Origin of the sequence: Ruminiclostridium cellobioparum DSM 1351 = ATCC 15832 (genome assembly GCF_000621505.1) — a bacterium.
In the GTDB taxonomy this organism is placed as follows: domain Bacteria; phylum Bacillota; class Clostridia; order Acetivibrionales; family DSM-1351; genus Ruminiclostridium; species Ruminiclostridium cellobioparum.
Map to the genome: position 1 here is coordinate 1 of NZ_KK211297.1, position 57,671 is coordinate 57,671.

Consider the following 57,671-nt stretch of genomic DNA (forward strand, 5'->3'; position numbering starts at 1 on the left):
CGAAGCTGGTAAAACAAGGAGCTCAAAGCACCGTTTTGCAAGAGCCACTTTCGCTGCTGCTAATATACATCTGGATGCTTGGATCAAACACAAATCCTTTAGTATTCTGAGTCTATTGCAATAGTACAAGAACTTTTCAAACAGCATTTAAAAATCTTTGAATTTCAAAGGTTTATTTGCTGTCCCAAAAAATCTGGGCTCAAAATTACACAACTATTAATTTCTCAAGGTACAATGCTTTTTCTACAAATAGCTCCATTTCACAAAGAAAATGGAGTGAAGTATTGGTTTTTCTCGAAATTACCAATTACTTTTCGAGAGTATTCATTTAAGTTATTTATGCCTGACAATCTGATTTGACTCGTTGTGCTAATTGAAATCATACACTCTTCATTAATTCAATCTGAATTTTTCTTTCTTTTCTTACTTCCTCTAAATTTTTAGGATACATTAAATTTATCAAGGTTATTGCATAATCTGAGGCTATTAATGCATGTCTCTTTACATGAGGAGTAGCAGCAACCTGTCCCATAACTCTTAAAACCTTTACTTTTATAGGATCTTTTTCCTCCCGGGCTAATCTGTGTATCTTAAAAGCCACATTTCTTGCCTCCTGGAACCTGGCTTTTCCCTCCTGCCATTTCCTGCTGATATCAAAACATTCATTTATCTCATCACAGGGCTGCATATTGGTTAAATCTAAAATATGCTGCGCCAACAGCAGACTATAACATGAAATAGCCTTATGACTATGGCTTTTACTGTCAAATGCGGCAATAAGCTCGTCTTTTAACTCAGGAATATCATCAATTTTTCTTATTATTCCCACATCTCCCATATAACTGTCCTTCTTTCCGCCTCTCATGCTTACACCTCTTTAAATCTCCATTTTTTTATTTATCAACCCACCTATATAATCAATCAATTCCTTTACATCACACTCAGCCTCAGCCAGGGAAGACAACAGCCATTCATCCGAATCCTCCGTTTCTCCGGATAAGAACCTGTTATTTCCCTCACTTCCGGGTTTCAGTTTTTTTAGCATTCTGCATATGCACTGTGTGCTGTAGTTTTCCTGTCTCAACACCTTAATGACTCCAAGCAGCTTTATTTCATTCTCTCCATAAACGCGATAGCCATTTTTACTTCTCGGCACATCAAGAAGCCCGTTTCTCTCCCAGTATATAATGACATTTATTGAAACCCCCAGCAGTTTTGCGGCCCCATTCCTGTTTAGTAAAGTATCCTTTTCTTCCTGTGAACCACTTTTCAAAATTTTCCGTATTATTTTCATTACCCTGAGTTCATTATTCTTTTCATTTTGTATATGTGCCAAATACTCTCTGCTCACCTCCAAAGCCTTTTTTAAATTCCCCCGGGCAGCACTTCTTATAATATTTTGGACTTCAAACTTCATATAGCATTTGATAAGTTGGCTTCTCAATGCCAGCCTTACCAGCTTAATCTGCTCCAGATGGGTTTCGTTATAAACCCTGTAGCCATTTTTACTTCTTTCAACAGGAGCCAGGTAGCCCCATTTCTCGTACAGCATAACAGTGTTTGGATGTATCCCCATTATTCCGGCAATTTCAGAAGTACTATAGGTTCTCATTGTACACCGCCTCTTTGGTTACCTTGATTTCATATCTCATTATAGCATGCGGCTATAACCCTGGTACGATAGTGGAGGGTTTTAAAAATAAAATGCCTTTACAGAGATTACATCTCCATAAAGGCACCTTTATACTGCTGTCTATAACTGATTTCTTACTATTTCAGCCGCTTTTACCAGATTTCTAAGACTTGCTTCGGTCTCAGGCATACCCCTTGTTTTCAAACCGCAATCCGGATTCACCCACAGCTTGTTCCTGTCAATCTTCTCAAGCATCTTATGCAGGGCCTGAACGATTTCCTCCGCCGCCGGTATCCTTGGGGAGTGGATGTCATATACTCCCGGTCCGACTTCGGTTTCAAAATTATTTGCTTTCAGAGCATCAATAATGGTAAGTCTGGAACGGGATGCTTCAAAAGAAATAACATCTGCATCCATATTATCGATATCTTTTACAATCTCTTCAAACTCACTGTAGCACATATGTGTATGAATCTGCGTTTCGGGCTTCACCTTACTGTGGCAGAGACGGAATGCCGGAATAGCCCAGTCCAGATATTCGCTGTACCATTCTTCTCTTCTTATGGGTAGCTTTTCCTTAAGAGCGGCTTCATCTATCTGGATAATTCTGATTCCGGCCTTTTCCAGGTCGCATACCTCCTCACGGATGGCTATACCTATCTGATATGCCATCTCCTTAAGGCTCACGTCTTCTCTTGGAAATGACCAGTTCAATATGGTGACGGGACCTGTCAGCATTCCCTTGACCGGTTTGCCGGTCAGACCCTGGGCATACCTTGAATATTTAACGGTAATAGGTCTGATACGCCTAACATCGCCAAAGATAATGGGCGGTTTTACGCATCTTGTACCATAAGACTGAACCCATGCTTTCTGTGTGAATACATAACCTGCAAGATTTTCTCCGAAGAATTCCACCATGTCATTGCGTTCAAATTCTCCATGCACAAGCACATCCAACCCTAAATCTTCCTGTTTTTTTATACAGCCCTCTATGAACGCAAATACCTGTCTGTCATATTCTACCTGATCTATATCACCTTTCCTGAAGCAACTCCTGTTCTTTTTTACCTCCTGAGTCTGGGGAAATGAGCCGATAGTGGTTGTAGGCAGCAGCGGAAGTTTAAATTCTGTCTTCTGAAGCTGTTCCCGCTCCTTTCTATCAACCTTCCTTCTGAAATCTTCTTCCGAAAGGGCTGAAACGTCTGCCTGCACTTTTTTATCCGCATAAAGCCTGTCTGCCTCAAATACTTTTCTGTTATTGCGGTATTGGTCAAGAGCATCAAAATCATCTCTTTCAGCCAGTATGGACAGTTCATGGAGTTCTCCGAGCTTTTCCTTTGCAAAGGAAAAGTGTTCCCTGACACCGCTCTCAAGTTTTGTTTCATTTTCCAGGGTATACGGAACATGGAGCAAGGAGCAGGATGTGGATACAACAACATGTTTCGCATATTTTCCGATTTCTGAAAGCAGCCCGATTGTTTTTTTATAGTCACATTTCCAGATGTTTTTTCCATTGACGACGCCGGCAAATAAAATTTTACTTTCCGGAAATCCGTTTGTTTTTACCAGCTCAAGAGTCTTCTTTCCTTCCAGAAAATCCAGGCCTATTCCATCAAAATCCAGAGCTGCAATCTCATTGTAGCAATCTCTTACATCTCCGAAATAGGTTTGAAGCAATACCTTTGTTTTCTTTTTTTCTTTTAATATTTCGGTATATAATTTTACGAATCTTGCGGTATCTTCCCTTGAAAGGTCTGTTACCAGGGCGGGTTCATCAAACTGAAGCCATTCGGCACCAAGTTTGTCAAACCTCTCAAGAATATCCCTGTATGCCTGAATCATATCCTCCATAAAATCATCAGCGTGCTTTCCACCATTATATTTCGCCAGTTTTAAAAAGGTAAAAGCCCCTATAATAACCGGTTTTGTTTCAATTCCCATGGCTTTTGCTTCTGCGTATTCATCAAAGGGCTTGTTCCCCGAAAGTTTAATATCCGTATCATCATAAAGCTCCGGTACCATATAGTGATAATTGGTATTGAACCACTTTTTCATTGCAAAAGCCTTCACATCGCCCTGTACTCCCTGAAAACCTCTTGCCATGGAAAAATAGGTTCCATGCCCGCTCAATTTCAAATTCCTGTATGCCTGAGGAACCGCATTCAATAAAACCGTCGCATCCAGCATACCATCATAAAAGGAAAAATCATTGGAGGGTATATAATCTATCCCTGCATTCTTCTGTAACTGCCAGTGTTCGCTTCTTAATTCCGTTCCTGCCTCATTCAAATTTTCTTCCGTTATCTCTCCGTTAAAATACTTCTCCGATGCAAATTTTAATTCTCTTAACTTTCCCACCCTCGGAAAACCGATTATCGCACTTTTCATTCCCTACCTCCGTTATATCATACTATTCATATCGATTCTATTTTATAATAGTATAGAGCAGTTTAACCGTATTGAATAATACAAAAAAATGCGTGTTTGATATAGCTTTAAGCTATTTCAAGCACGCACTCATATTGATTCTGATTAAATCTACCTGTAAAGCAATACAAAATTTCAATCAGCACAACAGGTTAATTCAAATATATTCGGATATATGCATTTTTAACGCTTCCATATATGCCTTTCCATACCTGCTCAGAGTCACATTCTTTTGCTTTATTGTCCCCACACGCATATATTCATTTACCTTAAGCCGTTTTGCGATGATATTCTCCCCGTTCAGTTCCCTGCTTATTACCCCGGTACTGACGGTATACCCGTTCAAGCCTATTACCAGATTGAATAATGTGGCCCTGTCTCTTACCTTGATATTTTTTTTCCGGTCAAGAGTACTGAGGATCTCCTCCGAAAAATAAAATGCGTTATAATCCCCCTGTTCAAAAGAAAGATAAGGATACTCCTCAAGCTCATCCAGGGTTATTTCATCCTTTCCTGAAAGCGGATGCTTTGAACTGATAAAAACATGGGGATTTGCCACAAAAAGTTCTTCGAATTCCAGGCTGTTCTGCTTAATAAGCTTCATGATGACTTCCTTGTTTTTGGAGGAAGTATAAAGAATTCCTATCTCACTTTTTAGTCTGCTCACATCCTCTATTATTTCATAGGTCTGGGTTTCCCTGAGTGTAAAATCATACTGGCTTCCGCCGAATTCACGGATCACGTCGACAAAAGCATTTACTGCAAAGGAATAATGTTGGGTTGAAACAGAAAATCTCGGACTTTGTTTCTTGGCATTCAGAAACCTTTCTTCCAGCAGATTTGCCTGTTCAAGGACCTGTCTTGCATACGCAAGGAATTCATCACCTGCATTTGACACTACAATCCCTTTATTTGTCCGGCTGAAGATGGTAATCTGCATTTCATTTTCCAGTTCTTTTATGGCATTGGTAAGGCTGGGCTGGGAGATAAACAATTCTTTTGCGGCATCACTGATTGAACCCTTATCCGCAACAGTCACTATATATTTCAACTGCTGTAAAGTCATTATCTATTCAGCTCCTTTTTGTTTATACGCTTGTATATAAGCAAAATTTTCGTTGTTCCTATCCACTGAATAATCATCACAAATGACTGCATCGATAAAGTCCTTGCCGCTTGACTCCACCGCAACCACTTTCATTCCAAGCTCCTTCTCCACATCACTTACTGTAACATCATCCAAAAATACCTTTTCTCCCGTCCTCAGCATATTGGACGGTATATGGAGCACATCTCCAAGGTCTTCACCGTTGTGTCTTCTCTCCTGGAGCTGTTTTATCAGATCCTGGCCGGTAATAAGCCCCGATACTGTTATTGTCTCACCGAAAAAGATGTTCCGGATGCAGCACACATTTATTGTTATTCCCGGGAATACCTCCATAATCCGAGCCGCAAAACTTTTTAGAGTGGGATAAGTCAGCTTGCCGGTGGCCATTGTCAGTGTCCTGGACACGATATTTTTAAGCTTTTTGCGCTTTATGTCTTTTTTAATCTTCTCCAATGCCTCATTAAATTCATCTATAAAAAGCCGCATCATGCCGACACCATTTTCAAGCTGGATATAGCCATCATACCGCTCTTCTTCTGGGAAATCCCTTTCTGCATTGATATACCATTCGTCACTGGCATGAATGAAATGGAGGCCGTACTTTTCATAAAATCCGCGCTGCCTGCTTTCAATCATATCGATAATGGCTCCGGCTTCCTGCCTGCTGTATAATTCAAGCGGCTGCAAACCTTCCCTGTATTTCGTAATTCCGGCCGGGACCACCGAAACACTCCGCATGAAAGGAAGATATTTTGAGAGATCCTCTATTGACCTTTCCAGCTCAACACCATCGTTAATATTTTTACATAATACAATCTGCCCGTTCATTTCAATCCGGCCTGCATACAGCTCGTCCAGATACTTTAGCTTGTCCCCGGCAAATCTGTTATGGAGCATTTTGCTCCGGAGTTCCGGATTTGTTGTCTGCACCGATATGTTAATAGGAGCAAGATGCAGGCGTATAATTCTGTCCACATCCTTTTGCTTCATGTTGGTCAGGGTTATATAGTTTCCTTGCAAAAAAGACAGCCTGGAATCGTCATCCTTGAAATACAGCGTTTCTCTCATGCCGGGCGGCATCTGGTCAATAAAGCAAAACATGCATTTATTGCTGCAGGAACGGTAATCACTCATCAGACTGTTATCAAACTCGATTCCCAGATCGTCATCGTAATCCTTCTCAATCTCCAGCAGCCATTCTTCCCCATCCTGCTTTTTTATCAATACTTCGATAAATTCGTCCTTGATCAAATACCTGTAATCAAATACATCCTCTATCTCTTCATTGTTAACTGCCAATAGGAGATCTCCTGCTTCAATTTCCATTTCTTCTGCAATAGAATCCGGATACACCTCTTTAATCAGATGACCTTGATTCTTTTTTTTGTTCAAATAGGATTTTCCTTTCTTAAATATTGTCATTCCTATTGTACTCTTTTAAGAGGTTTTATACAAGGAGGGCAGTGTCTCACACCGGTGCCGTTTGGCATAAAAAAAGCACCAAAGCTTTTCACTGGCTTCAGGTGCTGTCTGATATTTCTACTTTACAATTTTCTCTCTCATACTGCTGTTAATAAAAATTGCCACCAGCAAGATAATTCCTGTAATACTGCCCGGTATCCCCAGGCTGAAATGCCCGGATAAATCCAACCGGTCTCCCACTGTGCTTCCGCCCAACGACACAACGGCAAATATGGCCGAAAGGATTCCCATAATTCCTTCTCCCACAATCAAGCCTGATGAAAATAATACTCCCCTCTCCTTGAATTCCTCTTTCCTCCTGTCCAAAAATTTTGCCAGCAAGCCTCCTAAAAAAATACAGGAGCTCATGCTGATGGGCAGGTACATTCCAACTGCAACAGGCAGAACAGGTACATTTAACAGTTCCATGACAATGGCAAATACCACTCCGATAAATATATATGTCCAGGGCAAATTATTATTTGCCGTACTCTCAACAATCATTTTCATCATGACAGCCTGAGGCGCGGAAAGGCTTTCAGAGCCGAATCCCCACGCTTTATCCATCAACATCAGGATACAGCTGATGGACAGGGAGGATATTACAACTCCTATAACCATGCCAAGCTCCTGCACCTTCCAGGGCCCTCCCAGCAAGGAACCTGTCTTCAATACCTGTGAGGTTTCTGCGGCCAGAGATGCTGCTACACAGACCACCGCACCCATTATAACCGCTAAAAAAAACATATCCTGTTCAATCTTTCCGGTCATCAGCAATACCATTGACGATACGGCCAGAGTAATCATGGCTATTCCGGAAACCGGATTGTTGCTGCTCCCCAGCATTCCGGCCATTCTCGCCGATACTATGGAAAAAAAGAATCCAAATATTATAATTATCATTAGTCCGACAATTCCAAATATATAATAGCCAATAGCCATTGCGCCCAACATGGCAATTGCTGTTATTGGGATCAGCCTGCTTTTCATAGTGCCTGTGTCTATCTTCTTTATGCTTTTCCCAAAATTCCTTATCATGCCGGGAAATATTTTTACAAGTCCGATAATTCCTCCTGCTGCCACCGCCCCCGCACCAATATATTTAATATAGCTACTCCATATGGCCTCGGCCGTCAGTCCGGAAATTGGCAAGGTGGCGGGAAAGAATACATTATCTCCCCCAAAAGCTGTTATAATGGGGATCAATATTATCCAGCCAATAATTCCTCCCGTAAAAAAACAACTGGACACTCTATAACCTGAAATATATCCTACACCTATTAAAGCAGGCAAAATATTTATTCCGGCAGTAGCATTTTTCAGCCCGGAAAATGTGTGTTTTACGCTGTCCGGAAACACTTTTAATATTTGTGATAAAAATGTAAAGCCTCCCGACACAAGGACTCCGTGAAGGATATATTTTGTTTGACTTTGTTTGTTCACACCTGACAATATGACTTTTGAACTGGCTATGCTTTCAGGGTAGATTAATTCTTCCTTTTCCTGGACAAGCAGCAATTTCTTCATGGGTTGGATGAAAAGTATTCCCAGTATTCCGCCAAATGTGGCTGCCAGGGATATGTACAATATGCTCGGAGCCGCAAGCACCCCTTCTCTCGCCCATATGTACAAAGCCGGAACAGTAAAAATAATTCCGGCCGCAACGGCTTCCCCGGCGGCTCCGACTGTGGTTGCAAGCATTGTATTTTTTAAGGATGAGCTTTTTAATATATACTTGAAAACTCCAACTGATATAACTGCTGCCGGAATTGATGCCGAAATTGTAATTCCCGCCTTCAGTCCCACATATGCGTTGGCAGCTCCGAATAACACGGCAATACCGATTCCAACCAATATAGAAATTGCATATTCTCTTTTATTCATAAGTACTCCCCTGTTTATAAAGTCTTTACCATTTTTATATGTGGCAGGCCGGTCTTTTTTGATGGAAAAATATCGCCCTCGGTGTGGAAGCCCAGCTTCTCATAAAATTCTTTTGCTTCAATTTTCGCATCAAGGATAACTGCTTTCCGCCCCTTTTCTTTTGCCAATGACATCAAATGTTTCATTAATTCCTTTCCGATTCCCATTTTATGATAAGCTTCCTTTACAACCATTTGAGAAACAACCGAAATATTATCATTGTCAAAAGTCAATCTTCCGTAACCAAGAACCTCTTTTTTCTCAACGCATACCAGGTGCACCGCCCCTTCCTCCAAACCATCAAATACCTTATCCAATCCCACATTGAAGGGTTTGAAAAAAACCTCATATCTCAGATCTATGGCCTGGCTGTACAAAGGATCGTCTGAAGTAATCAAGATATATTCCATTTATCCTCCTCCACCTTAAAAGTCGGCTCATTAATAATACCTGATGCTTTTTATTGCACTATCTACAATTTCATATGCTTTTTCAGAAGATTCAGCCTCGGCCAGTACCACCGTGCCATAACCAACTTCGGTAGCAATTACGGTATCCCCGGGTTTGATCCATTGCTCCAAAAGCTTAATTCCCTGCATTTTTTCAACCTCTTCCATCCCCTCAACGCCCGCGACCACCCCTGCTCTGGCATAAACCACTCCAAAAGCGGTGGGTACGCGTGTGTTGACGGATACTGAAACTTCCTGCCCTGTTGCCAGCTTAATCAAGCTTTCAAACATATTGACACCCGTACTGTTTTCTACCGATTTACCCACCAAAATACCGCCTAATCTGGCATTTACCTCTATCAAACGCGGTCCGTCTTCGGTAATCCTGAACTCAACATGGGCAAGACCGAAATCATAATCCATACAATCCAAAATATTTCCGGTCATATTTATGATTTGCTCCTCCAACTCTGCCGTTATCCTGGGAGACGGTGTTACAAAATATTCTTCCAGAAAAGGTGGCTGTTTCATAGGTGCCATTTTATCATGTATGGCTGCAATATATTTCTTCTCCCTGTCGACAATACACTCTACGGAAATTTCATATCCCTCCAGGTATTCTTCGCACAGCCATAGTTCAGATAAGTTGTCCTCACTCCAAACATTCATGGGGGCAAGCTTTCTATCAGCCTTTACTTTATTGACAAAGCTCTCAAATTCTTCCGGAGACTCTACTTTGGTCACAGCACACGAGCCTGCAAATTTTAACGGTTTGATGATGACAGGATAACCAATTTCTTTTTCTATTTTCTCCTTACTGCCGTATAGGTCGTTGGTGCACATGAACTTATTTTGTTCTATCCCGTGTTTCTCCAGCAAAACTCTTGTTAAATATTTATTTCTTGCAATCCTGGCCGCTTTCACACTTAACCCCGGCAGGCCCAATATTTGAGCCAGAAGTGCCGTCTGTTCCACTGCAAATTCCGTAAAAGTCAAAATTCCTATTACATTATGTTTTGTGGAAAAATCCACCACTTCCGTTATCAGCAGGTCAATGTTCTCGGTATCCACCGAAATGCTGTAATCCGCCAGACCGTACTCATTTTTAAAATTTTTTTCTGCGATAGCGACCTTATATCCCATATCTTTTGCCAACTGCAGCGGAATGGTTTTTACACTTTTTCCGCCGCCGCTCTGGACAAAAATCACCACTTTTTCTTCCATATTCATTACACCTCCTATCGCTCTTCAACCATGTCCATATTGATCCCCATACAAATGTACCCTCTTTTTTGAGCCTCACTATTGAAACCATCAAATCCAAACGAGTTGCAAATGCTTACCGTGCTTCCCCGCTGTTCCGCCATCCGTTTAATGGCATTAAATTTCTCAAGCATGTATTCCTTCGGAGGACTGTATCTTATGACATGAGTACCGTTTGCAGTTCTGTAATCTTCATTGTGGCTGTTATCTCTTATATATATTTCTTTGAATTCATCAATATGCTCCGGTATCTGTTTTGCGATTCTCTCCAGACAGCCATGTGTGACCCTCGCAAAGTCAATTGCAAAATGATCTACACCCGCCTCAATAAACCTATCCATGATGCCTCCCACAAACGACAAATCCCTAAAGGGAAACAGGGGTTCAAGTATAGCCGCCGTTTGAATACCGGCAGCAACACAGGCTTTTGCAAAGGTAATCCTCTCCTCCAGGGCTGCCGCACATGGTTCCACAGCCTGTCTGATTTCCTCTGCAGGCATTCCATAAGTAATAATCACCTGACACTTTTCTCTGGTCTCCACCAACAGCTTAAATAAATCATCTGTGGGGACTCCCTTGGTTACCAGGATGTAGTGGCATTGCTCATCTTTTAACACCTCAAGGATGCCTCGGGTCACACCTGTCTCCATCAGCGGTTTTTGAAAGCAGTCAGACTTTGGACAGTAATAGTACAGAGGATTTTTATTAACCGCCTTATGCTTTTTAATTTCATTTCTTAAAAATTCAGGGTATTGGGTATCAACTTTGACAGGTAAAAATTTTTCGGTGTCTTCCTGGCCCAATGCATTGCAATATGTACACTGGAATTCACACCCCATGACCGGAACAATTTCATAGATCAAAGGGCAGGTGGGTGTGTTGCTGTGTATCTTTATCCTCAGCATTTCTCCGGGACATAATTGGGTATTGTTATGCATATTTTATCCTCCTGTAATTAAAAATTATTAATAATAAAGTCCATAATTTCCCTGGCCTGGACCGTATCGTCAAAACTATATTTGATTCCTCCCAGATCTCCTTTGAATTCATACAGCTCTTTCTTCAGTTTTACAGTGTCTTTCCGATTATTAAACAAATCGCTCATGATTCTGGCCAGAATCTTCATATCGCCTTCCCGGGCTCCCAATCTCGTAATGCTGTTTACGCCGATTCTCAGCCCCCAGCGGTTACCCGGCAGAAAAATAACATTTGAAGATACCCCTAACTTTTCCAACTTTTGAAAGTTTGCAATTGCATCTCTTTGGGTATCAAAATCGATCCAGAACTGATTGGACTCGGTATAACCATATTCTTTGGCCGCAATTTCAACTCCGTTAGACTGCAGATTGTCGGCCAATGCTTTAGCATTGTTATAAATGCTCCTCGCATACTCCCTGCCAAACTCCTTGAATTCCGCCATGGCAATATACAGAGCAAATATGTGATGCATGTGCGTATTGGAAACCAGCACATCCTTAACCATATGGTGAACTCTGTCGGACAGTTCGCCCTTTTCTTTAAATAAGATTATGGACTTCTGCGGTCCCCACATGGATTTATGGGCTGTTGAATGAATGATATCGGCCCCCTCCGCAAAAGGCTCCTGGAACATGCCTCCCGCTATCAAAGCCACCATATGTGAAGCATCGTACATTATGGTTACATCATCCCCGACTATTTCTGATATTTCCTTTAAGGGATAGGGGAATAAAACATAACTGGAATCCAGAAATATTGTTTTAGCCGGATTTCGCTTCCATTTCTCTTCAAAATCCTTTAAATCAAAATGGTAGTCTTTTCCCAGCAGCATTTCCACAATATTCAGATTCAGCCGTTCTGCTATGGGTTTTACCGACAAATGGCCTCCATGCAGATCATACATTTTATACATGGTATCTCCATTTTCAAACAAGGAAAACAACAATACCGTTAAACCGCTCAATCCGGATAATAGCCTCACATCACATTCCTCAGCCTTGAATACCTCCTGTACAATGGCTCTGGTCATTGCATTTACCCTATCCAGGGTTTGAATATTTCCGAAAGCCAGATTTCCAATCTTGTCTGCTTCCTCGGGCAGCCTGGAACAATACTGATCGCTCAGGCCCATTAGATATGATGACCGCAGCAGTCTGGATGAAGTATTTTCCGATGATATCAATGCCAGCCTGTCATCTTTATAATGTTTATAATCCTCCACAAATTTTATTATCTCAAGTAATTCTGAACCCATATTAATTTTCTCCCTCTCTGCAGCAGTATTTATCAATGATGTCAATTAATATTTCACAACACTTTTTGTACTCTCTTACAGGAACTTTCTCGTTGTTTCCATGAAAGGACTCCAGCTCTGCCTGGCTTATCACGATTGGGTATATGCCGTAACTGTCCACTTTCTTCTCCCTAAAATATTTTGCATCCGTTCCAACCGGCGTAATATACGGCAGAACCTTCGCATTTTTATAATAGCTGCATATACTCTTTTGGACAGCTTTGAATAAAGCCGACTGTGAATCGGAAATATCAGATTGCTCCATCTCTTTTATTACATTAAATTCTATCCGTTCATCATCAACCAGCTTTTCAAGACGGCGGATAACCTCGTGATAGTCAGTCTTCGGCAAAATCCGGCAGTCTATCAATGCTTCAGCTTCTTCTGGAATTACATTAACTTTTATACCCGAATTGATTACCGATATGGTCTCGGTATTTCTGATAATCGCATTAAAGAACTTAATTTTATGTAAATAATTACCTATACAGCTTCTAATAAACTTAATTTTATATAACTTTGCGATCAGATAATAAGCTCCGCCCCTTAGCTTCGATACTTTTATAATGGTATCCCACAGTATTTTATCGCCGGCAGGACATTCAGGATGTGTAATGATCTTGTGCAATGCCTTGATCAATATGTCATTGGGGTTGTCCAGACTTGGCTGCGATGCATGACCGGCCTTGCCATGTGCCTTTATTTGAAGCCATATTCCTTTCTTCTGTCCGCATGCCACGAAAAACACAGGGAATTTTTCATTTATGTCCCTGGTTCCAAAGCCCCCTTCATCCAAAACACCCACAGGGTTCAAATCCTCCCAATAATTATCAACTATATATTTTGCGCCTTCTTTCCCCCCGATTTCTTCATCCGGCACGGCTAAGAATACTACTGTTTTTTTGGGCACAACCGACTGACGCTTATAGAAAATCATCGCCATTAGTTGTGCAACTCCCAGGCCCTTCATATCAAGAGCTCCACGTCCTTCGATACAGCCATTTCTTTCTTCGCCGGAAAATGCATCAAACTCCCATTTATCCTGATCGGCCGGAACGACATCCATATGGTTTAGCAATAGAAGGGAATCCTTTTTTTCTCCCCTTATAAAACCGGCTATTGCCTTTTTGCCGGATGAACAGCTGTAAATTTTATATTCAATATTTTCTTTCTGTAAAATGCTTTCCAAAAACGCCACAGCTTCATCCACATTTCCGGGTGGATTAACAGTATTGATTTGTATGTACTTCTTTAAAGCATCTTTCGCTTCAGTAAATAATTCTTCAAATAATTCTTCCACGGTACTCTTGCATATTTCCATTTCACACTTCTCTTTCTTCATACTTAATTTGTTCCAACTCTCTTTGAATCTCATACCCGTCACGGAATGTGGTAATTCTTTTTTCTCCGTTCTGATAATAATAGCTATAGAAAGCGTCTATCAAACAAACAAAGCTGTTGATTCTGAAATCACTCTGATAATTTTTTATCAAAAACTCTGCCGGAATAACCATTTCTTCTCTTTGGCCTGTTATAGAATAGAATTCAATTGAATCCTGACCGGTGATTCTAAGTTCTCCCTTATCGGTGAATATTCTTATATGGTCAATTTTTATAAACTTTGATGCTGAAATGTTTATTGCAGCCGGTATACCGGTGGCTGTAACTGCAAGTGCATATACCGAATCGTCAGAGGTGTGCTTTTTGTATTTGCCAGCCTTTACATCATACCTATTCCTGACTTCGGTAAAACCAAATCCTTGAATCCGCTGCAGCGGGCCATTTCCGATAAAGTGCAGAAAATCCAGCTGGTGGGATAGATGCGCCCCTGTCATTCCTCCTCCCGCTTCCCTGTCAGCGAACCAATCATATAATCTTTCAGAGTCGGGAGTATTCCAATATGTCATGTGTTTTAGGATTTCTATGCTTCTTGTTTCACCGTATTCCCCGGTTTCAATTATTTTTTTCAAGTATTGCTTTGAGGGATCAAATCTATGTTCATGTACCAGTGCTGCTTTGCTGTTATTTTCTTTTGCCAGATCCAGCAGTTCTTTACTTTCCCCTGCACACATTGCCATGGGTTTTTCCAGTATTACTGCTTTACCGGCCCGGATTGCCTTTGCAGCAAACTCGAAATGCTCCCTTGGAATGGCCGCAATGCTGACCAGGTCAATTTCACCGTCCCCGGCTATCTCGTCAATAGAGCCATAGGGATATATTCCATATTGCGCTGCCACAGCCTGACCTTTGCCTGGCGTGTGGGCACATATCCCTCTCACATCATATTTGTCATTCAATAGATATCCCGGCAAATGGACTTTAGCTCCAAAACCGGTTCCTACAACAGCCACTCTGATTTTATGCATTCTTTTCCAGATCCTTCTCTCTTAACGGTAATGTTATTACGATTTTCCCGGACTTTGTCACAGGTATTTTCTCAACATATTCATAAGATATTTTCAACTGGGTTTCGGCAAATTCTTTCGGAAAAATTCTTTTAATTTTCTTTTCCAATAAACGCCTTACAGTCTCACGGTCTTCCACCTTTTTCTCGATTTCCAGTATCACATTGATTTCGGTTCCATTGACTTGAATTACTTGATAATGTGCAATTCCCGGTATATGTATGCTCCAAAAAGGATATTCTGAAATTCTGAACTTCCCGTCCTTTTTATCCTCAAAAGTAAAATATGAAGTATTTCTGCCTCTTATATAACATATCCGGTCCAGACTGCTGTTCTTATTATTGGGCACATAATAAGCCATATCCCCGATATCATAACGAATAATGGGCATAACCCTGTTATAGAGATTTGTAATTACTATATGCCCCAACTGATAATATCCGGTAATAGGCCTGTTATCTTCATCAAGCAATTCCAATATTATTTCCTCATCCATAACGGTCAATGTTTCGGGTTCTTCTTCAAAAGCAACCGGTCCTGTTTCACAGGTAGAATAACTGTTGACCGGGAATATGCCAAATCCGGCTTTTATTTTATTCTTGTCGCGTTCGGTCAGCATCTCCCCCACAAAAATCAATTTTTCCGGTTGTATATCAACAGCTTTATTTAATATGTGCTCTGCTATTTCCCCTAATACATGCGGTTTTGCCATAATAAACTCCGGCTTGAAACCTTCAACCTCTTTGACCATCCTATCGATGGGAGTAAAGATTGAAATAAGCCTTAGCCTCACCAGGTTCCTCATTGCATAAACCCACGAATTTCCGCCTATATAGTCATCCATAATTCCAATATATAAAAATCTCTTTTTTCCTGCTATCAGTTCAAAGGGATTCCTCCCCTGCAATAAACCCGTGTTCTTAACCAGCAGCATTGCAGTAGCCGTTGCAAACTCTCTTGGCCCCCAGACCACATTAACAGAACTCCCTGATGATCCCGACGTATGAAAAATCAAAAACTTATTTTTGTAATTCCTGGACAGGGAAAACCCCGTACTTAAATAATCTTCTATATCACTTATCCCCAAATCCACGGTCAAAACATCCTCGAGGCTATAAACCAATATATTTTTGTCAACTACCGGCAGTTCCTCCAAAGGGATCTTTTTTAAATCCAATCCTTCAAGTTCCCTACGATAAAAAGCAGAGTTATCCCTGGCATAGCACAGTATCCTGTACAATTTCTTCTTCTTGAGAATTTCCTTTTTATATTCATCCCTGTACGAAGGTAAGTAGTATGAAAAATATTTTATTAAGAAGAAAAATAAAAATTTTAATCTGAATATCATATTATTTGTCTACCCCTTCCTAATCAGATAAAATACGCTGCCGATTTTGGAAAAACCCGCAGTGGTATATAACTTATTTGCATAAGTATTATCCTTTCTCGTGTTAAGAACAACTGTCAGCTGCTCAAGAGCCGCCCATTTCAAAAAATTCTCCATGCAATTGGCAGCAATCCCCTTTTGCCGTTGGGAAGCATCGGTATATATTTTTCCAATCTCCATATATTGCTTGTATTGATATTTAATTTCAATTTTACATTTTACCGGCTCACCATTAATAAACACCTGGTTTCTTTTGACTTTTTCCCTGTACTCAATATGTAAGTCTTTTTTCCTTTCTTCTTTTCTCCAGCCGATTTCCTCATCGATATAGTTTTTCTCCAGCCTTACCAGATCGTCAATGTCATTATCCCCGGCAAATCGTCCTGTATTGGATAGAAATTCATAATTATTTGTATCTTTCAGCTTATTGATCAAAAAATTTTCTTCAACTGCCTCATATTTCTCCTTGAATACCTTTATATCCACTTCCTGGTCAGTATATAAAATAATTCTTACTTCCTTGAATTCATTGTTGATCCTTTCCAGGATTCTACAAATATTATCAATATTGTGCAAAAATAAAATCAGTTCATCATATGGGCACAGCACTGCAACACCTTCATTATCAAAGATAATAGCTCGTATGTAATCGCCGGACAGCTGCCTGCCTAACACCGGCAGGGAATACGGCAAGTACTTTTCCAGGTATTCAGTATCCTTCAGTATCTTATACATAATTTTTATCTGCCTTATCCTGTTTTCCTTTTATGACCTGAGAAGTCTGTAAAAGCCATAGGGCTTTCTGTATTTTTTTGCCAATTTATGTTTTTACATATTATACCAGAACTGCTTTATAACGTAAAGTAAAATGTTAAAAAAAACACAATTTTGTCGTTCAAAATCTAAAAAACCTTTGCTCTCCAGAGGGAGATCAAAGGTTTTTTTATAGAACAGCCTGTTTTCAGTTTTGCCGGAATTTCCACATTACTGCATTAATTAAACAATGGAGCCTCCGCCGTCTACCACAATAAATTGACCTTGCACATAGCTGGAAGCATCACTTGACAAATACAATACGGTGCCATTCAGTTCACCCTTGTTTCCGGGGCGGCCTGCCGGATTCAAGGCATTATATTTATTCAGGAAATCTTCTGATTTAAATAGAGTACTGCTGGTCATTTCACTTTCAAACAACGCAGGTCCAATGGCATTAACCGTGATTCCATACCGCGCATAGGAAGCCGCCATTCCCTTTGTCAGACCCAGAACTGCTGATTTTGAAGAGTTATACGAATGTCTGATAAATACATCAACCTTATCTGCGACAATGGCATTTACAGAAGCAATATTTACGATTTTCCCGTATCCCCTTTCCTTCATTTGCGGTACAACATATTTACTTACCAGAAATATACCTTTTACATTTGTGTCAAAGGATCTGTCCCATTCTTCAACGGACATGGAATCAACGCCTCCGCGTACTGCAATTCCTGCATTATTCAAAAGGATATCAATATGTCCGAACTCTCCGAGAACTGTCTCTATGGCAGATTTAACACTCTCTTCTTTTGTCACATCACATCTGACTGCAAGAACTTTTCTTCCTGTCGCTTTTTCGATCTCTGCCTTTACAGCATTTAATTTTTCAACCCTTCTTGCCAGGATAGCCACATCCGCTCCGGCATTTGCATATGCAAGGGCTGCATCAGCTCCCAATCCTGAACTTCCGCCTGTCACAACAGCTACTTTTCCTGTTAAATTAAACATATTTGCCATATTCATCTTCCTCTCTCTTCCTTAATAAATTTATAATCTTCGTTATAACAATTGCATTAAATGCGTCCGGTTTCCATAAACGCTGTCCTGTCATATCTTCCGGTTAATAAATAAGGGATAACTTCATCTGCCTCTAATTTTTCTGCCAGATTTAATTTATGAACCAACAAACTGTTCCTGGAATATGCACCACCGATTATGGTATGTATGGGCAGTTCGGCCCAGGGATCATCGATGCTGGATTTAAGTTTCATGGAGACAGCAGCCGGTTCCCAGGAGGTATAATTATATTCGCATTGGTTCATAAGCAATGCGCCGTTTACAAAATGTGACTCTCCGTTTTCATCGGGTATTCTGTCAAAATGAAAATAAAAGCCGCCGCCAAAGGACTTTTTACCCGCACCCGGAAATTGATAAAGGGCCCCGGTCAAAGGGCTGTTGTATTCACCTAATTTCATGGAAACATCCACAAGCTGCGTTCCTCTCCTGGTTACCGAGGCTGTGACACTGTCCCCATTTTTTCTGATAACAAATTCCGCCCCCATTTTCTTGGGTATACTTCCATTATCCCTGCCGCATTGTACGGCCATTTCAGCGCCGGGTCCCCCTAAAACCAATCCCATCGTATAAAGTCCCAATGTTTTTCCATAGGTTGCATATACACCCAGTATGGCTTCATAATAATCGTCTGCAAAGGTAGGGTTATTGACGTGACAAACAGATATTGTCACAACCGGTAAGGAAAATGGCTTCAAAGGCGGAGGCAGAATTTCGGCAATTGCCCGCGGATCTGTTAAATAGGCAACATACACTCCCTCCTGATTGTCCATTAAGGATATCTTTCCAAAATTCGAAACATCTGTTTTGGAAACCTTGAAGCTGATGTTCTTCGGTTTGTCCCGGAAAAGGTCTCTGCCTGCCTGGAATCCCGAATGTACAGCTTCAGCTATCATTCCGTCCTTTTGCGCACTTCCGGTGACCTTGACCGGTATATTTGCAGCCTCCAATTCACTCAGTAAAGATTGATCGGGTTTAAATCCGAGAGATAATACTATGGCATCGGTTTTTACTTCCTTCTGCTGTTTAGTTTCCATATCCTCAATCAAGACTGCTTCTTCATTTATTTCTTTTAAAGACTGGCCAAGCAGATAATTCACTCCATATTTCCCCAACCGCCCGCATACGTCTGCAACATTGGTATGGTTCGCATTTGGGGCCGGTCTTGTCAGCATATCTACGATTATTACCTTATTATCGTTTGCAGCTAAAAATTCGGCTGTCTCAAGCCCGGTTAAACCGGCACCAATTACGGTAACCCTCTTCCCCTTCAAATCCGCTTTTCCCGATAACACTTCCTCCACCGTATATACGTTATTTCCATCTATTCCTTTAATCTGCTTCGGAATGACGGGGACTGAGCCTGCTGCCAAAATAACGGCATCCGGCCGGCAGGATAAAATGGTATCCTTTGTGGCTTCGGTATTTAAAACTACCTTCACTCCAAGCCGTTCAAATTCATCCTTGTAAAAGTCTGTAACCCACTGCATGCGCTCCTTTAACGGAGGTTTTTTTGCAATATTCAGAGTTCCTCCGAGTTCTTTTTGACGGTCCAGCAGGGTTACTTTCATGCCGCGGTCTGCAAGGGTCAATGCAGCACTCATCCCTGCCGGTCCGCCGCCAATTACCACTACATTATGGGATTTTGTATCGTAAGCCGGATTTCCATATTGTTTCTCCCTGGCAAAAACCGGATTCAGAGAACAGATTGGCGGAACCCCGGCGGCACTGTTTGCATTTAAGCTTTCAAAACAGCGCAGACAGGATATGCATTTCCGGATTTCTTTTTCACGTCCTTCTCTGGCCTTGTTTACCCATTCCGGATCTGCAATGAAACTTCTTCCCATGGATACGAAATCCAAAATACCGTCATTTATCATTTCATCTGCAATCTTCGGTTCCCGGATTACGGATACACCAATTACCGGAATATTGACATTATTTTTGATTGCCCGTATCATGTCTTTTCTCCAGCCCTGAGGGAAGGAAATGGGTTCTACGCATGTCATACCTGTCTCATATAAGCCACAGCTTACGTCAATAAAATCAATGCCTTTTTTCTCCAAGGCTTTTGCTATTAAAACACCATCTGTAATATGAATATAGTCTTCCGTAACACCTGTTTTATCCAGAAATTCTTCGACGCTTAACCGAACGCCCACAGGAAAATCCGGTCCACAGGCTTTTTTTATGCCATCAATTATTTCAGTAATCATCCGAAGCCTGTTTTGGAAATTTCCGCCGTATTCATCATTACGCTTGTTGGTATACGGAGATAAAAACTCTTGCAGGAGGTATCCGTGAGCGGCATGTAATTCTACTCCGTCACAGCCTGCTTTCTGAACCCTGACTGCCCCTGCAACAAATTGTTCTATCAGCTGTTTTACTTCCTCAGTCTGTAATTCTCTGGTTTCCTGTTTTAACAATTTACATGGAATTGCCGACGGTCCAACTACAGGCTGGCCTCCCAACAGCGCAGAGACTGTCTCACGGCCAGGATGGTGCAGCTGAATAAATATTCCCGTTCCATGCTTGTGAATTGCTGCTGCAAGCTCAGATAACGGCTTTATATGTTTATCCTTTGTCACCGATAACTGCCTTAAAAGCCCTGCTCCATTTACATCATTTATGCGGGTGATTTCCGGAATAATAAGTCCTGCCCCGCCAACAGCCCTGGCTTCATAATATGCGATCATATCTTCCGAAGGGGTTCCATCCAGATTGGCAAGTCCACAACCCATTGGTGACATAACCAAACGGTTTTTAATTCTCAGTTTCCCAATTTCTCCAGTCTTAAATATCTGGCTATACATTTTATACCTCCTGACACAATACTGAATTTAGACACTATCACATCTTAAAAATACAGAATTGCCGTTATTTTTTCAATGTCTACCATAAATGATAAATTTTTGACTTTTTGTTTAGGATGCACTATATTAAATATATATGTTAATTATTCATTGACTTTATTACAGGGGAGACAAAATGACATTTGATACACTGATTGAGAAACTTTCAATAGAGCACAACATTGAACTCCTATCCTGCAAGGATACAACCGATCTGCAGGATGTGTCCTTTATCGATTGCAGGCATCAGCCCGGACAAATTGAAACTCTATATTTTGGTTATGATAAACAATTGGAAAATCTACACTCCCTCCCCCATAACTGTATTCTTTCAAAAATAAATGAGTCCCTGATGGAAAAGGGTAAAAATATGGCATTAGTTCCGGAAGAAGATCTCATCGGTGTCTTCAATGATGCAAAAATGCTTATAAAGGCAAATTCCGGAAGGGGAATTTTTGAAGAACTCACCGCTGTCGCCGAGAAAACCCGCAGTATTGAAGCAGTCATTGACGCTGCTTCAATACGTCTGGAAAATGCTCTGATTTTTTGTGACCGCAATTTTAAAATCATTGCAAGTTCAGCAACCTACCCCGTTACCGATTCGGTATGGCTGGATAATGCAAAGCATGGATACTGCTCCTATGAATTCATTAACGGGGTCAGAGAACTCAAACCGGTTAAAAATGCTTCCTTAACTACTGCAAGTATCGACGTTACATGTTCACTGTCACCATACCGTAAACTTAGCAGTAAAGTATTTCATAATCAGACCCAGGTTGGTTTTATACTAATGCTGGAAGGTGAAAAACAGATTTCGCCTTTTCATTCCGATATGCTTAGCGTTATCAGCCATGTTATCAGCTATGCCATCGCATTTTATCTGCCAAATTTATTCGAGAATAAAAGTCCTTATCATGAGGTATTGTTTGATATGCTGATCGGAGCTCCTTCAAAGGAAATATCCCCCCGGCTGAAAGAACTGTCTTTTCCGGCCGAAATGCTTGTATTATTCATTCGTTCAACAAGATATTTGGGCTCCTCCTATCTAAAAGATACCATAAGCAAACTTCTGACAGAAAGTATACCCGGAACTCACATGACATATATTGATAAAGGAATAGCAGCGGTCATTCCCTGCAACGACGATCCCCAAAAAGTTACCGGCCTGGAAGACTTAAGTAAATCCTGGCATCTCAGGATAGGAATCAGCAATCCCTTCAGAAATATTGAATATTTTTCAAGCTATTACATGCAGGCACATTCAGCACTGGAACTGGGACAAAAATTGAATTCCGGACAGCTGGTCTGCCATTATTGCAATTATCAGATTTTTGACCTGTTTTCCGAAACAAAGCACCCTGAAGCTCTTGGCCGGTTTTGTCATCCTGCGCTGACTGTTCTCAGGCAAAATGACCAGGAAAACAACTCGGAATTGTATAAAACCCTTTGCGTCTTTATTGAAAATTCCTGCAGCATCAAGCTAACTGCCGAGTCACTTTTTATACATCGCAATTCTTTGGCATACCGCTTAAATAGGATCGTTGAATTATGCCATCTCGACTTTGCCGATACAAATACGCTTTTTCTGCTGAGGCTGTCTTTTCTTATTGACCGTTACAACGGGTTAAATACTTTCACTGAATGGGAATAACCTGGCTATTCTAATTGCTCAAATATTTATCAAACCGTTTTGCTGTATTAATTACCTCATTGAGAAAGTCTTTCGTTGTCTGAGCCTTTTCATAATTTTTCTCACTCATTGCCGAGGTTTCTTCCGAACTGGCCATTATTTGTTCGGTGGAAGCTGACAAATGGCCTATGTTGTCTACTATGCGATTGTTTGACCCTGCTAAATCCGTTAACATACGATCAATTTCCGAAATGTGATCTGTTAGGATACCGACATTTTCATTAATTTTCTCAAAATTGGCAGAAACACTTGTGATCAGGCTTCCCTGTACCTCTGTTGACTGAATGGATTCTTTTACATTATCCGAGACTGTTCTTGCATTTTGGTTCAATTCACCAATTATCCTTGCTATATTTTCGGTAGACTGTCTTGTCTGCTCCGACAATTTTCTTATTTCATCCGCTACTACTGCAAATCCCTTACCGGCTTCCCCCGCCCTTGCACTTTCTATGGAAGCGTTCAGTGCCAATAAATTTGTCTGGCTTGAGATGTTAAAGATTATATCCGCAATATCGCGGACCTCATTTGTTTTTTCCTGCAATCGTTCCATTGAGTTTACAACCAGGGAATTTGCATTTATGATTGTGACCGATTGCTCTTCCAATTGATTCATAATATCCAATCCGTCTTTTACAGAGTCAGAGGAGCTTCTGGCAATATCCACCACCTGTTCGGAGCGTTCCACCGTCTTATTGATTGACTGTTGAATGGATTGGGTCATCATGTTTTGTTCTTGAATATTATATGCATTATCCTGTGCTGTTGATGAAATTTCATTAATGGCCGTATTAATGGTTCCCGCGGATTTACCCAGTTCATGCACCAATTCGCTGCTTTCCGATGTCTTGTTTTGAACAATTTTTGCAATTTTAAGAATATCCTCCAGCATTTCTTCCTGCAAAGCCTGCTGGTCTTTAATAGCATGTATGGAATCGTGAGAAAATCTCCCTCCAATGTCGGAGCATTTATATATGGTATGTAAAGTTAATAGTATAATGACTAACTCAAGATAATTCTGGGACGAATAATTTTTATATATAACAACTAATTGGGCCACATAAACAATATTTATAATTCCGCACACTATGCAAAAAATCCTGGAGAGCCGGTTATCAAAAAACAATATGGCAGCACACAGGACAGGTATTGCACTTACTTTTACGAAAGTTGTTCCGTAGAATAACAGGAATATGCCATACACTACCATATAGCTTGTAATGCCTCCCCAGCCAAGTATGTCACTTGTTGGTTTTTTGATATATACCGACCAATTAATAATAACCGCCAGACAACTTGAAGCTATAACAACAGTTCCCACAGCAAAATTTATACTGCCTTTTATAAGATCAAAAGCAACAACACCCATATACAAGGTATAAAGCATTGTTGTTCCCAATGCCATAAACCAGTTGATCACCTTGTTTCTGGCAGATTTTTCATTATACTTTCTCTCATTTATCACCGTTTCTTTTGTATCCATAATCCTCTCCTTAAAAAATGCTTTTATCATATATCACACTAAATTGTTATCGGCTGAAAGCAACAGCTTCATTATGATATAATATGTATATTTGCATAAAGCTTCCATAATAGTTATAGAATATACATTATTGTAATAACTAGCAATGTATACGGTACATAAAAAATTTATTTTTTTTTGTGCGTCACAAATAACGAGGATTTAGATGTCCAGGGCGTCCTTTAGAACACCCTGGCCTCAACAGGCGGCGGGTACCATTTCAGTTTCGCTTGCTGCAGGCTCACTTTTTCATTTATTCCTCCATTTTGATGTAAGGATTATGGATAATAGAGTTCCCGAAACCGTGCCGCTATTGACCGCGAGGGCGATGATGTATTTATTTTTCGTTTGCTTCGAGAACTTTTTAATAAAATCTGAAACAGAAAAAACCAGGACAAAAATGACAATTTTGTCCTGGTTTTTTCTATTTGCTTAAAACTACCTGTTGTACAGGTTATAAATAATAACTGCTGCTTCGGCCCTTGTTGCTGTTCTCTTCGGATTTATCGTATTGCCGCTGCCTTTTATGATTTCTGCTTTAATTAAAGCTGCAACATCCTTTAATGCGTAACCGCTTATCTGCGCCGAATCAGAATAGCCTTTCAACTCCGAATCGGAGGCATCTGCCAACGGTTTACCGGCTTTATCCATTGCTCTTGCCGCAAGGACCATCATGTCCTCCCTGGATATCTTTGCATTTGGATTGAAGTTATTGTTGCCAACCCCTGCTGTAATTCCAAGAGCCTTAGCTGTCGCCAGAGCTTCTGCATAATATGCACCCGGGCTCACATCTGCAAAGTTGTCCTGTGTTTTTGCAGATAACCCCAGAGCCTTGACAAGCAATACTATGAAGTCTGCCCGCCTGATATGGGCAGAAGGATTGAAGGTTGTTTCAGAGGTCCCGTTAATAACACCCTTGGATGCCATAACCTCTATTGCCCTGCCTGCCCATGAGTATTCACCAATGTCTGTAAAGCTCTTCCTGACATATGCCACTGCATAGCTGCCGGAGTGGGTTGTTTTAAATGTTACATTGCCGGTTTCGGAATCATACCTGCCCGTTGGTACCGCTGATGCCTTTCCTTCCCCATCTATGTACCACACGACTATATGCTCCGGATCGGCAAGTTCGGCTGCCGTGGGTGTATATGGTATCTCCATGATTACAGGCGCTTCCGGATTGTTCCATGCCATACTGCTGCCGTTTATATTGACCTTGAGCTCTACTGCAGGTCTCTTGCCTATTTGTGACTTTACTGCCGTGTCAAGCACACCTGTATCTGTTTTTGCTGTGATGAGACTTACACTCTGTGCCCCTGCTGCATCTGACCGGGTGAGCATGTTTCCGGGTACTGTTACCTTACCCAGCTCGGTTGTTATTTCAATTTTCTTTGATGCATTTTCCGACATCACAGCTGCTGCCGGGATGTTCGTTTCATATGCACTTGCTCCTTCAGCCTTCGGTACATTGATTTTTACTTTATCAGTTGCTTTTAGAGCTTTGTTTAATGCCTCGGCATCAATGGTAGTTATTGCTACGCCTGCGCTGTTCACTACAGGTACAGATGCCTGAATTGTACCCGGTGTATTTTCTATGGGCGTAGCCGGCGGTGTTGCTGCCGGTTGTGTTGTTACCGTTGTTCCGGAGGAACTGCCTCCACCGGAATTGCTTCCGCCGGTATTACCGCCGCCGGGATTGTTTCCGCCATCACTTTGTCCGCTCCTGACAGTTACAGAACATGTAGCCGTCTTACCGCCGTCCTCTGTTGTTACGGTTATTACCGCTGTTCCTGCACCCACGGCAGTTACCATACCGTTGGCGTCAACAGCTGCAACATTGGAATTGCTGCTTGACCAGGTTACGTTCTTGTTTACTGCACTGGAAGGTGATACTGTAGCTGTCAGCTGTCCGCTGTCTCCAACAGCCATATACATGGATAACGTGCTGATTGTAACACTATTTACTCTATCTGCTGCTTCCACCAGTTGTTCATACTGCGTTTCTGCGGCTGTCAGCACTTCATAGTTATCCACCAATGCCTTCTGATCATCATTCAGTTTATTATAAGCATCCCTTGCGGCATCAATATCTCCCTTGCTATTCAAGGTAACCGTGCCGATTGCATTAATCAATGCCTTTACTGTTTCAACTTCCGCATCAATAACTCTTATTTCCTGTTCGAACACAAAATCCGGATTAGCAACACTGACAGCTCTTACAATAGCGGTTCCTACTCCAATTGCCCTTATTAAACCTCCATTAGTTACCAGTAGTACACTTTCATCACTGGAAGTCCAGTGAATGTTCTTTATTGTTGCATCATCGGGAGTAATTGAAGCATCAAACTGTGCAGTTGTACCTTTCTCCATAATGGCTGCACCACCTTGTACCTCAAGACTGGAAACAGGTATTGGGGCACCATTATAATCTGTTACCGTTACCTCACAGCTGGCATTAACATTATTATCAGCTGCAGCAAAAGCCGTAATTATTGCTGATCCTGTTGTAACACCGGTAACAACGCCTTTATTTGAAACCATTGCTATTTCAGGATTTGAGCTGACAAATGAAATACTTCCCTCATTTATATAAGGCGGATCTGTAATAACAGCAGCCGTTTTCTTATGGTTTCGTAAAACAGTAAGTTTATCGGAAGCAAACGAAATTGCACTAACAGTTGTTTGTTCCAAAGTTCCATATACTTCAAATTCATATAAGGAATATCCATACGTGGTACCTCTCTTAATGCCTTGCATACGAACGTATCTTCCCTGTACCGGCTGATCAATGGAATACTTTTTCCATCCGGCAGAGCCGTTTGTTTCTGATACTACATTAGTAACCGTATTACTGTCATTGTATACCTGAATGTTGTACTCTTTACCGTAAGCTGCTTCCCAATTTAAATTGATCTGATAAATATTGCAGGGAACACCTAAGTCGATGCTATACCACTGATCATCGGTTCTCGCAGACGCCCAGCGCGTTGATGTATCTCCGTCTATGGCAGCTTTAGGATCACTATTAGAGGAATCATTGCCACTTGTTGTCGCTGTCTTTCCAATTGCAAGATTTTGAAGTACAATGCTTTGCGGTTTAAATGAGATGACGCGGAACTCATAAAGTGAATAGGCAGCAGATGCTTGCGTACCTATCAATCTAACATACCGGTATTCTTTTACCCCATCAAATTCAGTCCATACATTGCCTCCTTTACCGTTTGTTTCAGTATAAAGATCTACCCAATCGGTTCCATTCAAAGAGCCCTGAATCACATAATTAGTCGCATATTGCTGCCAGTTAAGCTCAATTGCTTCAAACTCTTTCGGAAATCCTAAATCGACCTGCAGCCATTGAGCAGGACCTACATTGGATTCCCAACGCGAAAGATAATTACCATCAGTTGCGTTACTAACAGGGTAACCACTCTTTACAGTACTTGCCGTAGTATTTGAGTTAAGTGCAATATTTTGTGAAGTACGGACTTTAATATTTGCACTTACATCTTCCTCCGTTCCAAGAACCTTAGCTGTAAGATCCGCTGTTCCTATGTCCTGAGCCTGCAATTCCCCTGTTAAAGGATTCACTGTGGCAATATCCTTATTTGAAATGGTATAGTATATTTCACCGGTTGCATTCATTGGTGCCAGTTTGACGGTTGGGGCCAAATTATAGTTCATAACCGCTTCAAACTGCTTGTCCTTAAACCGGATCTTATTAATGGGTGCAATTTCATGGACATATGACAAGCTGAGATCAGAAATAGCAATCGAATCAGCTCCACCGCTTATTGTAATCAGCAGATAGTCCGTCCCCTCCTCTAAAGAAGGAATGCTGTAAACCACTTTATCGTAGTCTCCGGAATCACCATCGGAAGTCTCTACGGGAGTAACAGGTGTAAAGCTTTCCCCATCTTTGGAAGATTCAATCGAAACAGCACCGCCATTTACTTTGGAAATAAAAGCAGTTAGCTTTGCATTTTGTATATTGGTATAACTATAAAGCATAGTTGCATTTTCAGAGCCGCTTTTTATCAGAATATCCTTATCGCCCCCGAATTTAACCCCATCTCCCGTTATATAGGCGGCACCGCCTTTTACCTCATATGCTCTGGAATCATCCAGCATGGTATCCATTACGTTACGGTCAGAAGTCCATGCGTAATCTATAACCAGATTTGAAAGCTGAGGCGCCCAAATCTTGGTATTATTCGAGACGGCAATCTTAATAAACTTTATGGAACTATCCAATTCCGCTGAATTGGTATATACAACCTTACTCCACTTATCTTTAGTTACAGTTCCGTTTTTTTCTGCAGGAATGAGAACCCAGTTCTTGTTATCTGCTGAACCATAGAAATTAAGTATGGTATTATCATCTGCATTAGCCAAACCATAATCATATGTAGTCAGTACAATTTTTTTAGGTGAAGGAACATAATAGGTTAAATATTCCTCTCTCCTTGGGTTGGTTTTATCAGCATCATTTCTCTTAAGTCTGGTGGTATCTCCATTATAATAAGTATCTGCATTTGAAGAGTCGAATGCCCATCCTCCGGAATAACTGACTGTCTTAGAGAAGTTTTCAAACTCATCGTTCAAGGTGCGTGTATTTCCGATTGCAAAAGATTTTTCTTGCGATAGAACGCCTTCACCTGAATCATTAATAGCTTTAACTGCAAAATAATATGTTGTATTTGAATTTAATCCTTTGATTTGCGCAGTTGTTTCAGAGGTAACAAGTGATTCGGTATACTTTCCGCCTTCGGTACCGTAAACCAGCTTATACCCTGTTGCCCGCAATGCTTTTGCAAATTCAAGGCTTAATGTATCATCACTTAATGACATATTGGAAATTGCCGTTTCTCCCGGCACCTCAAGCTTTTTAAAAGAAAACTCAGCTTCGATCGGATTTCCGACAGAATTATTGACATCTATCTGAAGTCTGATTGTAGGAGAAGTTTGAATAACTTTAATACGGTCATCCCCAGTAATAATCGAGGTAGCTGCCCGGTTAATATCCACGGTAATTGGGCCTGAATTCCTCTTTGTGGTGTCTGACAGAGCAAAGTTGAGCTTGTTATCATCTTCTTTTATCATAATAGAAGATGCTTTATCAACTGAAAGATAATCTTGTACACCCATTGCATCGATGGATTGATCACCATCTTTCCAGAAATTAGCGCCAAGGGTATGGAGGGTTTTTTCATATACGGCATGTACATCATTATCCTGACGAATTATTTCGGTATCACTGGAACTTGCATAGTTTTCAACCTGCGCTTCGGTCTTTCCGGGCAACAGAACATATGCATAGCTGTCATTTACCGGCTTTGAACCATGATCAATCCACATCGTAAGGTAATTGGCTGATTGAACACTGTCATCAACATTATAAGAACCCAGGTCGGTCCACTTTCCCGTACGGGTTTCACGGACTGCGCCGATTCTGGTCTCCTTCGGAAAATAAACACCAATATTGGAGCCTTTGACATTTCCTTCTATCAATGCCCACCTGGCATTATCGATTTTGCCATTCCACCCAAGTACGTCGGGCTGTCTTTCCCCATTGACGATCAGAGCGTTATCACCAGTGATATAATGGTTGTCAATGGTCGTTTCCACATTTTTATCCTGTGCGGAAGTAATGTCTGTGCCTAAAGCCACAACCTCGTCATCAAACATGAACCACGATTTTTTTGCACTCACTTTTGTGCTGCCGGATGAAATTTCCAGACCGGCAGTGCTGTAAGTACCGTTAAGAGTTGTGCTTCCCGCAAAGGCGTTTGAATTTGTATGGCTGCCCACAGTGGTACCGTTAACGGCAGTTACGCCGGGAAGGCGATACCAGTTAAGCGTTGGTTTTTGATAGGTGAACTGTCCGACATCACGCGTGTAAATATAAGTCTCACCAAGACCTGTGTACCAGCCCTTCGTATTACTGTCACCCACCTCATAGGTTGTGATATCCCTGCTGTACATGGAAAGCCCAAAAGTGAACTTATCTGTAGTATGAACCGTTCTTACACCTTTTCCAAAGGTATAGCTTTTTCCTGCATTCGAAACCGGTTTGATTGAATCATCCTTAAGGATCTCCAGTGTTTTGGAGAGATTATATACGGGGAACATATACCATGCAACACCGGCACCTTCATTCAAAGTGTGTATTGCATTTTCATTATTCATCCATTCCTTTATCATTCCCTTAAGTCTCTTCCCCTCATTCTCAGATACCGATTCTGAGAACAGCAGCACATCAAGGCTGATGGTAATGCCTGCATAGGCATCGGTAGTGTCCGTACGGGTGATTTCACGTCCCCTTACCATATCCATGAATACACCATTATACATAAAAGGTATATAGCTTTTTTCCACAATGGTACTCATATTATCTCTTTCGGGACCGGTAATTTCCCATGGAGAATTATCAAGCATATAAATGAAATGGCTGATATCCGAAAATGCTTCCTTGCCATAGCCGCCATTATAAACAACATTTCCATGCTGCATGAATGTGCCGTCCTCATAATAGCCGTCACCGCTTTTAACATATCCCATGTAGGAGGGAACATCATTTTTTACATATGTAAGAGTTGCACTGTCTTTAAGAAGAATAGCCGAATACATACGGACACGGTCTCTCCACAGAGCATTTGCACCCACATACATATAAGAATCTCCTCCTGTTTTAGTCGTAGCCTTAAGAGCCGTTGCTGCATAAGCCTGAATCTGGTCTGCCGGCAGATAATCATACATAAGCAGAATTGTCTCAAGAAGATAAATGGGTCCGCCTATCTCCCAGGTAAACCAATTCCCATAAGCATTAGTATCTACTCCTACTTTATAATGATTTTTATAAATATAATCAAGTCCACGGAGTATCTCAACTTTCAACTTTTCATTCTGATAAAGTTCACAGCCTTTGGTCTGAAAAGCTAAAGCCATAAACTTAAGACTTCGGATAGAAAACTGGGTATTATTCGAATCACTGTATGCAGAACCGCGATTACCAAGTATATATTCTTTCCAAAGGTAATCATTTGCCCCCCAACCCGGTGTAGGACTGGGATTGATCCTGTCAAGGAGATCCTGTGCTACATTATTTATAGCGTGAAGCAGCTCCTGCATATCCGGGTCCTTAGGATCATAATCTCCACCCATGGCTATATACTGCCATTTTTCCCGCAGTTTATCAAAATCATCGGCTGTTTCCCCTTGTGCAAAAACAATCATATTGCTCAGAACCATGGTCAGCATCATTACAAGAGCTAAAATAAAACTCAACGTCCGTTTTAGTTTCATAACTACTCCTTTCATAAAATATTTTCAAGTGAAAAAATTAGTTTACATTTTTGCAATGTTTGATGGGATGGTACAGACTACTGCTTTAGATGTACAGATTTAAGAATAATTAAAAAAATTTTGAAAGGAATAAAAGGATTATAGGTAATTTTTTTGATTAAAAAAATTACCTAATCCTTTTATTACATTTATTTTAATTATTTAACATCGGCTTTAGTGATTACAGAAACACCGGTATCAGTTACAGCTCCGCCCAGGCTCTTACCCTGGAGAGCATCTACTGCTGCTTTAACTCCCTTTTCGCCCATTACGTCGGGATTTTGAGCCATAGTTGCCAGTATGAATCCATCTTTTATTAATGAAAGGATGGTATCAGATTTGTCAAAACCTACACCGATTACTTCTCCGCCTGCTTCCTGTATAGCATTGCCGGCACCTACCGTAGAACCTTCATTTGCGCCGAAGATACCAACAACTCCTGATGTTATGTAATTAGCCGCAATGTCTTTTGACTTGGCTGCATCTCCTTCACCATACTGAGTTGCAAGAATTTCAAAATTTGATCCTTCAAAAGCTGAACGGAAGCCTGTTTCGCGAGCTACACAAGATGCTGTTGCTGCGTTAACATTTATAATACCGATTTTTCCGGAAGTCTTACCTGCGGCTTCCAAAGCTTTTTTCATCTGTTCGCCGGCAGTTTTTCCGGCTGCTGTGTTGTCTGTGGCAAATGTTGCTTCGCCATCGAATTTTGCTGCAGAGTCAACATATACAATTTTAACACCTGCGGCCTGTGCTTCTTTTAAAGCTGCTGTAACCGCATCCGGACCATTTGCTGCCAGAAGAATGGCATCAGCCTTATCTGCTACCGCGTTATTAATGCATTCGATTTGCTTTGCATCATCTTTAACATCTGGTGCCGACCACTTGTAATCCACATTTCCGAGCTCGGCTGCTGCTTTTTTAGCTCCGGCATCAACGTTAACCCAATATTGATCCATTTGGTCCATTGTGATTAAGTACACTTTGAATTTCTTATCTGCCGCCGGTGCTGACGTTGATGCACCTGATGCTGAAACTCCTGATGCCGATGTGTCGGCAGCTTTATCCGACGAGCCTCCGCATCCTGCCAGCATTGTTCCTACCATTGCTGCACATAACAGTGCGCCAAGTAACCTTTTTTTCATTTCTAGCCCTCCTTTAAAATTATAAAAACATTATTCTATGAATTAAGCTTTTAGCTTAAATCCAACCTTACCGCTGCTTTCATTTTTCCTTTTAGGCTTTCCGGAACGGACCACCACATCAAGCAATACCGAGACAACTACGATAATACCGATTACAATATTCCTGATAGCCACCGGTGCTCCGGCAAATTGCAAACCATTCTGCAAAACACCCCATATGGCGGCACCGATTATTGTTCCAAGCAGAATACCCTGTCCGCCAAGTGTACTGACTCCGCCTATTACTGATGCGGCAACTGCGTACATTTCGTACATATTCCCCGCATCCATAGTCCCCATACCGGATGTAGCACAAATAATCAAACCGACTACCGCTGCACAAAATGAACTTACCAGATAAGCCTTTACCGTAGTTCCTACTATGCTGACACCGGATAATTTTGATGCTTCAATGTTGCTGCCGACGGCATATATGTGACGGCCGGTACGCGTTCTGCTAAGCAAAAAGTTAAATACCGCCCATAGAATGATAGCAATCCAGATTGTGTTGTAAAGACCAAGGGTTTTACCATAATAAAATATATCACGGAAAGTTTTTGCTCCCTCTCCAATGGAGTCGGTATTGTAGTTGTTATTTACAATCTGAGCTATACCCCTTGAAATTGTCATGGTACCCAAGGTTGCAATAAACGGTGGCAATTTACATTTTGCAACCAGCTCACCATTAATAAAGCCCACAGACAAACAGCAAAGTATTGTGATCACTACGGCCACCCAGGGATTTACCCCCTTGGTCATCAAGGTAGCTGAAATCATACAGCTCATACCGACAACAGATCCTATTGACAAGTCGATATTTCCTGTAATAAGTACGAAGGATTGACCAATTCCTATCAAAACAATGGGAGCAATTTGCCTTAATAAGTTGCCTATGTTTTTTGAGGATGCAAAAGTAGGATTTAAAAAGCCAAAAACGATAAAAAGCACCGCTAATCCCACTGTTACTGTCAGTACCTGTCCCATACCTCTTATGGACATAATTTTCTTGAAATAACTTTGTTTTAATTCCCTTCCCATTTTCCCATCTCCTCTGAGCACTATTATTTAAGCCTTAACAGCATCAATTTTTTTATCAAATTTAGTTGCATATATTAGAATTGAATCTTGTGTAGCTTCATTTGTGGGCATTTCGCCTGTTACCTTTCCGTCGCACATTACAATGATTCTATCTGAAATCCCCATAACTTCCGGCATTTCAGACGAGACAAACAATACGCCGATTCCCTGCTCCTTCAGTTCATTCATCAAGTTATATATTTCTACTTTTGCAGCAACATCAATACCTCTGGTAGGCTCATCAAATATTACAACCCGGGAATTTCTTGCGAGCCACTTTGCAACTACTACTTTTTGCTGATTTCCGCCTGAAAGACTGCCGGCATCAACTTCAGTCGTCGGAAGTTTGATTTTTAAATCGCTGACTGCTTTCTCCGACATGCTTTTTTCTTTTTTTCTGTCTACAATGCTCAGTGCATTACATAAGATATCTAAATTGGGGAGACTTATATTATCCCTGACGCTGAGTTTTGTACACAAACCATCTTTTTTCCTGTCTTCAGGCGCAAGGACGATACCCGCCTGAATAGCATCCAGTGGTTTATTTATTGTAATTGTTTTGCCATCCAGGATAATCTCACCGGATTCCTTCGGGTCTATGCCGAAAATTGCCCTCGTGGTTTCTGTTCTGCCGGCTCCCATCAATCCTGCGATTCCTACAATTTCACCTTCATACAGGTCAAAATTTATATTTCTCACCATTTTACCCGCATTCAGATTTTTAACCTCAAGGATTTTTTTGCCTTTTTTGCATTGTACCCTGGGGAATTTCTCTTTTATTTCACGTCCAACCATATTAGCGATAATCTCTTCAAGGGTCGTAGAGGCATAATCCATACTTTTAATAAATTGTCCGTCCCGCAAAATGGTAACTCTGTCTACAATATGTTCCAGTTCTTCAAGGCGGTGAGAAATATATACAATTCCGCAGCCTTCCGATCTTATTTTCCTGATAATCAAAAATAAATCATCTATCTCTTTAGAGGTGAGCGCACTGGTGGGCTCATCCATAATCAGCACTTTCGCATTTGTTGAAAGTGCTTTTGCAATTTCCACCATTTGCTGTTTTGATACTGCCAGATCTCCAACTATTGTGTCGGGACTGATATCAATATTTAAATTGTCCAATACTTTTTTGGCCTGTCTTTCCATTTCCCTGTTAGACAAAACTCCTGATTTTGTTATTTCTCTTCCAAGAAAAATGTTCTCTGCAACCGACAGGTGTGCGCACATATTTAACTCCTGGTGAATAATGGCAACACCTAATTCCTGTGCCTTCTTCGGATTCATTTCATCTATTTCACGTCCAAAGATTTTCATGGTACCTGAGTCTTTTATGTAAACACCGCTGAGAATTTTCATCAAGGTTGACTTTCCGGCCCCGTTTTCACCAAGTAATGCAAGTATTTCGCCCGCTTTCAGATTAAAGCTTACATTATCAAGAGCTAAAACGCCTGGAAACCTTTTAGATACTCCGCTTAATTCAACGATATAATCATCCATCTGTTTCACCTTTCTTATCTGTTTCAGAAATGCCTTTTTTGATATGAAATGTTGTTTACAGGATGAGTATAACACCCCTGACAATGTAATTGTAGGGGCGTTTGTTTGGAATAGGTGGGGCATTCTTTGGGTATTGACCGCCGGTTATAACTTGATTCAATGAATTGATTTTTATTATTCCTTTATGATAGGTAATGTAATCTCTACATCTGTTCCGACATTTTGAGTAGAATAAATATAAATACCATATTTCTCACCAAATATAAGCTTGATCCGGTTATTTACATTTATAATTGCTATTCCGCCCTTTTTCTCTTTTTTCGACTCCATATCATCCAGGGAGTTTGTTAAGAGTTTATTATTAAGTTTATCCAGAGCTTCTTTTTCAATGCCCATTCCATCATCTGAAATTCTGATAATAAGTCTGTCTGAGGTATAGTCTATATGTATCCTCAAATTACCTTTTCCTATCTTCCGTTCAATACCGTGGTAAATGGAATTTTCAACAATGGGCTGTAAAATCAGCTTTGGAAGCTTTAGGTTCAGAATGGACAAATCATCACCATCATCGTCATACTCTATACTTAAGCTCAATTTATCTCCGAAACGGAATTGCTGAATAATATAATAATTTTCAATATTCGATAATTCATCTTCCAAGGTCACTAAATGATCTACATTTGATATGGTGTACCGGAAAAAAGTAGCCAGGGCTTCAGTCATGGATGCAACCCCGTCCATTCCCGCACATAAGGCCTCGCTGCGGATTCCCTCCAATGTATTATATAAAAAATGGGGATTAATTTGGTTTTGTAAGGCCAGATACTGGGCCTGTTTTTTAGATACGTTCAAAAGTGCGGATTTATCAAGACGATCAGATAATAATTCCAGCACCTTGCTTACTGTTTTGCTGATTTTAATATCCTGCTCAAAAAAATCATCTACAAAATATCCTTCAGTATATAATTGCAATAATTTTTCCATTTGACGGTACCGGAGGTAAACTGATATATACCCTATATAAACTATCAGGAAAAAAGCCAGGACAATCAGGACTAAAACAACTTTATAAGAGGGAATGGTAGTGGCAGCAAAACCTATAAGTGCTATTAGCAGGATAATAAACAGCAGTATCATCCATACCCATTTTTTTATGTTATCCAGTAAAAAACTTCTATCTTTATTCATACAGGAACCTTTTAGGAATATATTTTTCTATATTCATTTGGTTTTAAATTTGTATACTTCGCAAATCCTTTTGAAAAATGTTTTGTATCATTATAGCCAACCTCTTCACAAATTGTAGCAACATTCAAATTTGATTCCTTTAAAAGTTCTTTGGCCCTTTCCATACGCACACTTGTTAAATATTCCGAAAACGTCGTGTTTGTTTCTTTTTTGAACAGGGAACTGAAATACGTGGCGTTGAACCCTATATAATCACTGACTATTTCCAGTGAAATCGGCTCTTTATAATGATCTTTGATATATTGCTTTGCCTCACGGATTGGTTTGCTGTCTTCCTGCTGCTTGTCGGCAATCACCTGATTAAATGATTTTATAATTGTTCTGGAAAGTGTTGCAAAGACCTCCTCCATGGAACCGCAATTTTCTATATTCAAACTGAATGTATCAAAAAAATCATCTGAATTCCTGATTACAAATTTATTTTGTCTCAAGTGAAACAAATACAAATTCATGGCTTCTTTTGCCATTTGAATAACTTCATGACCGGTTGTCGATTCCTTATTTTTCAGACTTGTTTCCAAAAAAACAAATGACTCTCTCAGCTGATTTTCCTCCAACCTTTCAAGCGCCTCGATTAACTTCCTGTTAAACTCATTGAATGTGGAGCTGTCAGCCAATTCATTTGAAGACACCTCCGCGCCTTCCACCACTTTATTAACACCAAGTATGAGCCTTTGCTCTATTGCCCACACTGCCGTCTTCATTGAAGAAAAAATGCCGCGGACCGAGTCTTTTGGAATACCTGCACCTATTGTAATTTTAAGATCTTCTATAATATCTTTTTGCAACAGGAGTTCATCCAATAAGGCTTTCAGCGACCGCCTGACGGCTTTCCTGCTGTCTTCACTGCAATTGAGGACAATATAGCACAAATTATTTTCAAAAATACTTTCAATGTCATAGCAATATTCATCGACTTTTTTATGAATGGACTGTAATACCTTGTCCCGAATATATTCCATATTGTTTTGAGAGCATGTATCTACACCATCGATTTTAATGAGCACAACCTGAAAAAAACCATCACAAAAGTTGTAATGATACTTTTCATTAATACTTTCAATACTCATTTTCCCTTCGGCAGAGGCTCTTTTGAATAATATATCGGTAAAAAAACCGCTGCGTATCCGATCTAAATTGTCTTTGATTGAAATACGGTATTGTTCTTCATTGGATAATTTTTTTGTACGTTTTAAATACTCCTCCCGCAATCTGGAGAGTGTATCAATTAATTCTGATTTTTTAATGGGTTTAAGGAGATAATCCCTTACCCCGTATTTAATAGCATTTTGTGCATATTCAAAATGGCGGTATCCACTGATTATAATAAAATCCAAATCTTCACTTATTTCCTTGGCACGCCGGATCATATCAAGGCCATCATAACCCGGCATGCGGATATCGGTAATTACCAGGTCAGGTTTGTATTTTTCAATGGACTGCAGCGCTTCAATACCGTTATGTACAATCGAAACCACTTCCATACCCAGCTTTTCCCAGTCTACTAATTTGTAGATAAGCTGACAAACTTTATCTTCATCATCTGCAATAATAAGTTTCATACTACACCTTTCTTTTTGCATACATATGGACCCGATCAGGGAAAGATACTGCAATGGTTGTTAATACCCAGCAATAAATAATATAATAACAATATAACTTAAAACAAATGATTTTAAAAGTTTAATTAATCACTTTTTATGTAAACATGTAATTTTTTAATAGACCATTAACATCGGCAGTAAGCATTTAATTTTTCAAATTTTGCTTATTTGCCGTGAGCTAACTCTGTCTTAAACTTATCCAGTTCACTGTTCAGAACTATTGAGAGGCTCTCCAGATCGCCTGCATTGTTTGACAGTTCTTCTGCTGATGCAAATTGTTCTTGGGTGCTTGCGGAAATCATCTCTGTTGTGGCAGCCGCTTCCTCTGCGACCGCAGAAATACTCTCCATTGATTCCAAAACCTTACCCTTTGATTCCACTATGCCTGCAACAGATTTTTCCGTTCTTGTTATATCCTTTAAAACTATTTCTATAGAACCGAATACCAGGTTAAATAATTCTTCGGTTTCCTTAACAGCTATTTTTTGCTCATTGACGGCAATATCGGAATTTTTGACCTGTTCGACAGTAACATTGGTTTTATGTTCAATAGAAGCAATAATGTTATTTATGCTGCCGGTAAACTCTTTTGATTTATCTGCCAGCTTCCTGACCTCATTTGCCACCACGGCAAACCCTTTTCCCGATTCACCTGCACGGGCGGCTTCAATGGCTGCATTCAATGACAAAAGATTTATCTGCTCTGAAATTGAGTTCATAATCTTAAGTATTTTTTGTATCTCCTGCATACTTTTACTCAAATCATAAATATTTGTTGAAACTTTATTAGTGGTATCACTTACCTGGGTTGACTTTAAATTAAGAGTATCAATGGTTTTTAACACATCTGTATTCAAGTTTTTAATTTTATTGGCCAGAATCATTACTTTAGCTATGTCATTTTCAACAAGTGTAATACCCTCCGATAGCTGCTCCATATTACCGACGCTGTCATTTATTTCGGCAGCCTGATCCGCCGCACCCCTGGCTATCTGTTCGGCTGTCAAAGCCACCTGCTCCGAGGCGTTATATGTGGATTTTGAAGCAATTGAGATCTTGTTCGCCACGCTCAGAACACATTGCGTGGAACTTCTGACATTTGCTATAAGTGAGTTTATATTCAAGAGCATATCATTATAATTGCGGCATACATCCGCTATTTCATCTTTTTCATTATCCTGGCTTTGCTCTGTCAAATCACCGGCTTTTGCCTTTTTCATTATCTGGACTAATTTATTCAAAGGTTGGGAAACACTCCGGGCAATAACAATGCACAATGCAAATGCGATTATGACACATATAAACCCGATAATGGAAATATTTGTTCTAAGCTTGTTTGCAGCACTGTTTAAATAATAATATGGGATAATTGAAATAACAAACAACTGTTTATCTCTATTTATTTGAGAATACGTAACCAGTCCGGCGCTGCCTCCAATATTCAAATCCAGGTTACCGGCTTCCAATCCGGTTGAGCCTTCTTTAATATTCTTCATAATATTATCTGCAATTAACGTTGAAACTTCTGTGGCTTTGCCTGTGGGATATTCTTCAAGTGATCTTGATGCTATTATCCTTCCATTGTTATCTGCAACGAATATGGGGAAAGCCTTTTCAGTCTTTGGATCCTTTCCGATGTCCAATTTTTCAAATGCACCGGCAAGATAATTGTTTTTTGGAATTAAAACCATTTTGGCCAAAACATTTTGTTTATCCGTAATAGAAGCAATATTTTGCTGTATACCGTAATAAGAAGCTATACCGGAATTTGAGGGATCAACTTTAAAGTCGGACCACTCAAGCCGCTTCAAGTCTTTTTTGGATATTGCCCCGATATCAGGAGACACACTTGCAGTATTGTAAGCTTCTACCTGGGTAAAGCCGTTTCCATGAAATATTCCACAATAAGCTATATCATTTGAAGCTGCAAATTTGATTGATAAGAAGCTTTTCAGCGTTCGTGACTGGTCCAGTTGTATAAATTTATCCCCTGCCCTATATTTGCTCAGTGCATCCTGAACAGCAGCGTTCAAGCCTATATCCAGAAAATAATCTTCCATCCTTTTAATCTCATTATTCAGTATAACACTTGTCTGGCCCATAACCTGTAAAGAGTCTGTTCTTACTCTTTCATTCATTGTATTAGTTGAGCTGCTATATGAATATATGCTTGTGATCAATAACATTGCTATTAACAATAGAACAAAAGACGCTATTAATCTGGTTTGTATTTTAAATTTTCTTAGAAGTATAGATCTGCTCTCAAATCCAGATGTATCTTTTTCAAATAATGAAGTAATCGATTGCTTGATTTTAGCTCCTACAGGTATTACTTTCATTAAATCTCCCCCAAATATTTCACCGTTCTTATCCGTTTTACAATACTTTATGAGATGTTTACAAAATGAGTATAACACCCCTAAATTTGTAATTATAGGGGTGTTTGTTTGGAATAGGGGGGATGTTCTTTGGGTATTAATCGCTGATTCTGATTTGACTGAAGGTATCCGGAAAGTATTCTTCCTTGATTGTACCTTCTTCCAAAAGCAATAGCCTGTCGGCTACATACAGGCTGTCAGAAATACTTACAGCAAGTATAACAACCGCAATTCCCTTGCGTTTTAAAATTCTGATCAAATGAATGATATGACTTCTTACATACATATCCGCATTGGAAAAAGGCTGGACAACGAAAACAATTTTTGGGTTTAACAAATGAACTCTGTAGTAAATTAAATTGTAAAGTGATTTTTTATCCAGTTCCCTTAAATCATTTGCATATACTTCATTACCTAATTCTTTATAATATTCAAGCTGAATGCTCCTTTTAACTTTTTCTGTAATATTGCTTCTATTGGTTTTTTTATCCAGCAGAAAGCAAAAATTATTAATATAACTCATATCATAAAAAAGCATTGAGCTTAACGCATCTTCTCCGATAACCACTATTTCACTTCCAAAATACCTGTACATTTTCTTAGGGTTTAATATCTTATGTCCCAGTTCAATGACTCCTGATGCCAGCTCCTGCTCACCGCTCAAAAAATTAACAGTATCCAGCTGCAGTTTACTGCTTTTGTCATACAATACGATACACTCTCCGGCTTGAATTGAAAATGAAACCTTATTCAGGTAGCTTGTGCTTATATTGTGAAAATATATCGTATCCTTGTTATCCTTGTTTTTAATGGCAGGCTGGGTATCTTTTAATGAGATGGTGTACGGTAATATTTTTTCATCCGACATTTCCTTTTTATCCAACACTTTAATTATTCTTCCGTCTTGCATTAATACTGCTCTATCACATATGGGAAAAATCTCCTCATGATGATTTCCAATATATATTATGGAATAATTCTTTTTTGCCATTTTGATTAACAGTTTTTTAAAGTTCTGAAAATCATCGGCACTTAAAATATTACTCAAGTCATTGACTATAATAAGCCTTACCCCTTGTATTACTGCTTTTAATACTTCTGCCACACATCTTTCATATTCCGTTAAATCCATGCAAACGGCTTTGGGCTCCAATGTTACTTCCAACTCTTTCAGTAATTGGTTTAACTGTATTCCTAAAACTTTTTCGCTGATGATGTACTTTTTGAAGCCTTTCCTAAGTACAAATACATTATCTGTTACAGTTAAGTCATTTATCAGCTTGCTCTCCTGATCGATCACATATACCTTATTATCAGATCCGTCACTATAATGATAACTGTTTACTAAAACATTGGAAAAATAAATCCGCCCGAACTTTATGGGCGTATTTTTACATATAAGATTGACCAACACATCTTTTCCATAGTCATTCACTCCAATCAGGCCCAGTATCTCCCCCTGGAACATATGAATATTAAAATTATCAAGATTTGTCATATTCGGATCTTCACTTATAACATTTTCCATTCGAAGTATTTCTTTTTTCATACTGTTATTCCTTAGCCCATTTACTTAAATAATATCGCTACCATCAATTATATATTATCAGGTAACTATTTTAGATTACAAGCTTCAATGGCATATTTCATATCTGCATCCCCCGCTTATACATCCAAACCTGAAAGCCAACTTGACAAAAAAGCGGTCAAAACCCTTCATTCCAGTTTTTCGTATTTCATTTTCAGTGCTCATTTTCATTTATAAAAATTATTGAAAGCATCACCTTCATATGTTATAATTGCTGGATGTTATGACTAATATGAGAGCTGGTAAATAAATGAGATTACGCACAAATTTTCATACCGAACGGGACTTTAATCTGTTCCTGCTTGCGGGGCTGTTCTCCGGAATCGGCGCAGGCATCAATGTATCAATATTCAACAATTACTTAAGTGATATATTCAAACTATCCGAGGATGTCAGGGGTTTCCTTGAGGTGCCCAGAGAAGCGCCGGGTTTCTTTATTATGTTGGTTCTGGCTGCATTAAGTTTTTTAGGCGATGTACGGATTGCCATGATCGGTATGGCAGCAGCAGGGCTGGGTATGCTTGGACTGGGCATGCTGTCGCCCACCTTTGCGATTATGATCATCTGGATGATGATGTACAGCTTGGGTACACACATGGTCATGCCCGTTACACCATCCATCGGCATGTCCCTTTCCAATCAGGAATCTTTCGGAGCCAGGCTTGGAACAGTCAGCGCTTTCAGCTTATCAGGTAGTATCATTGCCTACGTTTATATCTTTATAGGTTTTAACTTCATGCATATGACTTATCAGACCGCATTTGTTTCCGGAACCGTTGCCTATGTGTTCGCTGCTTTTGCAGTGGGCATGATGAAGAAGGGCGGACCGGAAGTCAGAAAAGTAAAATTTGTTTTCAGAAAACGTTATTCTCTCTATTATGTACTGGCCGTTATCAGCGGCGCAAGAAATCAAATTTTTCTGACGTTTGCGCCGTGGGTACTGATAAAGGTGTTTGACGTAAAACCCCAGATGTTTGCAATCCTGGGTATGGTGGTGGCACTTATCAGCATAGGCACGCGGAAGCTGATCGGTAAATTGATTGATAACCGTGGTGAGCGTTTCGTGCTGACTTTCGAAGCTATTCTGTTGTTTGCCATTTGTCTGGGCTATGCATTCTCGGACAGAATTTTCTCTGCCAGTGTCGCCGTGATAATAATTGCCGGCTGTTATGTCATTGACAACTCCATGTCTGCAGTCGAAATGGCACGTTCAACATATGTAAGGAAGATTGCAATTGATCTTGCCGACGTAACCCCGACGCTGTCCACCGGTGTGAGCCTGCAGCACATCGCATCAATGGTCATCCCTATTTTCGGAGGTCTCTTGTGGCTGGAGGTGGGATATCAGGCCGTATTTATGGCAGCAGCCGTAATTGCGTTCCTCAACCTGGTTCTTTCGAGAAGAATTAAGATTGAGTCAGATGCAGCTTAAAAAATCCCCAATCTTACAGTTACTGGAATAAAAGATACAGCTTAAACTGATAGGGTCTTGACGGGAATTTCTTGCTCAACATGTTATTTGTTCTTTACGGCTTCAATCCAATTTATTATTGTATCATGGTATTCTCAATTACATATTTCATTCATTATGTTCATACAAAATGATACTCTCAATATGGTTCGCGAATCTCCTCAGTTCCTTTTCCTGAACTGCATTTATTTCGCCGGCTTCATACATTCTGCGTATTTCAGAGCGTTCGGCATCCAATACCTTGAACCGCAACTCTTCCTTTTGCCTTTCGAGCCTGTCATTATACCGGTCCCCCGTACGTTTGAATGCCTGCAGCATTTTCTCATAATCCAGAAGTACTGTATATACATACTCCGGTTGCTCCTGTGTTTTGGCATACTCCTCCAAACCTTTAACAGCCTCGGCCATAGCCCTCATCTGGATATCCCTGACAATATGCAAATTGTCCAGACCGGCAACGTTATGCCTGTGATGTTTCCCCCCCACTCGGCCGATATCGCGCATAGCCCGTTTTAAGAAAAATATTCCGAAATGCAGATTATTATCCAAAGTTCCTTCCCGGTAATCAAGAAATCGGGTCAGGGTGTCAAAAACCATTATGTCTATTTCATCATTGTCCCAAAGATTTTTGATGTACTTTCTTTGCAGGTTTAAAGCCAGCAGCTGTGCCTCATTTGTTTTCCGGCTGTAATGTTCCGCATGCTGTTCATTGGATTTCTGCTCCGAAAGATTTCTCTGAAAACTGTGTGTATATTCATTTATCAGCTGCAAAGCCGCAAACTCATTTTCAGCATTTGTCTCTGCTTTAATTTTTTTAATTGCCGACATCAGAAGTTTATTTTTGGCTCCGGTCAAATCCGCACGCTCCCCGGCACCTCCGGCAGGAGCTTCCTTTTTGCAGAGCAAAGGCAAAAAAACCATCGCAAGAATTAATAACAGCAGAATTACTCCAGCAGCAATAAAAATAAGCAGCGAACGCGCCGGAAAGGTTTCTCCGTTTCCTAAAACCGCCGGTACGGTAAGGACGCCGGCCATGGTTACCGCACCGCGTACACCTGCGAGGGTCGTAATCAGGGCTTCCTTTATATCGGGCTTTTCCTCCCCGCTTCTTTTCCTGAAATAATAATTTAAAGCTTTGTTCCCAAAGGACCATACAAAACGGATGGCGAGAACTGTAAATCCGATAACCGCCACATAGCCAAAGGCCAGCCAGTTCCCCAAATCCGGGTTGGAAATGGTATCCAGCATTGCAGAAGGAATATCCATCCCTAATAATATGAATACAAATCCGTTTAAGACGAACAAAACGATGGACCACGTGTTTTCTGTAAGCAGTTGCTCTTCAGCCATGTGTGTTTCGGTATGTTCCCTGACAATGGAGTGAATTATTCCGGCAGCTACGACGGCGATGACTCCCGAAGCATGCAGAACATGCTCGGTAACCATATAGATGCCAAACGGAGTCATAATCTGCAGCAGCGAATGGAACACCGGATCATTTATCCCGCTTTTGCGCAGTCTGAATCGGACGAAAGTTATTAACAAGCCGAGGAATATACCTGCAACAGCCCCAATCAGGAAGGTATAAGAAAAGTCCAATACCGCTTCCCGGAGTGAAAAATATCCGGTGACGGCTGCTGCTATGGCATATTTAAAGGCTACAAGTCCGGAGGCATCATTGATCAGCGACTCTCCCCTCACAAGAGCCATCACCTTTTCGGGTACTCTTATCTTTTTGGCAATGCCGTTGACCGCAACGGGGTCGGTGGGAGACAAAATGGCTGCCAGGGCAAAAGCGGCAGCCATAGGAATAGCGGGTATGAGCCTGTTGATTACAAAACCGCAAAGTATGGTGGTAAGTATAACAAGAATGAAGGCATTGCCAAAGATCTGAGATCTCATCCCCCATAATTCTTCACGTGAAAAATGCCGGCCGTCGTTGTACAAAAGCGGTGCAACAAACAATAATAAAAACCATTCTGCACCGATTTCAAAAGTATAATTCCCTATGCCCAGCGCTACAATTACCCCAAACGCTATTTGCGTCAAAGCCGTGGGGATAGACGGAATATAATGACCGACAACATTGGATATCAAGAGCCCAAGCATTAATAATAAGATGATTGTTAGTAATTCCACAATTAAGTCCTCCGCTTATAACCAGTAAATAACTTAGGACAATTTTACCTTTTTAGCATAAATTCTGCAATATGCAAGTAGAAAAGCTTGTAATCTGTCCTTTTCCATCAACTCCGGAAATTTTGAAATGACAATAGAATTACCGGATAGGCTTATCAGCAAATTAAAAATGCGGACCTCCAATTTCTATGATATGATTGTCAGGATCATACATTCGAAATATTTTCTGCCAAGGTAATTATTATTCACCTTTCTTTAATTTTTTATTGTAGTACAAGTCATAGTGACTATAATGACTCCATTCAAAAACCTCAGGGTTTGATAATAATTTTGCCGCTTCTGCGGTAGGTATCGTCTGTAAAAACACGCTGAATATCGGACAGCGGTAACGTATCGGTAATTAGATCCCTGACGTTGATTTTCTTTGAGCTCAACAGGCTGACCGCTCTCTGGTATGTATACGGATTGATAAATGAGGCTTTGATTGAAACTTCCCGTTTGAACAGGTCGAAAGGAGCCAGCGGAATTTGGCAGGCAGGATCAGTCAGACCAAAAAGCATAGCTGTACCTCCTTTGCCGGCGTATTGGACAGCGTCTGCCATAGTGCTGCTCAGTCCCACGCATTCAATTGTCACGTTTATGTGCTGTATAAATTGTTTTTTGAGAATGTCAGGTATATTTTCGGTTAAGGGATCAATTGTAATGTCAGCGCCAAGCTTCAACCCAAGCTCTCTTTTTTCTTTAACCGGTTCAACCAGGATCAGGGTGGAAGCGCCGCTGATGCGTGCCAGCTGAAGCATAATTTGTCCGATTGTCCCGCCGCCGATGACCATGACGGTGTCTCCCGCTTTTATTCCGGACAGATCAATACCGTGAAGACAGCAGGAGATGGGTTCTGCCATAGCCCCTTCCTCAAAAGACATTTCCTCCCCCATTTTATATACCTGCTTTTGGTTTACAGTGCAATATTCGGCAAATCCGCCGTCTGTTGTGGTGCCGATTCCTATCATATCCTCGCAGAAATGCGCACTGCCGGTTCTACAATAGTAGCACGCTCCGCACATGTCGTTAGGGTCTATACATACTCTGTCTCCGGGATGAAAATCCGTCACACCGTACCCCACTTCTTCGATAACGCCGGAAAACTCATGCCCCAGGATAGTAGGCGGCGTGCACTTTGCGGCGCCTTCCGCTCCGGAATAGATGTGCAAATCCGTGCCGCACACGCCGCAAGCCATGACTCTGATCCGGACTTCATCGCGGTCCGGTTCGCGTACCTGAACTTCATCAACCCTGATATTTTTTGTTCCGTAAAAAATAGCTGCTTTCATTTTAAAATTCCTTTCCCATTTTCAATATTATGCAACACTCTTTTGCAAATATAGTTTCTATAAGTATGTTATTAATTTTATACAAATATTTAAATAAAATCAAGATTATATGTGGGTAAATTAACGATTATTATTATAAATAATGAAAACCAAATCTATTTGAATCCATATTTTCATTATTTCTGATTTGAGATATAATAACATTGTTATCATAAATAAAATTGTCAGATTAGAAGGGTTTACATGAAAAAAGTAACTACGGCAGAACTTAAGAAAATAAATCGCAGCAATATTTTTAAACTTATTTATAAAGAGCAGAAGATTTCAAAACAGGATATAGCAGCCCGGCTGCAGCTTAGCATGCCGCCTGTCACACAGTGTTTGAAGGAATTGGAGCAGCTTCAGCTCATTGAAAAAAATGGACTCTTTGAATCATCGGGCGGAAGAAAACCACAAGTAATCAGCTGTATACCGAAAAGCCGGATAAGCTTCGGCGTAGAGATCCTCAAAAATCAGATAAGAATTGTATCTATCGATATATACGGTAAAGTGCTGAAGGAAAACCGGCTTGATCTGGCCTATTCTAATACGGAGGGTTATTACAGGCATTTGGGGGAATTCGTCAACTCCTTTATTTCAGCAATGCACGTTGCCTCCAAGCGGATACTGGGAGTGGGAATAGCTGTACAGGGCCTTGTCTCGCCTGACGGCAATTCAATCACTTACAGCACCATACTGGAGTGCACCGGTGCAAGTTTGGAAGACTTCTGCGAATTTATAAATTATCCGTGCAGGTTGACCCATGACTCGGAAGCGGCCGCTTATGCCGAACTATGGTTTTCCAAAGATATCACCGATGCAATCTATGTTTCTTTGAGCAAAAACCTGGGCGGCGCCGTTGTAATTAATTCTGCCATATATAAAGGACAGGGAATTGGCAGCGGACTCATCGAGCATATGGTTATAAAACCCGGCGGACGGCAATGTTATTGCGGAAAAAAAGGTTGCCTTGAAGCCTATTGCTCTGCCGACGCATTAGTCGGAGAAGCTCGCAGTCTGGATGATTTTTTCGCTTCCTTACGATCTGGAAAAGCAGAAGAAACTGCCCGCTGGCATCAATACCTGGATGATTTGTCCACCGCTATTAATAACATGCACATGCTGATTGATTGCGACGTTATATTGGGAGGCCATATTGCCCCCTATTTGAATGAAAGCGATTTTGACGAATTGCTTGCATTTGCACATGAAAAATGTTCATTTGCTGAGAAGCGCCGCTACATTCACACAGGGAAGTGTACACATGCTGTAGTTGCAACCGGCGCAGCACTTTTGTTTGTCAACGACTTTCTGGATTCGATATAGTCGAATTCTTTATTTCCTTATCTCTTTATCAGTTAATGCATTGGCTGTGGCATAGACTACACACAAATCATGGGGTGTACATAAATGCAGCAACCGTTCAAGCTTGCTCAGCATTTCAGTATTCTCAGCCTTAACCGGGAAGAACACCCTGTCTACTGAGAAATTCAAAGTGACAGCAATACTGTGGAGAAGTTCTACTGACGGCATTCTGCTTCCCGATTCCAGCTGTTTTACATGGACAGGCGTCACTCCAAGCATTTCTGCCAGTTTTTCCTGAGTTAATTTGTTTTCTATCCGGGCGTTGCGTATGGCGGCCCCAAATTCTTTTCGATTCAGCATAATATACTCTAAGCCTCCTTTATAGTAATCTTAAAGAATACAAATATACTTGAAAATTAGCGAAAAGAATACTAAAATATATTCTTATAGAATACCATAAAGCTGGCAATTTTATGCATAGCGGATGAAACTCCTACGAAAGGAAGCAAAAAAACATGAATATGGAAGCAAAAAACACTTCCCCTCTTTGCGTTTTAATTTTATCGGACCGACTATTAAATTATGCTCAAAAGCTGGCCGATTACCTGACTTCAGTCGGGATTCAGGTTGCCGCCCTTGCCACATCCAAAGAGCAGGCACTGATGTTTTGCGACGAGAGGATTGATTTTCTCATTATTGCGGGATACTTAAAGAATCAGATAAATTATGGAATCATTAAAGAATGCGGAAGCCGGGGGCTCCCCGCTGTTGCGGTGCATTGGGCCATGCTGGATGACCTGATCTCCGGCTACTGCAGGACGTATAAAATTCCATTACAATTTGAACGAACTTTGCCTATGGAGGAATTTGTGTTGTTCCTGTGGCAGAACCGCCCTTTACACTTGGCCCTTCCAGATGAGGAAGTGCTGGATGTCCAAACAAAACCGGATGACAAACATCTGAAAATTTTTATATCAAAAATCATAGCGTTTTTACGGAATTTCTTATTTCTTTGATTTCAACAATTTGCAAAAGAGTCAAAAGAACAGGTCGGCAAAATCTATTTATTTTCTTAATATTTTCTGCATTGTTTTACCTTTGGCTAACTCATCGATTAATTTATCCAAGTATCGGATTTGCCGCATTAATTCATCTTCTATTTCTTCTACCCGATATCCACAAATTACTCCTTTGATGAGTGAAACATTCGGATTAATATGAGGTGCTTGTTTAAAAAACGTTTCCATATCCACTTCATTAATTATTTGTTGCTGTAATGAATTTTCATCGTAACCGGTAAGCCAAAAAATGATTTCATCTACTTCTTTTCTTGTTCTTCCTTTTTTTTCAGCTTTTTGTATATAGAGCGGATAGATACTTGAAAAAGACATTGTATAAATGCGTGGTTTCTCCATTTTAAAATTCTCCTTTGATTTTTATAAAAAATAATTATATATTAATAATTTGGAATTTTATATATCTGTCTATGTGTTCCATAAGAACATTTTATTGTTCAGCTTTAATAAATTCAAGAACAAACTCTAAAAATCCTAATATTACCTATGAAAAATTGTATGATCCGGGTGCAGCATATGCTTGAAAAAGGATCTCCTGATTGGTGGACCACAGGTAACGGAATTGACCTCGACGATTTTTATAGGCGTTCCTTGAGTCAGGGACTTTCCTACCACGAAGAGCAATCATGTACATTATATGGATAATGCGCAGTTTACAACTCGACAGGATTAGTTGGTTATATACATAATGAATCGATTTTATTTACTTCCGCACTGGTCTGATATACTTAAAATACCGTTCCGGATTAAAATAAAAGTAAATTATTCTACCGGGGGAAGTATCAAAGCAGTAGCCAGTACCTGCAAAATCAAAAGTTGCCATTGCCTTTTCAATCCTTTCCTCCACACTACGATTTTCCTGCTCATAATCGAATGTCCCATGTTCAAAAACAATATACTCGGCTTCGGGAACATCAATCATAAGCATCTGCGGTGGTACTTCGCCTTTATAATCAAAAGGAAGTCGTACACCATAACACTCTGTGCGTGGTATACCCCAATCGCAGAGTCTGCCGTCCGGGTCATTAATGTACGCCATAATCTGACCGCTGCCGCCGTTAGATTCGCTCCCACCATCGTCATCCAATTTACCCTTGATACTATCGAGTAAGCCGCAGATTGTTTCGCAGTCCTGTCCCGGAATAAGACTTTGCTTTTGCCAAAAATCCCAATACCCATTACTCTCATAGTTTTTAATGTGCAAAAATTTGTGTGCGGGAATGGTTACAAAATAAATTTTAACATCATCTGCAGATTTCATCATACCAATCTCTCCCAATCCTAAAAAGTAGCGGTCGAAAGGGTTTATTTTTGTACGAAGAACGACAGGTTTAGGCTTTTTTCGATATTCACTTGGAGTTACACCATATGTTCCCTTAAAAGCTCTGGTAAAAGCTTCATGTGATGAAAAACCATAATCAAAAGCAATATCTAAAAGGCTTTTTTCACTATCCCGAACCTCTTTCAGTGCAAAGGCTAATTTTCTATGCCGCAGATAATCCCTAAATTGTATACCCGATATTTCTTTGAATTTTCTCGTTGTATAAAATTCGGAATAACCCAGCCTGCGTGAAAGAAAGCGTAGTGTCAAGGCTTCATCATTATAATTTTTAATACATTTGTCAATTTCATCAACGATTATTTGAATTTGCCTCTGCCACTCATACATTCGTCCGTTCACCCCGTTTCAGCCGCCCTACATTTATTATGAAGAAATAGAAAGATTGCTGCTTGATTTTACTTGCTGATTTTCAAGCGTAAAATTCAAATTTGCACATTCACTAAAAAGCTTCGGCTCATATTGCTTTGCTAAGTTGCAAACAAGTTATCATAAATGCTTATACATCATATAACTTGCCGAATTTACCGTTGAGATACTCTATAAAGTATTTTGCACTCAGTTCCTCGCCTGTAACTTTCTTGATTAATTCAGCCGGCTTTAATATTGCACCATACTGATGAACATTTTCCTTTAACCATTTGGTAATAGACGAAAAGTCTCCATTGTAGATTTTATGATTCCAATCTGGAATTTCCTCTTTTAGCTTATTGAAAATTTGCGCCCCGTACAAGTTTCCAAGTGCATAGGTTGGAAAGTACCCAAAATCACCGCCCGACCAATGAACGTCTTGCAATACTCCGTCGGCATAGTTTTCCGGTTCCACACCCAAATACTCCTTATATTTTTCATTCCAAAGCCTTGGAACATCATCAATGTTGATATCACTGTTTATCAGGAGCTTTTCCATTTCATAGCGAATGATTATATGAAGACTATAAGTTAATTCATCTGCATCAATCCTGATTAAAGATGGCTCCACACGGTTGATTGCCTTATAAAATGATATGAGCTCCACCCCTTCAAGCTCTTTATAGGTTTCATGAAACTTTGGATAAAAATAGCTCCAAAACTCCATGCTTTTCCCAAGGATATTTTCATAAAACCGTGATTGCGACTCGTGCATACCCATTGATGCACCTGAACCTAAAGAAGTTCCCTCAAGTTCATCCGGAATATTTTGTTCGTAGATTCCATGTCCGCCTTCGTGAATCATGGAGAAGATTGCAGGTCTGAAATCCGAAGTATCGTATTTTGTAGTTATTCTGACATCCTTATTTCCAAAGTTCGTCGTAAACGGATGCTCGGATACATCGATCCTTCCTCTTTTTTCGTAATCATAGCCGATCTGTCTTAAAATGGTTTCTCCCAGCTTTCTCTGGCTTTCAACAGAGTAATTTCCTTTTAAAAAAGTATCATCAGTTTTAATTTTCGAATTTTTAATTCTTTTAAGTAAATCAACGAGTGATTCTCGCAATTCTCCGAATACTACATCAAGCCTTTCTGTTGTCATTCCAGGTTCATAAATATCTAAAAGACCATCATACTTGCTGCTGGCAAAACCCCAGTATTCAGAGAACCTTTTATTATAAGCGATAAGCTTAGCAAGGTGTGGCTTGAAAATCGAGAAGTCATTTTTCTTTTTAGCTTCCTCCCATGCACTTTGCGAGAGTGACTTATCAATTTCATATTGAATGTACTCAGCTTCAGGTATCTTCATTGCGTAATTATAATTTTTTGTTGTTTTTTCTATCATGGCTTTGGTTAAATCATCCAAATCATCAATTCCATTAAAATAATCGATAAACTCTTTCATTTTTTCTGATGTTGTAAGCTTGTAGCTCTCACCTGTCAGGTATCCAATCATTTCACTTCTGTATCCAATTGCCTCTTTTGGCATATTGACAACACTGTCCCAATGCAACAACGAAATAGAACTGCCCAGATACTCTACTTTTTTAAGATATTCTTTCAATTCTTCAATTTTCGTAATTGTTTTTTTATTCATTGTAATCTCCTTTATTCTTATACTGCTTTTACAGGTATCACTTCATTTGTTCTCCTTATCCATCACGTATCTCCTGTTTTTTTAAGCTTCAATGCCTAAGCTATTTATATCAATTCACGACATCACTATTAGTTTGCTGATAATAGTAATATTATTCGATAAGGGTTTCCATTTTCCTCCATAAAGCTATAATAAAATTCGTATCCGATTCAGGTTGCCTAACGCTTGGCAATGTCACTGATTTTATAAAGAATATTGTTCCAGGTAATCGGTATATCTTCACCGAACATACTCCACAAACTACATTTGCAGTTCTTCTGTACGCAATATTTTTGCTTTTGAATTCATATATGGAAGAATACGAAATTTACGCGAGGATAAGGATATGACACAAACACAGGTTGCAGCATACCTTAATTGCAGTCAAAGAATTTATAGTAATTATGAGCGTGGCGAAGTGGATATACCTACCAGTATCTTAATCAAACTGGCAGATCTACATAATACAAGTACAGACTATCTTCTTAACAGGACAAATGTTAAAAAACCATATTCTAAAGACTGAAGAAACATATGCTTTAGGAGACCGCAACTATTCACACAAATAAAACCCTAAAATCTCTTTGCGTTTAAATGGCTATGTCAATAGCCGCTCATTACAATTGTCAACACCAGATAACCGTTGCCCCAGCATGTCCCAATCCTCCATAAACTGACGTGCCAGATTGGGCCGTCTCCTCACAGCCAGCGGATGATAGGAGACAATGCAGGGATATCCCAGTACAACATGCCATAGCCCTCTCAAATTTTTTACATGGGCCTCCCTATCATCAAACATCGCCTGAACAACCGTATCTCCCAGACAAACCATGAATTTGGGCCCTATGGTTTTTATTTGTTGAATGAGAAATGGTTTACTGAAAGCTCTAACTTCTTCCCTGTTATACCTGCGAAGAGGTCTGCATTTTAAAAGATAGGTCAAATAGATGTCCTCCGGCGGCAAATTGGCTCTATGCAAAGCTGTCTGCAGCGTTTGCCTCGTTCCGCAGACATATTCATTGCCCTCTTTGTCTTCACGGGCGCCTGGATTATTTAAAATTATAACAACAGACGCGCCGGGATTTCCTTCCCCCCAAATGACGCGAGATTTTTCCGTGCATATTTCACATTCTCTATAACCGGCGGCGGCTTCTGGCAATTTGTCTTCCGGCCAAATCCCAGGTTCAAAGCACGACTCCATATTTACCTCCATGAGTTCAAACTAACTCTCCCAAACCTATCGGGTTCATTGTATCAAACATTCAGGGCAGCACTTCATTTATTATATTGCCCACAATTTTGGATATGTTTCATGCCGGCTTACTTAACACCTTCTGAATAGAATTTTAATGCTTCACCGGTAAATTTGGACGCACCATTTCCATACCTGTTATCAGCTTCTTTTGCCCAGGCGGAATCTGACAAATAAAGCTCTGCCATATATCCCAAATAATTTTCTCCCTCGTCTATTTTTAAAGTTTCATGCTGCCTATGAGTCTCATTTGCAATTTCTGCAACAATTTTTTGCATCTCTTCTGAATAAGGATTTTTATTTAAATCAGAGGTAAGCTTTTCATATAATACTTTAATTTTAGGCTGTTTATCGCCCAAATTAGTCTTAAGGGCCTTACCAATAAATATAGCTGCACCGGTGCCATATTTCTCATCAACTGCCTTTATCCAATCGGGAAGCAATAAATAAATTTGTACCATAGAGTACCAATACTCATTTCCCGTATCTATTTTGAAAATTTCGTAATCTCTTTGAGCCGTATTTTTTATTTCTTGTGCAATCCTTTGAATCTCCTTTGAAGAAGGGTCTTTGCCCAAGTCAGCTACAAGCGCTTTATACAATTCTTTCAATTCAGGATGCTTATCCTCCAAACAGTCTTTTTTAAACTCCTCATATTGCTCTGCTAAAATGAATACATTACTATTGTAATTTCTCTTTATAGCTTTAACATATTTTTTAATACTTCCATATTGTTTAATAGCCATCCTGGCAATTTCAACTTCTTTGGATCTACATCTTTCAATAAATTCATTATATTTATCCATACTGCCATAAGCTTTTATTATTTTATCCTTATGTTCTTTTTTAAGATCTTCCAATGCATTAAAATATTCACTCATATCAAATTCTTTAAAACTCATTGCTGTTTCCCCTTTTAATGTTTTATCTATCAATTTGACCAAATCGTTCAATCTATTGCATTTTAATATCAGCAGCTTCTTTTGATTTTCCAAAGCCTGTATTTTATCATAATGAGGACTGTACATTATTTCTTTTACTGCTTTCAGCGGTATATCCAGTTCTTTATAAAACAAAATTTGCTGCAAAGTCATGAGAGCTTCATCATCATAAAGCCTATAACCTGCGTCTGTAACTTCACTTGGTTTTAACAACCCTATTTCATCATAGTAATGTAACATGCGTACACTTATTCCTGTCAGATCCGAAACCTGTTTTACCGTTCTCATTGAATACCTCCATATATAGTTTTGAGTTAATACCCTCTGAAACTCTGACGGGCCGTAAATTCTGCCAGCACTTTAAACCCCGTATTTATCTTACACTATGACATGATGTCAGGGTCAACAATTCTGTAAGCCTATTCATAATCTAATTTTTTCTTTAAAACACAAAAGACCGTTCATTTTCAAATGGCTTGAAAACAAGCGGTCTTTTAAACTTCCATTGGCACAAATCGGTATAACGGATACTGTATCTATTGTTAAAAAGTTTACGAAAATCATGAACATAGACTATATTACAAATTCCATTTTCTCGCTGTTAAAATATGCTTTAAGTGTTTTATTTATATTTTCACCGGACTTGAAAATTATTTCATCCCCAGTGAACTTCTCGATTTCAAATTCATAAGGAATTAATCCGTCAGAATCAATAAATCCTTTATTTTCATACATGTATTGATCCAAAGCATCAACTTTTGTACATGTCTTTGAATCAATTTTAAAAGCATGTATAAAGTGGCGGGAACCTGAATTCATGCTTGTAAATCCGTAAGTATAAATAATACTGCTATCCATTCCGGTATTTATGACAAAAGCATCCGTAACTCTTCTATAATCTTTAAAATAAAGTTTATAGGCCGATACGGTATTGCCCCTTTTACATTGATAAAAAATATACTTTGAGTCTGAAGATTCACCGAAGTTTTCAGGTTTGCCTTCATACCTGATAATTCTTCCCTCCTTAAGCGGCATTACCGGAAACCCAAGAAGTTTTTCAAATTCATTGTCACTTATATTGAATGACTGCTCCGTTCCAAGAAAATCGTACAGCAAATTCATGGTATAGGTTAAGACATTATCGCAATTGTACATTTTATAGTTCTCATCCAATGACGAATCTTCTTTAAGTGCTTTGAATAAAATTTTGAGTTTATCCGGAGTCGAACTTTTGCTATCTACTTCTTTAAACAAATTCTTGTCCAAATCCTCTGTCCTGTTCTTATAGGTCTTGTTAATATCAGAGGAGCCTGCAGTCATCTGATTTGTGCTTGAAGCAATAACTTCAGCTGCTGATGGATTATCAGATTTTCTCACCTTGTTGCATCCTGTGACTGTCAAAGAAAAAAATAATATAAGAGAAATAAAAAAAACCGTTCTTTTCATAAGTACCTCTTAATAACTTTATAGTTGATATCTTTAGCCGCCGCAGATCAATGAATGCTATGGCCGTTTATTTTACTATATCATGAGTGTTGTAAAAACAAAAGGACCCGAACCTGGAAGGTTCAAGTCCCTTTGTTCTTGATTTAATTGCAGTCCAATGTATAAAAAGCTGAACTATCTATATACGCGTACATAATCCACATACATCTTTGCAGGAAATGTGGTAGCTCCATTGGGGCTTCCCGGCCAATTTCCGCCTACGGCAAGGTTGAACAGTATGAAGAAAGGCTTCTGGAATTCCTCAGTATTGCCTGTGCCGTTTTCAATCAGTATTTCATTAAACTGTGCTCCGTCCACAAACCATCTGATATATTTTGAATCCCATTCAATCCTGTATACATGGTATTGTGAAAAATCAATATTTCCTGAAGTCCTTCCAAAAGATGCGTACTGTCCATTATTGTCCCAATGTACAGTTCCATTTACAACCGAATTTTTGTTTACACGCTCCATAATATCGATTTCCCCACATTTAGGCCAAATGGCAGAATCAATATTTGAACCCAGCATCCAGAAAGCAGGCCAGATTCCCTGAGTTTCGCCTGAAGGAAGCTTTATTCTTGCTTCGATTTTTCCATACGTGAACTGGCGCAAGCCTTTTGTCTTTATACGTGCCGAAGTGTAGTTCATGCCGCCATAGGCTTCCTTCTGAGCTGTTATTACAAGGTTTCCTCCTGTTACCTGAACGTTCTGTGAGCGGTTTGTGTAATATTCAAGCTCATTATTTCCCCATCCGCCGCTGCCTGTACCTATATCATATACCCAGTTTGAACTGTCCAGTGAGCTTCCGTTAAATTCGTCGCTCCATACAAGATTGCCGCTGTCTGCAGTATTAAAGATTTTAACTGATGACATTTTGTCATTTGCATCTGTGCCAACCCAGGAAGAACTTGAGGTGTAGGTCCATTTTGTTCCTCCGAAATTATCATGTTCATATACTTCAACAGTCCAGCCGTCAGGAACCTTTAACGAAGACATCCAGTCATTGGGAATTCCTTTTGCGTTCAACTGAGACAGTGTATAATTGCCCACTCCAAGTGTTATTGCTGTTCCCCCATAGTTTATATCGGCATAGAA

At 40.0% G+C, this 57,671-nt stretch carries 40 protein-coding genes (1 of these 40 running past the window's edge); 5 read left to right on the forward strand and 35 right to left on the reverse strand.

Annotated features, from left to right (window positions below):
• Nucleotides 1–379: 379 nt before the first annotated feature.
• The 16 genes from T344_RS0126635 to T344_RS0126710 form a co-directional block, all read right to left on the reverse strand.
• Nucleotides 380–865, reverse strand: coding sequence for a putative immunity protein (locus T344_RS0126635; RefSeq protein ID WP_207641884.1), 486 nt, complete (start codon nt 863–865; stop codon nt 380–382).
• Between the two features lie 12 nt (nt 866–877).
• Nucleotides 878–1,612, reverse strand: coding sequence for a MerR family transcriptional regulator (locus T344_RS0126640; RefSeq protein WP_027631234.1), 735 nt, complete (start codon nt 1,610–1,612; stop codon nt 878–880).
• A 141-nt stretch (nt 1,613–1,753) separates the two neighbouring features.
• On the reverse strand, nt 1,754–4,024 hold the full coding sequence (metE, locus tag T344_RS0126645; RefSeq protein ID WP_027631235.1) for a 5-methyltetrahydropteroyltriglutamate--homocysteine S-methyltransferase: 2,271 nt from the start codon (nt 4,022–4,024) through the stop codon (nt 1,754–1,756).
• Between the two features lie 196 nt (nt 4,025–4,220).
• Nucleotides 4,221–5,129, reverse strand: a complete 909-nt coding sequence (locus T344_RS0126650; protein ID WP_027631236.1) for a LysR family transcriptional regulator — start codon at nt 5,127–5,129, stop codon at nt 4,221–4,223.
• A gap of 3 nt (nt 5,130–5,132) precedes the next feature.
• Nucleotides 5,133–6,563: a DUF512 domain-containing protein gene (locus T344_RS0126655; protein ID WP_027631237.1), complete on the reverse strand. Its 1,431-nt coding sequence runs from the start codon at nt 6,561–6,563 to the stop codon at nt 5,133–5,135.
• A 147-nt stretch (nt 6,564–6,710) separates the two neighbouring features.
• The gene (locus tag T344_RS0126660; RefSeq protein WP_051572323.1) at nt 6,711–8,516 is read right to left on the reverse strand and encodes an OPT family oligopeptide transporter; all 1,806 of its coding nucleotides are present in this window, start codon (nt 8,514–8,516) and stop codon (nt 6,711–6,713) included.
• A gap of 14 nt (nt 8,517–8,530) precedes the next feature.
• On the reverse strand, nt 8,531–8,965 hold the full coding sequence (locus T344_RS0126665; protein ID WP_027631239.1) for a GNAT family N-acetyltransferase: 435 nt from the start codon (nt 8,963–8,965) through the stop codon (nt 8,531–8,533).
• 30 nt (nt 8,966–8,995) lie between these two features.
• Nucleotides 8,996–10,228: an ATP-grasp domain-containing protein gene (locus tag T344_RS0126670; protein ID WP_162178058.1), complete on the reverse strand. Its 1,233-nt coding sequence runs from the start codon at nt 10,226–10,228 to the stop codon at nt 8,996–8,998.
• 14 nt (nt 10,229–10,242) lie between these two features.
• A complete protein-coding gene (locus tag T344_RS0126675; protein WP_027631241.1) occupies nt 10,243–11,205 on the reverse strand; it encodes a radical SAM family protein in 963 nt (320 codons plus the stop codon).
• Nucleotides 11,206–11,222: 17 nt separating this feature from the next.
• Nucleotides 11,223–12,500 carry a PLP-dependent aminotransferase family protein gene (locus tag T344_RS0126680; protein ID WP_027631242.1) on the reverse strand — a complete coding sequence of 426 codons (1,278 nt, stop codon included), beginning with the start codon at nt 12,498–12,500 and terminating at the stop codon, nt 11,223–11,225.
• Nucleotide 12,501: 1 nt separating this feature from the next.
• Nucleotides 12,502–13,881, reverse strand: a complete 1,380-nt coding sequence (locus T344_RS0126685) for a M20/M25/M40 family metallo-hydrolase (RefSeq protein WP_162178059.1) — start codon at nt 13,879–13,881, stop codon at nt 12,502–12,504.
• Complete coding sequence (locus tag T344_RS0126690; RefSeq protein WP_027631244.1) at nt 13,862–14,905, reverse strand: Gfo/Idh/MocA family protein; 1,044 nt, start codon at nt 14,903–14,905, stop codon at nt 13,862–13,864. The genes T344_RS0126685 and T344_RS0126690 overlap by 20 nt, the downstream gene beginning before the upstream one ends.
• A complete protein-coding gene (locus tag T344_RS0126695) occupies nt 14,898–16,292 on the reverse strand; it encodes a phenylacetate--CoA ligase family protein (protein WP_027631245.1) in 1,395 nt (464 codons plus the stop codon). The genes T344_RS0126690 and T344_RS0126695 overlap by 8 nt, the downstream gene beginning before the upstream one ends.
• Nucleotides 16,293–16,301: 9 nt before the next feature.
• Nucleotides 16,302–17,066, reverse strand: coding sequence for a GNAT family N-acetyltransferase (locus tag T344_RS0126700; protein WP_027631246.1), 765 nt, complete (start codon nt 17,064–17,066; stop codon nt 16,302–16,304).
• Between the two features lie 261 nt (nt 17,067–17,327).
• Entirely contained in the window at nt 17,328–18,107 is a 780-nt protein-coding gene (locus T344_RS0126705) for an SDR family NAD(P)-dependent oxidoreductase (protein ID WP_027631247.1), read from the reverse strand.
• Nucleotides 18,108–18,163: 56 nt separating this feature from the next.
• Complete coding sequence (locus T344_RS0126710; protein ID WP_027631248.1) at nt 18,164–20,977, reverse strand: FAD-dependent oxidoreductase; 2,814 nt, start codon at nt 20,975–20,977, stop codon at nt 18,164–18,166.
• Between the two features lie 175 nt (nt 20,978–21,152).
• Between T344_RS0126710 and T344_RS0126715 the strand changes: the two genes are divergently transcribed.
• The gene (locus T344_RS0126715) at nt 21,153–22,667 is read left to right on the forward strand and encodes a PucR family transcriptional regulator (protein ID WP_027631249.1); all 1,515 of its coding nucleotides are present in this window, start codon (nt 21,153–21,155) and stop codon (nt 22,665–22,667) included.
• Nucleotides 22,668–22,677: 10 nt separating this feature from the next.
• On the opposite strand, the gene T344_RS29430 is transcribed toward T344_RS0126715, so the two are convergent.
• The 9 genes from T344_RS29430 to T344_RS0126765 all read right to left on the reverse strand — a co-directional run bounded on the left by T344_RS29430 (nt 22,678) and on the right by T344_RS0126765 (nt 42,109).
• Complete coding sequence (locus T344_RS29430; protein ID WP_051572324.1) at nt 22,678–24,186, reverse strand: methyl-accepting chemotaxis protein; 1,509 nt, start codon at nt 24,184–24,186, stop codon at nt 22,678–22,680.
• Nucleotides 24,187–24,663: 477 nt separating this feature from the next.
• Entirely contained in the window at nt 24,664–31,527 is a 6,864-nt protein-coding gene (locus tag T344_RS29435; RefSeq protein WP_034863360.1) for a polysaccharide lyase family 8 super-sandwich domain-containing protein, read from the reverse strand.
• Between the two features lie 197 nt (nt 31,528–31,724).
• A complete protein-coding gene (locus T344_RS0126735; protein ID WP_027631251.1) occupies nt 31,725–32,711 on the reverse strand; it encodes a substrate-binding domain-containing protein in 987 nt (328 codons plus the stop codon).
• Nucleotides 32,712–32,753: 42 nt separating this feature from the next.
• A complete protein-coding gene (locus T344_RS0126740; protein ID WP_004624934.1) occupies nt 32,754–33,788 on the reverse strand; it encodes an ABC transporter permease in 1,035 nt (344 codons plus the stop codon).
• A 27-nt stretch (nt 33,789–33,815) separates the two neighbouring features.
• Complete coding sequence (locus tag T344_RS0126745; protein ID WP_027631252.1) at nt 33,816–35,330, reverse strand: sugar ABC transporter ATP-binding protein; 1,515 nt, start codon at nt 35,328–35,330, stop codon at nt 33,816–33,818.
• 174 nt (nt 35,331–35,504) lie between these two features.
• Complete coding sequence (locus T344_RS0126750) at nt 35,505–36,518, reverse strand: sensor histidine kinase (protein WP_034863363.1); 1,014 nt, start codon at nt 36,516–36,518, stop codon at nt 35,505–35,507.
• Nucleotides 36,519–36,529: 11 nt separating this feature from the next.
• On the reverse strand, nt 36,530–38,140 hold the full coding sequence (locus T344_RS0126755; protein ID WP_027631254.1) for a response regulator: 1,611 nt from the start codon (nt 38,138–38,140) through the stop codon (nt 36,530–36,532).
• A 206-nt stretch (nt 38,141–38,346) separates the two neighbouring features.
• Nucleotides 38,347–40,521 (reverse strand): methyl-accepting chemotaxis protein, encoded by a 2,175-nt coding sequence (locus T344_RS0126760; RefSeq protein ID WP_027631255.1) that lies wholly within the window; start codon nt 40,519–40,521, stop codon nt 38,347–38,349.
• A gap of 136 nt (nt 40,522–40,657) precedes the next feature.
• Nucleotides 40,658–42,109, reverse strand: a complete 1,452-nt coding sequence (locus T344_RS0126765) for an ATP-binding cassette domain-containing protein (protein ID WP_027631256.1) — start codon at nt 42,107–42,109, stop codon at nt 40,658–40,660.
• A 289-nt stretch (nt 42,110–42,398) separates the two neighbouring features.
• Here T344_RS0126765 and T344_RS0126770 point away from each other — a divergent pair, with 289 nt between their 5' ends.
• Entirely contained in the window at nt 42,399–43,580 is a 1,182-nt protein-coding gene (locus T344_RS0126770) for an MFS transporter (protein WP_027631257.1), read from the forward strand.
• A gap of 147 nt (nt 43,581–43,727) precedes the next feature.
• Here the strand turns inward: T344_RS0126770 and T344_RS0126775 are convergent, their stop codons facing one another.
• Together T344_RS0126775 and T344_RS0126780 are read right to left on the reverse strand one after the other, a co-directional pair.
• A complete protein-coding gene (locus T344_RS0126775; protein WP_027631258.1) occupies nt 43,728–45,758 on the reverse strand; it encodes a Na+/H+ antiporter in 2,031 nt (676 codons plus the stop codon).
• 311 nt (nt 45,759–46,069) lie between these two features.
• Nucleotides 46,070–47,089, reverse strand: coding sequence for a zinc-dependent alcohol dehydrogenase family protein (locus T344_RS0126780; RefSeq protein WP_027631259.1), 1,020 nt, complete (start codon nt 47,087–47,089; stop codon nt 46,070–46,072).
• A 243-nt stretch (nt 47,090–47,332) separates the two neighbouring features.
• On the opposite strand from T344_RS0126780, the gene T344_RS0126785 reads away from it, so the two are divergent.
• On the forward strand, nt 47,333–48,454 hold the full coding sequence (locus T344_RS0126785) for an ROK family transcriptional regulator (protein ID WP_027631260.1): 1,122 nt from the start codon (nt 47,333–47,335) through the stop codon (nt 48,452–48,454).
• A gap of 9 nt (nt 48,455–48,463) precedes the next feature.
• Here T344_RS0126785 and T344_RS0126790 read toward each other — a convergent pair whose 3' ends face one another.
• A complete protein-coding gene (locus T344_RS0126790) occupies nt 48,464–48,793 on the reverse strand; it encodes a helix-turn-helix domain-containing protein (protein ID WP_004625048.1) in 330 nt (109 codons plus the stop codon).
• A gap of 155 nt (nt 48,794–48,948) precedes the next feature.
• Between T344_RS0126790 and T344_RS0126795 the strand changes: the two genes are divergently transcribed.
• Nucleotides 48,949–49,449 carry a hypothetical protein gene (locus T344_RS0126795; RefSeq protein WP_027631261.1) on the forward strand — a complete coding sequence of 167 codons (501 nt, stop codon included), beginning with the start codon at nt 48,949–48,951 and terminating at the stop codon, nt 49,447–49,449.
• A gap of 48 nt (nt 49,450–49,497) precedes the next feature.
• Here T344_RS0126795 and T344_RS0126800 read toward each other — a convergent pair whose 3' ends face one another.
• The 3 genes from T344_RS0126800 to T344_RS0126810 form a co-directional block, all read right to left on the reverse strand.
• On the reverse strand, nt 49,498–49,848 hold the full coding sequence (locus T344_RS0126800) for a DUF2200 domain-containing protein (RefSeq protein ID WP_027631262.1): 351 nt from the start codon (nt 49,846–49,848) through the stop codon (nt 49,498–49,500).
• A 364-nt stretch (nt 49,849–50,212) separates the two neighbouring features.
• Nucleotides 50,213–51,178, reverse strand: coding sequence for a helix-turn-helix transcriptional regulator (locus T344_RS0126805; protein WP_027631263.1), 966 nt, complete (start codon nt 51,176–51,178; stop codon nt 50,213–50,215).
• Nucleotides 51,179–51,347: 169 nt separating this feature from the next.
• Nucleotides 51,348–52,856 (reverse strand): carboxypeptidase M32, encoded by a 1,509-nt coding sequence (locus tag T344_RS0126810; RefSeq protein WP_027631264.1) that lies wholly within the window; start codon nt 52,854–52,856, stop codon nt 51,348–51,350.
• A 346-nt stretch (nt 52,857–53,202) separates the two neighbouring features.
• Here T344_RS0126810 and T344_RS30655 point away from each other — a divergent pair, with 346 nt between their 5' ends.
• Nucleotides 53,203–53,421, forward strand: a complete 219-nt coding sequence (locus T344_RS30655) for a helix-turn-helix domain-containing protein (protein ID WP_084331360.1) — start codon at nt 53,203–53,205, stop codon at nt 53,419–53,421.
• 72 nt (nt 53,422–53,493) lie between these two features.
• On the opposite strand, the gene T344_RS0126815 is transcribed toward T344_RS30655, so the two are convergent.
• The 4 genes from T344_RS0126815 to T344_RS31305 form a co-directional block, all read right to left on the reverse strand.
• Complete coding sequence (locus tag T344_RS0126815) at nt 53,494–54,096, reverse strand: uracil-DNA glycosylase (RefSeq protein ID WP_027631265.1); 603 nt, start codon at nt 54,094–54,096, stop codon at nt 53,494–53,496.
• Between the two features lie 119 nt (nt 54,097–54,215).
• Nucleotides 54,216–55,376 carry a MerR family transcriptional regulator gene (locus tag T344_RS0126820; RefSeq protein ID WP_027631266.1) on the reverse strand — a complete coding sequence of 387 codons (1,161 nt, stop codon included), beginning with the start codon at nt 55,374–55,376 and terminating at the stop codon, nt 54,216–54,218.
• 285 nt (nt 55,377–55,661) lie between these two features.
• Complete coding sequence (locus T344_RS0126825; RefSeq protein WP_162178060.1) at nt 55,662–56,465, reverse strand: hypothetical protein; 804 nt, start codon at nt 56,463–56,465, stop codon at nt 55,662–55,664.
• Nucleotides 56,466–56,708: 243 nt separating this feature from the next.
• Nucleotides 56,709–57,671 carry the 3' portion of a family 16 glycosylhydrolase gene (locus T344_RS31305; RefSeq protein WP_084331361.1) on the reverse strand. It continues 288 nt past the right edge of the window, so only the last 963 of its 1,251 coding nucleotides appear in the window; its start codon lies beyond the right edge, outside the window — the gene reads right to left on this strand; the stop codon is at nt 56,709–56,711.

Excerpts from the sequence above, each read along its gene's own strand:
- T344_RS0126635 (WP_207641884.1), bottom strand. The coding sequence starts at position 865 with ATGAGAGGCGGAAAGAAGGACAGTTATATGGGAGATGTGGGAATAATA.
- T344_RS0126640 (WP_027631234.1), bottom strand. The coding sequence starts at position 1,612 with ATGAGAACCTATAGTACTTCTGAAATTGCCGGAATAATGGGGATACAT.
- metE (WP_027631235.1), bottom strand. The coding sequence starts at position 4,024 with ATGAAAAGTGCGATAATCGGTTTTCCGAGGGTGGGAAAGTTAAGAGAA.
- T344_RS0126650 (WP_027631236.1), bottom strand. The coding sequence starts at position 5,129 with ATGACTTTACAGCAGTTGAAATATATAGTGACTGTTGCGGATAAGGGT.
- T344_RS0126660 (WP_051572323.1), bottom strand. The coding sequence starts at position 8,516 with ATGAATAAAAGAGAATATGCAATTTCTATATTGGTTGGAATCGGTATT.
- T344_RS0126665 (WP_027631239.1), bottom strand. The coding sequence starts at position 8,965 with ATGGAATATATCTTGATTACTTCAGACGATCCTTTGTACAGCCAGGCC.
- T344_RS0126670 (WP_162178058.1), bottom strand. The coding sequence starts at position 10,228 with ATGGAAGAAAAAGTGGTGATTTTTGTCCAGAGCGGCGGCGGAAAAAGT.
- T344_RS0126675 (WP_027631241.1), bottom strand. The coding sequence starts at position 11,205 with ATGCATAACAATACCCAATTATGTCCCGGAGAAATGCTGAGGATAAAG.
- T344_RS0126680 (WP_027631242.1), bottom strand. The coding sequence starts at position 12,500 with ATGGGTTCAGAATTACTTGAGATAATAAAATTTGTGGAGGATTATAAA.
- T344_RS0126685 (WP_162178059.1), bottom strand. The coding sequence starts at position 13,881 with ATGAAGAAAGAGAAGTGTGAAATGGAAATATGCAAGAGTACCGTGGAA.
- T344_RS0126690 (WP_027631244.1), bottom strand. The coding sequence starts at position 14,905 with ATGCATAAAATCAGAGTGGCTGTTGTAGGAACCGGTTTTGGAGCTAAA.
- T344_RS0126695 (WP_027631245.1), bottom strand. The coding sequence starts at position 16,292 with ATGATATTCAGATTAAAATTTTTATTTTTCTTCTTAATAAAATATTTT.
- T344_RS0126700 (WP_027631246.1), bottom strand. The coding sequence starts at position 17,066 with ATGTATAAGATACTGAAGGATACTGAATACCTGGAAAAGTACTTGCCG.
- T344_RS0126705 (WP_027631247.1), bottom strand. The coding sequence starts at position 18,107 with ATGGCAAATATGTTTAATTTAACAGGAAAAGTAGCTGTTGTGACAGGC.
- T344_RS0126710 (WP_027631248.1), bottom strand. The coding sequence starts at position 20,977 with ATGTATAGCCAGATATTTAAGACTGGAGAAATTGGGAAACTGAGAATT.
- T344_RS0126715 (WP_027631249.1), top strand. The coding sequence starts at position 21,153 with ATGACATTTGATACACTGATTGAGAAACTTTCAATAGAGCACAACATT.
- T344_RS29430 (WP_051572324.1), bottom strand. The coding sequence starts at position 24,186 with ATGGATACAAAAGAAACGGTGATAAATGAGAGAAAGTATAATGAAAAA.
- T344_RS29435 (WP_034863360.1), bottom strand. The coding sequence starts at position 31,527 with ATGAAACTAAAACGGACGTTGAGTTTTATTTTAGCTCTTGTAATGATG.
- T344_RS0126735 (WP_027631251.1), bottom strand. The coding sequence starts at position 32,711 with ATGAAAAAAAGGTTACTTGGCGCACTGTTATGTGCAGCAATGGTAGGA.
- T344_RS0126740 (WP_004624934.1), bottom strand. The coding sequence starts at position 33,788 with ATGGGAAGGGAATTAAAACAAAGTTATTTCAAGAAAATTATGTCCATA.
- T344_RS0126745 (WP_027631252.1), bottom strand. The coding sequence starts at position 35,330 with ATGGATGATTATATCGTTGAATTAAGCGGAGTATCTAAAAGGTTTCCA.
- T344_RS0126750 (WP_034863363.1), bottom strand. The coding sequence starts at position 36,518 with ATGAATAAAGATAGAAGTTTTTTACTGGATAACATAAAAAAATGGGTA.
- T344_RS0126755 (WP_027631254.1), bottom strand. The coding sequence starts at position 38,140 with ATGAAACTTATTATTGCAGATGATGAAGATAAAGTTTGTCAGCTTATC.
- T344_RS0126760 (WP_027631255.1), bottom strand. The coding sequence starts at position 40,521 with ATGAAAGTAATACCTGTAGGAGCTAAAATCAAGCAATCGATTACTTCA.
- T344_RS0126765 (WP_027631256.1), bottom strand. The coding sequence starts at position 42,109 with ATGAAAAAAGAAATACTTCGAATGGAAAATGTTATAAGTGAAGATCCG.
- T344_RS0126770 (WP_027631257.1), top strand. The coding sequence starts at position 42,399 with ATGAGATTACGCACAAATTTTCATACCGAACGGGACTTTAATCTGTTC.
- T344_RS0126780 (WP_027631259.1), bottom strand. The coding sequence starts at position 47,089 with ATGAAAGCAGCTATTTTTTACGGAACAAAAAATATCAGGGTTGATGAA.
- T344_RS0126785 (WP_027631260.1), top strand. The coding sequence starts at position 47,333 with ATGAAAAAAGTAACTACGGCAGAACTTAAGAAAATAAATCGCAGCAAT.
- T344_RS0126790 (WP_004625048.1), bottom strand. The coding sequence starts at position 48,793 with ATGCTGAATCGAAAAGAATTTGGGGCCGCCATACGCAACGCCCGGATA.
- T344_RS0126795 (WP_027631261.1), top strand. The coding sequence starts at position 48,949 with ATGAATATGGAAGCAAAAAACACTTCCCCTCTTTGCGTTTTAATTTTA.
- T344_RS0126800 (WP_027631262.1), bottom strand. The coding sequence starts at position 49,848 with ATGGAGAAACCACGCATTTATACAATGTCTTTTTCAAGTATCTATCCG.
- T344_RS0126805 (WP_027631263.1), bottom strand. The coding sequence starts at position 51,178 with ATGTATGAGTGGCAGAGGCAAATTCAAATAATCGTTGATGAAATTGAC.
- T344_RS0126810 (WP_027631264.1), bottom strand. The coding sequence starts at position 52,856 with ATGAATAAAAAAACAATTACGAAAATTGAAGAATTGAAAGAATATCTT.
- T344_RS0126815 (WP_027631265.1), bottom strand. The coding sequence starts at position 54,096 with ATGGAGTCGTGCTTTGAACCTGGGATTTGGCCGGAAGACAAATTGCCA.
- T344_RS0126820 (WP_027631266.1), bottom strand. The coding sequence starts at position 55,376 with ATGAGAACGGTAAAACAGGTTTCGGATCTGACAGGAATAAGTGTACGC.